General features: G+C 63.3%; 54 protein-coding genes, 1 tRNA gene and 1 pseudogene (1 of these 56 only partly in view). 22 read left to right on the top strand and 34 right to left on the bottom strand.

Annotated features, from left to right (window positions below; genetic code table 11):
• Window positions 1-249: 249 nt before the first annotated feature.
• From Q4G22_RS09400 to Q4G22_RS09430, 7 genes are all read right to left on the bottom strand, one after another.
• Window positions 250-1,215: a glycosyltransferase gene (locus tag Q4G22_RS09400; protein WP_303385651.1), complete on the bottom strand. Its 966-nt coding sequence runs from the start codon at window positions 1,213-1,215 to the stop codon at window positions 250-252.
• Complete coding sequence (locus Q4G22_RS09405; RefSeq protein WP_303385652.1) at window positions 1,215-3,494, bottom strand: NADP-dependent malic enzyme; 2,280 nt, start codon at window positions 3,492-3,494, stop codon at window positions 1,215-1,217. The genes Q4G22_RS09400 and Q4G22_RS09405 overlap by 1 nt, the downstream gene beginning before the upstream one ends.
• A 142-nt stretch (window positions 3,495-3,636) precedes the next feature.
• Window positions 3,637-4,365, bottom strand: a complete 729-nt coding sequence (locus Q4G22_RS09410; protein ID WP_303385653.1) for a proteasome-type protease — start codon at window positions 4,363-4,365, stop codon at window positions 3,637-3,639.
• Between the two features lie 178 nt (window positions 4,366-4,543).
• The gene (locus Q4G22_RS09415) at window positions 4,544-5,344 is read right to left on the bottom strand and encodes a transglutaminase family protein (protein WP_303385654.1); all 801 of its coding nucleotides are present in this window, start codon (window positions 5,342-5,344) and stop codon (window positions 4,544-4,546) included.
• Entirely contained in the window at window positions 5,341-6,303 is a 963-nt protein-coding gene (locus Q4G22_RS09420) for an alpha-E domain-containing protein (protein ID WP_303385655.1), read from the bottom strand. The genes Q4G22_RS09415 and Q4G22_RS09420 overlap by 4 nt, the downstream gene beginning before the upstream one ends.
• A gap of 12 nt (window positions 6,304-6,315) precedes the next feature.
• Window positions 6,316-7,725 (bottom strand): circularly permuted type 2 ATP-grasp protein, encoded by a 1,410-nt coding sequence (locus Q4G22_RS09425; protein ID WP_303385656.1) that lies wholly within the window; start codon window positions 7,723-7,725, stop codon window positions 6,316-6,318.
• A 158-nt stretch (window positions 7,726-7,883) separates the two neighbouring features.
• Window positions 7,884-8,882, bottom strand: coding sequence for a nitronate monooxygenase family protein (locus Q4G22_RS09430; protein WP_303385657.1), 999 nt, complete (start codon window positions 8,880-8,882; stop codon window positions 7,884-7,886).
• 123 nt (window positions 8,883-9,005) lie between these two features.
• Here Q4G22_RS09430 and Q4G22_RS09435 point away from each other — a divergent pair, with 123 nt between their 5' ends.
• From Q4G22_RS09435 to Q4G22_RS09445, 3 genes are all read left to right on the top strand, one after another.
• Window positions 9,006-9,911 carry a 5'-methylthioadenosine/S-adenosylhomocysteine nucleosidase gene (locus Q4G22_RS09435; RefSeq protein WP_303385658.1) on the top strand — a complete coding sequence of 302 codons (906 nt, stop codon included), beginning with the start codon at window positions 9,006-9,008 and terminating at the stop codon, window positions 9,909-9,911.
• A 150-nt stretch (window positions 9,912-10,061) separates the two neighbouring features.
• Window positions 10,062-11,438, top strand: a complete 1,377-nt coding sequence (locus tag Q4G22_RS09440; protein ID WP_303385659.1) for a GntP family permease — start codon at window positions 10,062-10,064, stop codon at window positions 11,436-11,438.
• Window positions 11,423-11,944, top strand: coding sequence for a gluconokinase (locus tag Q4G22_RS09445; protein WP_303385660.1), 522 nt, complete (start codon window positions 11,423-11,425; stop codon window positions 11,942-11,944). Before Q4G22_RS09440 ends, Q4G22_RS09445 begins: the two co-directional genes overlap by 16 nt.
• Before the next feature lie 223 nt (window positions 11,945-12,167).
• Here the strand turns inward: Q4G22_RS09445 and Q4G22_RS09450 are convergent, their stop codons facing one another.
• The 4 genes from Q4G22_RS09450 to Q4G22_RS09465 form a co-directional block, all read right to left on the bottom strand.
• Window positions 12,168-13,304: a hypothetical protein gene (locus Q4G22_RS09450; protein ID WP_303385661.1), complete on the bottom strand. Its 1,137-nt coding sequence runs from the start codon at window positions 13,302-13,304 to the stop codon at window positions 12,168-12,170.
• A 219-nt stretch (window positions 13,305-13,523) separates the two neighbouring features.
• The gene (locus Q4G22_RS09455; RefSeq protein WP_303385662.1) at window positions 13,524-13,736 is read right to left on the bottom strand and encodes a hypothetical protein; all 213 of its coding nucleotides are present in this window, start codon (window positions 13,734-13,736) and stop codon (window positions 13,524-13,526) included.
• Window positions 13,737-13,862: 126 nt separating this feature from the next.
• Window positions 13,863-16,499 (bottom strand): ATP-dependent chaperone ClpB, encoded by a 2,637-nt coding sequence (gene clpB / locus Q4G22_RS09460; RefSeq protein WP_303385663.1) that lies wholly within the window; start codon window positions 16,497-16,499, stop codon window positions 13,863-13,865.
• A 95-nt stretch (window positions 16,500-16,594) separates the two neighbouring features.
• Entirely contained in the window at window positions 16,595-17,242 is a 648-nt protein-coding gene (locus Q4G22_RS09465) for a TenA family protein (RefSeq protein WP_303385664.1), read from the bottom strand.
• A gap of 102 nt (window positions 17,243-17,344) precedes the next feature.
• Between Q4G22_RS09465 and pyrF the strand changes: the two genes are divergently transcribed.
• Window positions 17,345-18,031, top strand: a complete 687-nt coding sequence (gene pyrF, locus Q4G22_RS09470) for an orotidine-5'-phosphate decarboxylase (RefSeq protein WP_303385665.1) — start codon at window positions 17,345-17,347, stop codon at window positions 18,029-18,031.
• Between the two features lie 99 nt (window positions 18,032-18,130).
• Here pyrF and Q4G22_RS15725 read toward each other — a convergent pair.
• A pseudogene (locus Q4G22_RS15725) lies at window positions 18,131-18,505 on the bottom strand (GNAT family N-acetyltransferase); the annotation flags it as partial.
• A 92-nt stretch (window positions 18,506-18,597) separates the two neighbouring features.
• On the opposite strand from Q4G22_RS15725, the gene Q4G22_RS09480 reads away from it, so the two are divergent.
• Complete coding sequence (locus Q4G22_RS09480) at window positions 18,598-19,356, top strand: hypothetical protein (RefSeq protein WP_303385667.1); 759 nt, start codon at window positions 18,598-18,600, stop codon at window positions 19,354-19,356.
• 8 nt (window positions 19,357-19,364) lie between these two features.
• Here Q4G22_RS09480 and Q4G22_RS09485 read toward each other — a convergent pair whose 3' ends face one another.
• The 4 genes from Q4G22_RS09485 to Q4G22_RS09500 are packed head-to-tail and all read right to left on the bottom strand — an operon-like array spanning window position 19,365 to window position 21,854.
• Window positions 19,365-19,820: an NUDIX hydrolase gene (locus Q4G22_RS09485; RefSeq protein WP_303385668.1), complete on the bottom strand. Its 456-nt coding sequence runs from the start codon at window positions 19,818-19,820 to the stop codon at window positions 19,365-19,367.
• Complete coding sequence (locus tag Q4G22_RS09490; protein WP_303385669.1) at window positions 19,813-20,088, bottom strand: hypothetical protein; 276 nt, start codon at window positions 20,086-20,088, stop codon at window positions 19,813-19,815. The genes Q4G22_RS09485 and Q4G22_RS09490 overlap by 8 nt, the downstream gene beginning before the upstream one ends.
• A complete protein-coding gene (locus tag Q4G22_RS09495; protein WP_303385670.1) occupies window positions 20,085-20,975 on the bottom strand; it encodes an SPFH domain-containing protein in 891 nt (296 codons plus the stop codon). Before Q4G22_RS09495 ends, Q4G22_RS09490 begins: the two co-directional genes overlap by 4 nt.
• A 15-nt stretch (window positions 20,976-20,990) precedes the next feature.
• Window positions 20,991-21,854: an N-formylglutamate amidohydrolase gene (locus Q4G22_RS09500; protein ID WP_303385671.1), complete on the bottom strand. Its 864-nt coding sequence runs from the start codon at window positions 21,852-21,854 to the stop codon at window positions 20,991-20,993.
• A gap of 156 nt (window positions 21,855-22,010) precedes the next feature.
• Here Q4G22_RS09500 and Q4G22_RS09505 point away from each other — a divergent pair.
• The 5 genes from Q4G22_RS09505 to rpsO all read left to right on the top strand — a co-directional run bounded on the left by Q4G22_RS09505 (window position 22,011) and on the right by rpsO (window position 24,268).
• Window positions 22,011-22,085: transfer RNA gene (locus Q4G22_RS09505), tRNA-Val, on the top strand.
• An 87-nt stretch (window positions 22,086-22,172) separates the two neighbouring features.
• Complete coding sequence (ykgO, locus tag Q4G22_RS09510) at window positions 22,173-22,298, top strand: type B 50S ribosomal protein L36 (RefSeq protein WP_028725484.1); 126 nt, start codon at window positions 22,173-22,175, stop codon at window positions 22,296-22,298.
• 105 nt (window positions 22,299-22,403) lie between these two features.
• Window positions 22,404-22,910, top strand: coding sequence for a DUF1643 domain-containing protein (locus tag Q4G22_RS09515; protein ID WP_303385672.1), 507 nt, complete (start codon window positions 22,404-22,406; stop codon window positions 22,908-22,910).
• A 78-nt stretch (window positions 22,911-22,988) separates the two neighbouring features.
• On the top strand, window positions 22,989-23,861 hold the full coding sequence (locus Q4G22_RS09520) for a calcium-binding protein (protein ID WP_303385673.1): 873 nt from the start codon (window positions 22,989-22,991) through the stop codon (window positions 23,859-23,861).
• Between the two features lie 137 nt (window positions 23,862-23,998).
• The gene (rpsO, locus tag Q4G22_RS09525; protein WP_303385674.1) at window positions 23,999-24,268 is read left to right on the top strand and encodes a 30S ribosomal protein S15; all 270 of its coding nucleotides are present in this window, start codon (window positions 23,999-24,001) and stop codon (window positions 24,266-24,268) included.
• Window positions 24,269-24,543: 275 nt separating this feature from the next.
• Here the strand turns inward: rpsO and Q4G22_RS09530 are convergent, their stop codons facing one another.
• The 4 genes from Q4G22_RS09530 to Q4G22_RS09545 all read right to left on the bottom strand — a co-directional run bounded on the left by Q4G22_RS09530 (window position 24,544) and on the right by Q4G22_RS09545 (window position 28,400).
• On the bottom strand, window positions 24,544-25,755 hold the full coding sequence (locus tag Q4G22_RS09530) for a PLP-dependent aminotransferase family protein (RefSeq protein ID WP_303385675.1): 1,212 nt from the start codon (window positions 25,753-25,755) through the stop codon (window positions 24,544-24,546).
• A 112-nt stretch (window positions 25,756-25,867) separates the two neighbouring features.
• Window positions 25,868-26,923 carry a 2,3-butanediol dehydrogenase gene (locus tag Q4G22_RS09535; protein ID WP_303385676.1) on the bottom strand — a complete coding sequence of 352 codons (1,056 nt, stop codon included), beginning with the start codon at window positions 26,921-26,923 and terminating at the stop codon, window positions 25,868-25,870.
• Window positions 26,924-27,047: 124 nt separating this feature from the next.
• Complete coding sequence (locus Q4G22_RS09540) at window positions 27,048-28,103, bottom strand: radical SAM protein (protein WP_303385677.1); 1,056 nt, start codon at window positions 28,101-28,103, stop codon at window positions 27,048-27,050.
• A 60-nt stretch (window positions 28,104-28,163) separates the two neighbouring features.
• Window positions 28,164-28,400, bottom strand: coding sequence for a hypothetical protein (locus Q4G22_RS09545; RefSeq protein WP_303385678.1), 237 nt, complete (start codon window positions 28,398-28,400; stop codon window positions 28,164-28,166).
• A 380-nt stretch (window positions 28,401-28,780) separates the two neighbouring features.
• Here Q4G22_RS09545 and pnp point away from each other — a divergent pair, with 380 nt between their 5' ends.
• From pnp to Q4G22_RS09560, 3 genes are all read left to right on the top strand, one after another.
• Window positions 28,781-30,922 (top strand): polyribonucleotide nucleotidyltransferase, encoded by a 2,142-nt coding sequence (pnp, locus tag Q4G22_RS09550; protein ID WP_303385679.1) that lies wholly within the window; start codon window positions 28,781-28,783, stop codon window positions 30,920-30,922.
• Window positions 30,923-30,998: 76 nt separating this feature from the next.
• On the top strand, window positions 30,999-31,802 hold the full coding sequence (locus tag Q4G22_RS09555) for a hypothetical protein (RefSeq protein ID WP_303385680.1): 804 nt from the start codon (window positions 30,999-31,001) through the stop codon (window positions 31,800-31,802).
• 31 nt (window positions 31,803-31,833) lie between these two features.
• On the top strand, window positions 31,834-32,688 hold the full coding sequence (locus Q4G22_RS09560) for a glycosyltransferase family 2 protein (RefSeq protein WP_303385681.1): 855 nt from the start codon (window positions 31,834-31,836) through the stop codon (window positions 32,686-32,688).
• 57 nt (window positions 32,689-32,745) lie between these two features.
• Here the strand turns inward: Q4G22_RS09560 and Q4G22_RS09565 are convergent, their stop codons facing one another.
• Window positions 32,746-33,402 (bottom strand): peroxiredoxin, encoded by a 657-nt coding sequence (locus Q4G22_RS09565; RefSeq protein ID WP_303385682.1) that lies wholly within the window; start codon window positions 33,400-33,402, stop codon window positions 32,746-32,748.
• A 173-nt stretch (window positions 33,403-33,575) separates the two neighbouring features.
• Between Q4G22_RS09565 and Q4G22_RS09570 the strand changes: the two genes are divergently transcribed.
• A complete protein-coding gene (locus Q4G22_RS09570) occupies window positions 33,576-35,027 on the top strand; it encodes an aldehyde dehydrogenase family protein (RefSeq protein WP_303385683.1) in 1,452 nt (483 codons plus the stop codon).
• The gene (locus tag Q4G22_RS09575; RefSeq protein ID WP_303385752.1) at window positions 35,024-36,376 is read left to right on the top strand and encodes a deoxyribodipyrimidine photo-lyase; all 1,353 of its coding nucleotides are present in this window, start codon (window positions 35,024-35,026) and stop codon (window positions 36,374-36,376) included. The genes Q4G22_RS09570 and Q4G22_RS09575 overlap by 4 nt, the downstream gene beginning before the upstream one ends.
• Window positions 36,377-36,392: 16 nt before the next feature.
• Here the strand turns inward: Q4G22_RS09575 and Q4G22_RS09580 are convergent, their stop codons facing one another.
• The 6 genes from Q4G22_RS09580 to Q4G22_RS09605 are packed head-to-tail and all read right to left on the bottom strand — an operon-like array spanning window position 36,393 to window position 42,393.
• On the bottom strand, window positions 36,393-36,821 hold the full coding sequence (locus Q4G22_RS09580) for a Na+/H+ antiporter subunit G (RefSeq protein ID WP_303385684.1): 429 nt from the start codon (window positions 36,819-36,821) through the stop codon (window positions 36,393-36,395).
• A gap of 11 nt (window positions 36,822-36,832) precedes the next feature.
• Window positions 36,833-37,102 carry a K+/H+ antiporter subunit F gene (locus Q4G22_RS09585; RefSeq protein WP_303361303.1) on the bottom strand — a complete coding sequence of 90 codons (270 nt, stop codon included), beginning with the start codon at window positions 37,100-37,102 and terminating at the stop codon, window positions 36,833-36,835.
• Window positions 37,099-37,590 (bottom strand): Na+/H+ antiporter subunit E, encoded by a 492-nt coding sequence (locus Q4G22_RS09590; protein WP_303385685.1) that lies wholly within the window; start codon window positions 37,588-37,590, stop codon window positions 37,099-37,101. The genes Q4G22_RS09585 and Q4G22_RS09590 overlap by 4 nt, the downstream gene beginning before the upstream one ends.
• Complete coding sequence (locus tag Q4G22_RS09595) at window positions 37,590-39,152, bottom strand: monovalent cation/H+ antiporter subunit D (RefSeq protein ID WP_303385686.1); 1,563 nt, start codon at window positions 39,150-39,152, stop codon at window positions 37,590-37,592. Before Q4G22_RS09595 ends, Q4G22_RS09590 begins: the two co-directional genes overlap by 1 nt.
• On the bottom strand, window positions 39,149-39,538 hold the full coding sequence (locus Q4G22_RS09600) for a Na+/H+ antiporter subunit C (RefSeq protein WP_303385687.1): 390 nt from the start codon (window positions 39,536-39,538) through the stop codon (window positions 39,149-39,151). The genes Q4G22_RS09595 and Q4G22_RS09600 overlap by 4 nt, the downstream gene beginning before the upstream one ends.
• Entirely contained in the window at window positions 39,538-42,393 is a 2,856-nt protein-coding gene (locus Q4G22_RS09605; protein ID WP_303385688.1) for a monovalent cation/H+ antiporter subunit A, read from the bottom strand. The genes Q4G22_RS09600 and Q4G22_RS09605 overlap by 1 nt, the downstream gene beginning before the upstream one ends.
• Window positions 42,394-42,524: 131 nt before the next feature.
• Here Q4G22_RS09605 and ruvC point away from each other — a divergent pair, with 131 nt between their 5' ends.
• From ruvC to Q4G22_RS09635, 6 genes are all read left to right on the top strand, one after another.
• Window positions 42,525-43,019: a crossover junction endodeoxyribonuclease RuvC gene (gene ruvC / locus Q4G22_RS09610; RefSeq protein WP_303385689.1), complete on the top strand. Its 495-nt coding sequence runs from the start codon at window positions 42,525-42,527 to the stop codon at window positions 43,017-43,019.
• A complete protein-coding gene (gene ruvA / locus Q4G22_RS09615) occupies window positions 43,016-43,702 on the top strand; it encodes a Holliday junction branch migration protein RuvA (RefSeq protein ID WP_303385690.1) in 687 nt (228 codons plus the stop codon). Before ruvC ends, ruvA begins: the two co-directional genes overlap by 4 nt.
• Before the next feature lie 64 nt (window positions 43,703-43,766).
• Window positions 43,767-44,597, top strand: coding sequence for a M48 family metalloprotease (locus Q4G22_RS09620; protein WP_303385691.1), 831 nt, complete (start codon window positions 43,767-43,769; stop codon window positions 44,595-44,597).
• Window positions 44,594-45,625, top strand: coding sequence for a Holliday junction branch migration DNA helicase RuvB (gene ruvB / locus Q4G22_RS09625; protein ID WP_303385692.1), 1,032 nt, complete (start codon window positions 44,594-44,596; stop codon window positions 45,623-45,625). The genes Q4G22_RS09620 and ruvB overlap by 4 nt, the downstream gene beginning before the upstream one ends.
• 179 nt (window positions 45,626-45,804) lie before the next feature.
• On the top strand, window positions 45,805-47,508 hold the full coding sequence (locus Q4G22_RS09630) for a hypothetical protein (RefSeq protein WP_303385693.1): 1,704 nt from the start codon (window positions 45,805-45,807) through the stop codon (window positions 47,506-47,508).
• Window positions 47,505-47,933 carry a PaaI family thioesterase gene (locus Q4G22_RS09635; protein WP_303385694.1) on the top strand — a complete coding sequence of 143 codons (429 nt, stop codon included), beginning with the start codon at window positions 47,505-47,507 and terminating at the stop codon, window positions 47,931-47,933. Before Q4G22_RS09630 ends, Q4G22_RS09635 begins: the two co-directional genes overlap by 4 nt.
• 114 nt (window positions 47,934-48,047) lie before the next feature.
• On the opposite strand, the gene folD is transcribed toward Q4G22_RS09635, so the two are convergent.
• Together folD and Q4G22_RS09645 are read right to left on the bottom strand one after the other, a co-directional pair.
• On the bottom strand, window positions 48,048-48,923 hold the full coding sequence (gene folD, locus Q4G22_RS09640) for a bifunctional methylenetetrahydrofolate dehydrogenase/methenyltetrahydrofolate cyclohydrolase FolD (protein WP_303385695.1): 876 nt from the start codon (window positions 48,921-48,923) through the stop codon (window positions 48,048-48,050).
• Window positions 48,920-49,222, bottom strand: a complete 303-nt coding sequence (locus Q4G22_RS09645) for a chorismate mutase (protein WP_303385696.1) — start codon at window positions 49,220-49,222, stop codon at window positions 48,920-48,922. The genes folD and Q4G22_RS09645 overlap by 4 nt, the downstream gene beginning before the upstream one ends.
• A 591-nt stretch (window positions 49,223-49,813) precedes the next feature.
• Between Q4G22_RS09645 and Q4G22_RS09650 the strand changes: the two genes are divergently transcribed.
• Complete coding sequence (locus Q4G22_RS09650) at window positions 49,814-50,242, top strand: organic hydroperoxide resistance protein (protein ID WP_303385697.1); 429 nt, start codon at window positions 49,814-49,816, stop codon at window positions 50,240-50,242.
• Between the two features lie 31 nt (window positions 50,243-50,273).
• Here the strand turns inward: Q4G22_RS09650 and ftsH are convergent, their stop codons facing one another.
• From ftsH to tolB, 5 genes are all read right to left on the bottom strand, one after another.
• Complete coding sequence (gene ftsH, locus Q4G22_RS09655) at window positions 50,274-52,172, bottom strand: ATP-dependent zinc metalloprotease FtsH (RefSeq protein ID WP_303385698.1); 1,899 nt, start codon at window positions 52,170-52,172, stop codon at window positions 50,274-50,276.
• 68 nt (window positions 52,173-52,240) lie between these two features.
• Complete coding sequence (gene tilS / locus Q4G22_RS09660) at window positions 52,241-53,473, bottom strand: tRNA lysidine(34) synthetase TilS (RefSeq protein WP_303385699.1); 1,233 nt, start codon at window positions 53,471-53,473, stop codon at window positions 52,241-52,243.
• Window positions 53,466-54,404: a tetratricopeptide repeat protein gene (locus Q4G22_RS09665; RefSeq protein WP_303385700.1), complete on the bottom strand. Its 939-nt coding sequence runs from the start codon at window positions 54,402-54,404 to the stop codon at window positions 53,466-53,468. Before Q4G22_RS09665 ends, tilS begins: the two co-directional genes overlap by 8 nt.
• Window positions 54,401-54,967, bottom strand: coding sequence for an OmpA family protein (locus Q4G22_RS09670; RefSeq protein WP_303385701.1), 567 nt, complete (start codon window positions 54,965-54,967; stop codon window positions 54,401-54,403). The genes Q4G22_RS09665 and Q4G22_RS09670 overlap by 4 nt, the downstream gene beginning before the upstream one ends.
• An 11-nt stretch (window positions 54,968-54,978) precedes the next feature.
• Window positions 54,979-55,431: the end of a Tol-Pal system beta propeller repeat protein TolB gene (tolB, locus tag Q4G22_RS09675; RefSeq protein ID WP_303385702.1), read on the bottom strand. The gene runs 876 nt beyond the window's last position; 453 of the gene's 1,329 nt are visible here — the last part of the coding sequence; its start codon lies beyond the right edge, outside the window — the gene reads right to left on this strand; it ends in the stop codon at window positions 54,979-54,981.

Consider the following 55,431-nt stretch of genomic DNA (forward strand, 5'->3'; position numbering starts at 1 on the left):
CCATTTCAGACATTGGCCCGCAGCCACGAGACCACCTGATGTCCGACTCAAAAAGCCAACAAAATCAGGCATCTTCTGTCTGTAAATATCCATCTTCGGGCGCTTGCCTGCATCGGCACACCCTTGCGACCCGCCCCAAAAACACCACCAAAATCAGCCACCCTCCGTCTGTAAATATCCCACGGGGTAAGGAGGATCAGAAAAAAGGTCCACTGGACCTTTTCCCACCGAACCCCCGGCCTTGAGGCGCTACCTAGCCAGCCGCACCACCTCGTCATGCGGACGATCCAGCCGCCCCGCCAATCCGTCGCGCATCGCCACGCGCAGGATACGTCGGTAAAGCCCGGCCTGATCGCCATAGCGCCCCGCCTGCCGCCGCCATTTCAGCGCCAGCACCGGTAACAGCGGCCAGAACCAAACCCCCGCCGCCACCCGATAGGCCAGCAGCGCGTTGCGGTGCATGTAATATACCTTCCAGATCGGGTTCAAAATCAGAGTGTTACCCTGAATCGAGGCCGTGTCATGCTCGAACCGCACCAAGGGTTCAAACCCCAGCCGTAGCCCCTTGCGCCGCATCGTCAGCGTGTAAAGCTGATCGTCGCCATAGATGAACAACCCTGCATGGGGAAACCCCGCCCGCCGGATGGCATCGCGCGACAGAAACAGCCCCACAAAAGACGCCATATCCACCGCCATCGGCCCGGCATCGGGTGCATAGGCGGCATCCGGCAGATGAAATCCCCGCCGCCCGCGCCGCAGCGTGCGCAGAAATTCCGGTATATGCCAAAAGGGGTTACGGTAGGGGCGGTTCATCTCGCACACCGTGCCATCCGGCGTCAGCACCGCCGCGCCCACGGCATCCCACTGCCCCGGCGACAGATCGCGAAAGGCGGCGATGGCCCCCGCGCAGGGCCGCCCGTCATCATCCATCACCACCACCCAATCAGGGTCGAACCGCTGCACGACATGCCGCAGCCCCAGCGAAAAGCCCCCCGCCCCGCCGCTGTTTTTACTATGGAAAACAACGCTCAGCCTTGGGTCGTCCAGATTGCGCAGCCAATCGCCGGTGCCATCATCCGAGGCATTGTCAAAGATCACGACATGATCCAGCGCCTCGTCCAGCAGACGACGGACGGTCTCTTGCAGCTTGTCCAGCCGGTTATGGGTCACGACCAGCGCCGCGATCACGGCACTGGCCCTATCCGATTGCCTCATCAGCGTGGCTGGCCCAAACCACCCGCCGCGATGGCTGCCATGTTCAGGATATCGCTGACGGTCGAGTTGGTGGCGCAGATCTGAATCGGCCGGGTGACGCCGGTCAGGATCGGGCCGATCACCGTCGCCCCCGCCATTTCCTGCAACAATTTCACCGAGATACTGGCCGAATGCCGCGCCGGCACCACCAGCACATTCGCTGGCCCGCTTAGTCGACTGAACGGGTAACGCGCCGCCGCCTCGGCATTCAGGGCCACGTCCACGGTCATCTCGCCTTCGTATTCGAAATCGACGCCACGCGCGTCCAGAACCTTGGGTGCCTCGGCCATCTTTACGGCGCGTTCGCTGATCGGATAGCCAAAGTTAGAAAACGACAGAAAGGCCACTCGCGGCTCAAGCCCCAGTCCCCGCGCGACCTGCGCACCGCGGACGGCAATATCCGCCAGATCCTCGGCCTCGGGCCATTCATGAACCAGCGTGTCGCCGATCAGCACCACGCGGCCCTTGTGCAGCAAGGCGGTGATGCCCACGGTGTGATCTTGCGGACGCACGTCGAACACCTGCCCGATCTGCGCCAGAACATGCGCGCTTTTGCGGGTCGCGCCGGTCACAAGCCCGTCGCCATGCCCATGCGCCAGCATCAGGGCTGCGAACACATGCCGGTCGCGGTTGACCCGTTTATGCGCATCCTCGCGGTCAACGCCCTGACGTTGCAGGCGTTTATACAGAAATTCGTAATAGCTGTCCAAATGCCGGGCATTGCCCGCGTTCACCACCTGAATTTCCCGCACGGCATCGCCAAGGCCCACGGCCTCGAGCTTGTCCTTCACGTCCTGATCGCGGCCCACCACCAGCGCGGTGCCCATGCCGCCCCGCTGCCATGCCACGGCGGCGCGCAGCACGCGCGGATCGTCGCCCTCGGCAAAGATCATCCGCGCCTGATTTTGCCGCGCCCGCGCATGGATCGCATTCAGGATCGAGGCCGTCGGGTCCATCCGTGCCCGCAACGACTGGGCATAGCCCTCCATGTCGATGATCGGGCGACGGGCAACGCCGGTGTCCATGCCTGCCTTGGCGACGGCGGGGGGGATGACGTGGATCAGACGCGGATCGAACGGCGTCGGGATGATGTAATCGCGGCCAAAGGTCAGCTTGCGGCCATAGGCCACCGCCACCTCGTCGGGCACATCCTCGCGCGCCAGTTCCGCCAAAGCATTGGCGCAGGCGATCTTCATGTCGTCGTTGATGGCGCGGGCGTGAATGTCCAGCGCGCCCCGGAACAGATAGGGGAAGCCCAGCACGTTATTGACCTGATTGGGATAATCGCTGCGCCCCGTCGCCACGATGGCATCGGGGCGGACGGCCTGTGCTTCCTCTGGCGTGATCTCGGGATCGGGGTTGGCCATGGCAAAGATGACCGGATTATCGGCCATGCTTTCGACCATTTCCGGCGTCACCGCCCCTTTGGCCGAGACGCCAAGGAACACGTCGGCACCCACCATCGCCTCCTCCAGCGTGCGGGCGTCGGTGACAACGGCATGGGCGGATTTCCACTGGTTCATGCCCTCGGTCCGGCCCTGATAGATCACGCCCTTGGTGTCGCACATGATGCAGTTTTCGTTGCGCGCGCCCATGGCCTTTATCAGCTCCAGACAGGCGATGCCCGCAGCCCCCGCGCCGTTCAGCACGACCTTGCAATCCTCGATCCGCTTGCCCGACAGTTCCAGCGCGTTAATCAGACCGGCGGCGCAGATCACGGCGGTGCCGTGCTGGTCGTCGTGGAACACCGGGATGTCCATCATTTCCTTCAGGCGGGATTCGATGATGAAACATTCGGGCGCCTTGATGTCTTCAAGGTTGATGCCGCCAAAGCTTGGCCCCATCAGGCGGACGGCCTGAATGATTTCCTCGGGGTCTTCGGTGTCCAGTTCGATGTCGATGGCGTTCACATCGGCAAAGCGTTTGAACAGCACCGCCTTGCCCTCCATCACAGGTTTCGAGGCCAGCGCGCCAAGGTTACCAAGGCCCAGGATCGCGGTGCCGTTGGAAATGACCGCCACCATATTGCCCTTGGTGGTATAGTCATAGGCGGTTTCCGGTCGCTCGGCGATGGCCTGAACCGGCACAGCGACGCCCGGCGAATAGGCCAGCGACAGATCGCGTTGCGTCGCCATCGGGGTCGAGGCTACGATGTCGTATTTCCCCGGACGCGGCTCCATGTGATAGGCCAGTGCCTCTTCCGGCGTGATGCGTGCGCTGCGGTTCTTCTGATCGCTCATCTGTGTGTCCCCCCTGTTACCCTGTGTTAACGCGCGGCAGCGCTATCCTCAACTGGCAAGCCGCGCCCAAAGAACGGGTATTTGATCAGGCAAGAGGCGGCTTCCTGTTTGTCTAAATACGCATCTTGGGGCAGAATGGTTTTTACAGCGTGATCTTAACGAAACTGTCGCGCAGCGCCGCCGACCATGCTGCGCTGATGCGCATGAAGTCGGGGTCGCCCTCAAGGATGCGGCGGCGGCGTGTCACCTTGCAGGTGTCTTTTTCGATCACCGCCAGATCCAGCGGCATTCCGACCGACAGGTTCGACCGCAGCGTGGAATCCATCGACAGCAATACGGCCTTTTGTGCGTCTTCAAGGTTGGTGGCGGGTGTAATCACGCGATCCAGAATCGGCTTGCCATATTTATGTTCGCCGATTTGCAGAAAGGGCGTGTCCTCGGTCGCTTCGATAAAATTGCCTTCCGGGTAAATCAGAAACAGCCGCATGTCGCCGCCCGCCCGCTGGCCGGCGACGATCAGGCTGGCACTGGCCTGCGTCTGCCGCAGGTCGCGCAACTGATCCGAGATTTCGCGCCGCGTCCGCGCCAGACAATCGCCAATGATCGAGGCCACCTGCAACATCGTCGGGGCCTTCATGATCGAGGTGGTCTCATCCGCCATCTCATCGGCGACCGCTTCTCGCAGTCGGGCCACGGTGGTTTGCGTCACTGACAGCGATCCGGCGGTCAGAATGGCGATCACCCGTTCGCCGGGATTTTCAAAGAAGAACATCTTGCGATAGGTGGCAATATTGTCCAGCCCGGCATTGGTGCGCGTGTCCGACAGCAGCACCAGCCCTTCGTTCAGTTTCAGCCCGACGCAATAGGTCATGATCCGGTCCGCACCCCTTTTTGCCGCGCAGGATACGGTGGCTGCAACCTGCCCGCAACCAAAGCCGCATCGGGTTCCCATCGTCTGGCGCAACGTTTTATTGCCATGGTGTTGCCTGCGGCCCGCACCAGAGATTCCGTATCTGGCCGCAACCGGCAGGCGTATGGGCGGCTGCCGGTTACAACTCGTCCACTTTGACCGTTACGGCCAGCATTTCGGCCCCCGGCCCGGCGCGCATCCCGCGAATGGGGGCCGCGTCCGATGAATCCAGCCCCGAACCCAGCCGGACATAGCGATCATCGGGGCAGCAGCGGTTGGCGGCATCAAAGCCGACCCAGCCCAGGCCCTGAATGTGAATCTCGGCCCAGGCGTGGGCGGCGTCATGGGGCGTGCCGTCGATGGTCGAATGCAGATAGCCCGAGACATAGCGCGCCGGCAGATCACGCAGCCGCGCCACGGCGATCAGCGCGTGGGCGTGATCCTGACACACCCCTTCCCCCAGGGCGAGCGCCTCGGCGGCGGTGGTGCGGGCGTCGGTCACGCCGGGACGATAGGTGATGGCATCCGCCACCGCGCCCGACAGCCGATGTGCTAGATCCAGCGCGGTATCGCCGCTGGCCGCCGTCGCCAGATCGCGCAGCGCCTGATCCGGGGCGGTGGCGGCGGTCGTGCGCAGATAGGCCATCGGGTGAATGATCTCGCGGTGGCCGCGCAGCACACCGGCCAGATCGGTGGTTTCCACCACACCCGAACAGTGCACAGTGATTTCATCCAGCGGGCCGCGCACCGTCCAGCCCTCGACCCAATCGCCCGCGCCATCGCGAAAGGCCGGGCCGCGTTGCCCGCCGGTCACGTCGATCTGCCAGCTTTCCGTCTTTTGTCCGTCGCAGGCCGAAGGCGTCAGGCGCAGGCTCTGGATCAGGCTTCTGACCGGCAGGTCATAGTGATACAGCGTTTCATGCAGGATTTTCAGTTTCACGACTGCATTCCCCCGGCCAGATAATCCTGATGCACCAGAACCGAGATGGCGGCGATTTCGCCGATGAACCATGTCAGAAACTCGTGCAGACCTTCATCAAAGATCATTTCGATGTCATGGTTTTGCAGCCGGTTCAGAACTTCACGTGCCTTGTCGCGGGCGGTATGGGGCACAGCCGCGCCGTATCGCCGGGCCAGCCCCTCAAGGTTCCAGACGGTTTCATACAGCGAGGTAATCAGCGACCGCGGGCTTTCGCCGTTCAGGATCATGAAATCGGCCACCCGCCCGGCGGTCACATCGCCGCCATAGGCCCAGTGGAACGCCCGATGCGCCGACAATGCACGCAGGATCACCTGCCACTGATAGCTGTCCAGTTCCGAGCCGACAAATTCGACACGCGGCAGCAGGACGAAATATTTCACATCCAGAATCCGCGCCGTCGCATCGGCCCGTTCCAGCCCATAGCCAAGATTGATGAAATGCCAGCCGTCATTGCGCAATTGCGTGGCATTGATTGCCCCCCGCACGGTCGAGGCGCTTCGGGTGACGAAATCGGTCAGGTCCGCGCCCTCTAACTGGCCGCGCGGCATCCGTTCGATGCGGCGCAGTTCCTGATATGCGCTGTTCAGCGCGTCCCAGACTTGCCCGGTCAGCGCGGTGCGGACAATGCGCCCGCCTTCGCGCGCTTTTTCGAAACAGGACACCACGGATGAAGGGTTGCCGCGGTCGAAATACATGAATTCTTCGATGTTTTCCTGCGAGAGATGATCGTATTTATCAGAAAACAACTCTGCCGTGCCCGAAGCGCGCAGCAGCGAGTTCCTTTCGTTTTCATATCCCTCGCCACTGTTCGGCATCAGCGTGATGCGCTGGCCCACATGCAGCAGGCGGGCGGCGGTTTCGGCGCGCTCCAGATGGCGGCCCATCCAGAACAGGTTGGCGGCGGTGCGGCTGAGCATATCCGTTTCCCCTTATTCCGACAGAACCCAGGTGTCCTTGACCCCGCCGCCCTGCGACGAGTTCACCACCAATGATCCTTCGCGCAGCGCCACGCGGGTCAGCCCGCCTGGCACCAGCTCGATCCGGTCGCCGCACAGGCAATAGGGCCGCAGGTCCACATGGCGCGGCGCGATGCCTTCATCGACAAAGGTCGGCACGGTGGACAGCGACAGCGTGGGCTGGGCGATATAGTTATGCGGGTTCGCCTCGATCCGTTTGCGGAAATCCTCGATCTCGGCCTTTGTCGCCCTGGGACCAACCAGCATCCCGTATCCGCCTGATCCGTGAACCTCTTTCACCACCAGATCGGGCAGGTTGGCCATGACGTGTTTGTAATCGTCATCGTTCCACAGCGTCCAGGTCTGGACGTTGTTCAGGATCGGCGTTTCGCCCAGATAAAAGCGGATCATGTCGGGGACAAAGGTATAGATCGCCTTGTCATCAGCCACCCCCGCACCCGGTGCCGAACAGATGCTGACCCCGCCGGAGCGGTAAACATCCATCAGCCCCGGTATCCCCAGCATGGAATCGCGGCGGAAACACAAGGGGTCGATGAACGGGTCATCAATGCGGCGGTAAATCACATCAACCCGCTTTGGCCCCTGCGTCGTGCGCATATAGACAAACTCGCCATCGACGAACAGATCCTGTCCCTCGACCAGTTCGACGCCCATCAGATTGGCCAGAAAGCTGTGTTCGTAATAGGCGCTGTTGAAATGGCCCGGCGTCAGGATCACGCAGGTCGGGCGGTCGCTGCACTTCGCCGGGGCGACCGATTCCAGTGTGCGGCGCAGCAGTTCGGGGTATTGATCCACCGGCTCGATCCGGTTGCCGCGGAACAGATGCGGGAACATGCGCATCATGATCTCGCGGTTTTCCAGCATATAGCTGACGCCGGATGGGGTGCGGCAGTTATCCTCAAGCACAAAGAACTCGTCCTTGCCGGTGCGCACAAGGTCGATGCCGATGATGTGGCTGTAAACCCCGCGTGGCGGGACAAAGCCGACCGCCGCCTTTTCGAACGCCTCGTTCTGATAAACCAGCCTTGCGGGGATACGGCCCGCACGCACGATTTCGGCGCGGCCATAAACATCGCGCAGGAATGCGTTCAGGGCGCGGGCGCGCTGTTTGATGCCGCGTTCCAGACGCCGCCATTCGTTCTGTTCAAAGACGCGCGGCATCATGTCAAAGGGGATCAGCCGGTCCGGGTCGCCCCCCTCGCCATAGACGGCGAAGGTAATACCGATGCGGCGGAACAGAGCCTCGGCCTCGGCCTGTTTCATCTGGCGCAGGTCGGTGGGCATGGTATCGACCCAATCGTTCAGCATGGCATAGGGCGCGCGCACCTGATCGCCGTCATACATCTCGTTGTAATACGTCATCCGTCTTCCCCCGGCCCGGAATTTTTGCCCGATGGCCTTGGGAAAGGAAACTATTCCCGGCAGAACAGAGTCCATGCCCCGCCGGGCTTTTTCCCCGGCGGGTTAGCAAAAATTTAGAGTTGCCGCGTTTTTTGGCGATCTGCCCGTTTCGCGGGCGATCAGTTGGTGCGCCAGCCCCCGTCGGGCAATGCGGCCACCGAGGCGCGCGCGGCAAGGTATTCGGCGGCCAGCGCGTCGATATAGGCGCGCACGGGTTGCACGTTGCGGATCGCGCCGATGCCCTGACCGGCACCCCAGATCTGGCTCCACGCCTTGGGTTTGGCACTGGCGCCGGTGCTGGCAAAGTTCATCGTTTCCGCATCGGCGCTATCCAGTGCATCCGGGTCCATTCCGGCATTGCGGATCGAGGGGGCAAGGTAATTGCCCGAAACCCCGGTAAACAGCGACGAGGTGACAATATCCATCGCGCCGCTGTCGCAGATCATCTGCTTGTATTCGGGCTGTGCGTTCGCCTCGGTCGTGGCGATGAAGGGGCTGCCGATATAGGCCAGATCGGCCCCGGCCACCTGCGCCGCCAGCACCGCCCGCCCGGTGGCAATCGCCCCCGACAGCAGCAGCGGGCCATCAAACCAGTCGCGGATTTCCTGCAACAAGGCAAAGGGCGACTGCCGCCCGGCATGGCCACCCGCGCCCGCGGCCACGGCGATTAGCCCGTCCGCGCCCTTTTCGATCGCCTTGCGGGCAAAGCGGTTGTCGATAATGTCATGCAGCGCGATACCGCCGCAATCATGCGCCGCGGCGTTCACCTCGGGGCGGGCACCCAGCGATGTGATCCAGACCGGCACCTTGTGGCGGTGGCAGATTTCGATGTCGCGATCCAGCCGGGTGTTGGATTTATGCACGATCTGGTTCACCGCAAAGGGCGCTGCGGGCTGATCGGGGTTGGCCTGATTGTGCCGGTCCAGTTCCTCGGTGATGCGGGTCAGCCACTGATCCAGCAGTGGCGGATCGCCCGCCGCCTCGCGCGCGTTTAGCGCCGGAAAGCTGCCGACGATGCCCGCCTTGCATTGCGCGATGACCAGTTCCGGCCCGGAAACAATGAACATGGGCGATCCGACAACGGGAATGCGCAGATTTTGCAGGACAGGTGGCAGCATCGGTTCCTCCGGGTGGTTGTGCGGGAAGATGCCGCGCCCCCGCCTGCGCGGCAAGGCGTGACGTTGCGCCGCTTGCGTCCGGCCCCTGTGCTGGCAAGATGGCCGCATCGAAAAGGAGAAGCCATGCCCCGCACCGCGATCTTGCTGGCGGCCCTGATGCCGTTGCCTGCCCTTGCCACCGACCTTGCCGCCATGCCCGACGACTCCCCCCGCATCGCCGTCATCACCGCCTTTGCCCCCGAAATCGCCGAGCTTGCCCCGGCGATGGATCAGGGCGAGGTGGTGCGCATCAACGGCATCGACTTCATTCAGGGCCAGCTTGAGGGGCGCGACGTGGTGCTGTTCCAGTCGGGTGTTTCAATGGTGAATGCCGCCATGACGACGCAGCTTGTGCTGGATCGTTTCAACATCGAAAGCATCGTCTTTTCCGGCATCGCGGGCGGGATCGACCCGGATCTGAACATCGGTGACGTGGTGATCGCGGGGCAATGGGGGCAGTATCTGGAAAGCATCATGGCACGCGAGACGGACGGCGGCTTTGCCATCCCGCCGTTTCTGCAATCGCAATTTCCGAATTACGGCATGATATTCACCAATGACGTGACGGTGGCCAGCACCGCCAGCGGGCAGCCGCAGCGCAAGTTTTGGTTCGCCGCTGATCCCGCGATGCTGGACCGGGCGCGCGCCGTGGCCGAGGGCTTTGATCTGGCGGCCTGCAATGCCGACAACCTCTGCCTGTCCGAGCCGCCACAGATTGTCATCGGCGGCAATGGCGTGTCGGGTTCCGCCTTTGTCGATAACGCCGGGCTGCGTGACTGGATTTCGGACACGTTTCAGGCGCAGGTCGTCGATATGGAAAGCGCGGCGGTGGCGCAGGTCGCCTTTGCCAATGACGTGCCGTTCATCGCCTTCCGCTCGCTGTCCGATCTGGCCGGCGGGGGCGAGGGCGAAAATGAGATGGGCGTGTTCATGTCGCTGGCCGCAGCCAATTCGGCGGCTTTGGTGCGGGCCTATCTTGCGGCACCCTAGGCGGGCCTGCTGCGGCGGGCTGGCCCGGAGCCGGGGCGGATGATCCGGCATGGGTGCAAAAAAGCGATTGCGATCACGTTATCTTAGGATCAATCCTTTACCGTGGGGTGGCCGGTCTTACACCGGCAAGAAGATGAAGCGGGGGAAAACATGACACCGATTGAGCCGGTCCACGGTGCCGGAATACTGCTTTTGATCGCTGCGGGTGCGGTGGCGGTGCTGCTGGTGCTGATCCTGCAATTCCGGCTGCACGCCTTTGTCGCGCTGGTGCTGGTCAGCCTGATAACCGCGCTGGTCGCGGGAATCCCCTTCGCCGATGTGGTGCCAACGCTGCTGAGCGGGTTCGGCAGCACGCTGGCCAGCGTCGCCTTGCTGGTCGGGTTCGGCGCCATGATCGGCCGCATTCTGGAAATCACCGGCGGCGCGCAGGTGCTGGCCGACCGGCTGATCGGCCAGTTCGGAGAATCGCGCGCGCCCTTTGCCCTTGGTGTCGCGTCGCTGCTGTTCGGTTTCCCGATCTTTTTCGATGCCGGTCTGGTGGTAATGCTGCCGATCATCTTCAGCGTCGCCCTGCGCTTCGGAGGCTCGGTGCTGCTGTATGCCCTGCCCTCGGCGGGGGCCTTTGCGGTGATGCACGCCTTTCTGCCGCCGCATCCGGGGCCGGTCGCGGCGGGCGATCTGCTGGGCGCTGACATCGGCCTTCTGGTGATCGTCGGGCTGGTTCTGGCGCTGCCCACCTGGTATTTCGGCAGCTATCTGTTCGCCATGTGGGCGGGGCGCAAATTCGTGCTGCCGGTGCCGGCGTTGCTGGGGGCCGATCTGGACGCGCCGCATGACGGGCCGAAACCAGCCTTTGGCACGGTGATGCTGGTGCTGCTGCTGCCGCTTGGGCTGATCTTTCTGAACACCGGGCTTGGCACATTGGTGACAACCGGGGCGGTCGATGGGTCGGCGCTGTGGGTCAATGTGCTGCGCATGATCGGCCAGACGCCGGTTGCGCTGCTGATTACGGTGCTGGTCGCCATGTGGCTGCTGGCAGGCGGGCGCAGCGCCCGGACGATGGAAAAGATCATGAACGATGCGCTGGCCCCGGTCTGCGCCATCATTCTGGTGACAGGCGCAGGTGGTATGTTTGGCGGCGTTCTGCGCGCCAGCGGCATCGGTCAGGCGCTGGCGAACAGTCTGGAATCGGTCGGGATGCCGCTGATCGTCGCGGCCTTCCTGATCTCGGCGGCGCTGCGGGTGGCGCAAGGCTCGGCCACAGTGGCGCTGACCACCACGGCGGGCCTGCTGGCGCCCACGGTTGCGGCCAGCACGGGGCTAAGCTCGTTCGATCTGTGCTTCCTTGTCATCGCCATCGCCTCGGGGGCGACGGTTCTTAGCCATGTCAACGATTCGGGCTTCTGGCTGGTCGGCCGGTTCCTGCAAATGGACGAACGGACGACCCTTCGAACCTGGACGGTGATGGAGACCCTGCTGGGCGGCATCGGCTTCTTGCTGGCGCTGATCGGATGGTGGCTGCTGTGATGGCGCAGTTTCAGCATATCGTCGTGATGGGCGTGTCGGGCAGCGGCAAAAGCACGGTCGGCGCTGAACTGGCCGAAGTTCTGGGCTGGCAGTTCATCGAAGGCGATGCCCTGCACCCTGCCGCCAATATCGCCAAGATGTCCGCCGGAATACCGCTGACCGATGAGGACCGCTGGCCGTGGCTGCGCGCGCTGGCGGGTCGCATCGCCGAGGGAGAGGCGGCCCGCGCCCCTACCGTCGTCGGCTGTTCGGCCTTGAAGCGCAGCTATCGGGATGTGCTGCGTCAGGGCGCGCCTCGGGTGCGGTTCGTGCATGTCTGGGGCGACCGGCAGGTGCTGGAAACCCGGCTGAATGCAAGGCCCGGCCATTTCTTCCCGCCCGCGCTGCTGGATACCCAGATCGCCACGCTGGAGCATCTGGCCCCGGACGAGGATGGGGTGATCGTCGATCTGGCATGGACCACCGACAGGCAAGTGGCCTCGGCGCGCGAACAACTGGGACTTTGATCTCGGATAGGGATCGGGGGCATTGCGCGCATCGCTGCATCCGCGTGGCGGGCGATGGCAAGATCCTTGCAAACTCCGATAATCCTGTGCGCGGCGCTTTCGACCAGCGCGGCCAGCGCAGCCCCGCAAGATAAAGGGCGCGCATTGCAGCGCGCCCTTTGAGTTCTTCACGCCCGGTCTGCTGGTCGTCACTAAGACCCCGCAGACAAAGATGCGCGGCCTGTCAGACCGCCCACCGCAGGATCGCGGCAACCGGGCTGCCTGCATCCGGCAGATCATCTGCGCGCACCGACAGCACACGCCCACCCTGCGCCCGAACCTTCAGCGCGATCTGATCGGTCAGACCATAGGTTTCCGCCGACGGCGCATCTGCCGTCTGAATTGCGCCGTCCTCGTGCAGGATACCCGGCACCACCTTGTCCATATCGACCAACAGAGTCTGCACCGCGCCCGACACAGCCGCCCGTGCGATGGTAGCCAGATCGGCACTGGCGCGGCCTTCGTTCGCGCGGGTTTCATACAGATCGTGCAGTGCCTCGATCTTGTCCTTTTGCAACCCTTCCATAATCGGGCGGGCGGCTTCGGCCAGTTGAGCGGGGGTCTTGTGTTCGGGGTTGCCCTGAATGGTTTCGCTGGCTAGCCCCGGATAATCGCTTTGCTGCGTGAACACATGTCGCAGGGGGTCGGCGGCGGCCACGATCAGCGGGCGTTCGCTATCGCCCAACAATTTGTGCAGCGCCTTATCGACCGCACGCACATATTGGCGGTGCCGCACCTCTTTGCCCTCGGAACCGTGAATACGTGTATTCTGCGACCGCTCGTTCGTCTCGGTCAGCCCAAGCGCGTCATAGGCATCCTTGGGCATCCCTGGCACGTCCACCTCATCCGTCGCACCTTCGGCGGGAACGTCGATCAGGCGCACACTGTTTTCTGCAAGAGCCAGCACAAAGGCGCTGTTAGAAAAACTTGTCGCGCGCAGTAGCGGTTTCAGATGAAAGCGGTCGGCCACATGGACCGAATCTGTCAGCCGGTTGGCCAACCGGAAGATACGCAGCCGTTCTGGCGTGACGAACAGCGCCAGCCCATACGCCTGATAGGCCCAGAAGCCCGTATCCTCATCCAGTTCCGCCAGTTGTTCGCTGATGGCCTGCACGTCGCGTTTATCGGCACCTGTGGTTTCAAGCTGTGTGGTTTCAAGCTGGGTGATGGCTTCGCGTGCGTGGTTTTTCAGGCTGATGCGGGTCAGATCGGCGTCCTGCGTCAGCGGCGTGGCGGCCAGATAGATGGACACCGCCGCGAGGCTGCGGGTGTCGGCCAGTTTGTCGATCTGCGTCTGGGTCGGAATATCAAGATAAAGCACGAAATCTCCCTTTATGTGGTTCACAGATCGAACGCACAGGTGGCGGTGAAGTTTCATCTTGCCGTCATGGGTTTGATTTTTATTAAAAAAACTGATTTCAGGGCGGATGCCAAGCATGGCTGGGCAGATGCTGACAAGATTCCCATCACGCTGACAGCGGCACTGGTGCCGGTAATAGCCGTGCTGGCCAACGAACCCAACGCCATGCCGCACAACGGGTTATGCGATGCAGCTATCGGTTTCACCCGCCTGCGCGATGTGCGCTTTGATGGCAGGATGCAGGCCATGCCCTTTGTCAGCGTCGGCGCGCGGGTCGATTACCAGATTAACGACCGTATCAGGGGTTTTGCCGCCCTGAACTGGCAGCGATTTTTTGAACGGTGCGGTGATACGTTGTCTTCGGAAATCGGCATTGGTGCCGGTCAGGGGCATCCGCCCGCAGCGCCGGGGCAGAGCTTGGGGTCGCCGCGCAGTCGGTTGGGCGAACAGCGTGATTCTGAGGCGGTGATGCAGCAAGGCCCCGGCGAACCGGGGCCTTTGGGTCTCAGGGAACGGTTTTCAGTGGACCGTTGGTTCGCCTCGCGGGCCTTCGCCCACCGCGCCCAGCTTGTGCCCGGCGGTGCCGACATGATCGCCCACGATCAGCCCGTCATCGCCGGCGCTGACACGGACTGTCTGCCCGTCCAGCACCTCGCCCGACAGCAGCATTTCCGCCAGCGGATCTTGCAGCGCGCGCTGGATCACCCGTTTCAAGGGACGCGCGCCGAACACCGGATCATAACCTTCCTCGGCCAGCCAGTGCATCGCCTTGTCGTCCAGATCCAGCGTGATCTTGCGCTGGGCCAGCCGCTGTTCCAGCAGCCACAGCTGGATGCGCACGATCCCGTCCATATTCTCGCGCGTCAGGCGGCGGAAGATGATGATCTCGTCCAGACGGTTCAGGAATTCGGGGCGGAAATGCGCCCGCACCGCCTCCATCACATCGGCCCGTGCAGCGCCGCTGTCGGCGTCGGCAGGCAGATGCGACAGCGCCTGCGCGCCAAGGTTCGAGGTCAGCACGATCAGCGTGTTCTTGAAATCGACCTTGCGGCCCTGACCGTCGGTCAACTGCCCGTCATCCAGCACTTGCAGCAGGATGTTGAACACATCCGGATGCGCCTTTTCCACCTCGTCGAACAGCACGACGGCATAGGGCCTGCGGCGGACAGCCTCGGTCAAGGCACCGCCTTCGTCATAGCCGACATAGCCGGGGGGCGCACCAATCAGCCGGCTGACGGCGTGCTTTTCCATATATTCCGACATGTCGATGCGAACCATCGCATCTTCGTCGTCGAACATATATTCGGCCATCGCTTTGGTCAGTTCTGTCTTGCCGACGCCCGTGGGGCCAAGGAACAGGAACGACCCAAGCGGCCGCTTTTCATCCGACAGTCCGGCCCGCGCACGGCGCACGGCCTTGGAAATGGCGGTGACGGCCTCGGCCTGACCGATGACGCGCTTGCCAAGGATTTCCTCCATCTTCAGCAGCTTGTCACGCTCGCCCTCCAGCATCTTGCTGGTGGGGATGCCGGTCCAGCGTTCGACCACCTCGGCGATTTGTTCGGGGCGCACGGCCTCTTCGACCATCAGGGCGTTGTCCTGATCCTCGGATTCGGCCAGTTGCTTTTCCAGCCCAGGAATAATGCCGTAAGACAGCTCACCGGCGCGGGCCAGATTGCCTTCGCGCTTGGCCTGATCCAGTTCGGCGCGGGCGCGGTCAAGCTGTTCTTTCAACCCGCGCGCGCCTTCCAGACGGTCGCGTTCGCCCTGCCAGCGGGCGGTCATTTCGGCGCTGCGCTGTTGCAGGTCGGCCAGGTCTTTTTCCAGCCGTTCCAAGCGGTCGCGCGATGCCGCGTCATCCTCTTTCTTCAGCGCCTCGGCTTCGATCTGCATTTGCAGGATCTGCCGGTCCAGCGCGTCCAGTTCCTCGGGCTTGCTGTCAACCTCCATCCGCAGACGACTGGCGGCTTCGTCCACAAGGTCGATGGCCTTGTCGGGCAAGAAACGGTCGGTGATATAGCGGTTCGACAGTTCCGCCGCAGCCACCAGCGCAGCATCGGAAATGCGCACGCCGTGGTGGAGTTCGTATTTCTCCTTGATGCCGCGCAGGATCGAGATGGTATCCTCGACCGTGGGCTGTTCGATCAGCACCGGCTGGAACCGGCGGGCCAAGGCCGCGTCTTTTTCGATATATTTGCGGTATTCGTCCAGCGTAGTCGCGCCGACGCAATGCAATTCGCCCCGCGCAAGGGCGGGTTTAATCAGGTTCGCGGCATCCATCGCGCCATCGGTCTTGCCTGCGCCGACTAGCACGTGCAATTCGTCGATGAACAGGATGATTTCCCCGGCGGCGTTTTCGACTTCTTTCAGGATCGCTTTCAGCCGCTCCTCGAACTCGCCGCGGTATTTCGCCCCGGCGATCAGCGCGCCCATGTCCAGCGCCATCAGCTTTTTGTCGCGCAGAGATTCCGGCACATCGCCGTTGATGATGCGCAGCGCCAGCCCCTCGGCGATGGCGGTTTTACCGACGCCGGGTTCACCGATCAGCACCGGGTTGTTCTTGGTGCGGCGCGACAGCACCTGCATGGCGCGGCGGATTTCCTCGTCCCGGCCGATGATCGGGTCGATCTTGCCCTGTTCGGCCGCCTCGGTCAGATCGCGGGCGTATTTCGACAGCGCCTCCATCGTGTCTTCGGAACTGGCGCTGTCAGCCGTGCGGCCCTTGCGGATGTCGTTGATCGCCCCGTTCAGCTTTTGCGCGGTGACGCCGCCCGCATCCAGTGCGTCCTTGGCGTTGGTGTTCACCATTGTCAGTGCCATCAGGATGCGTTCGACCGGCACAAAGCTGTCGCCCGCCTTTTTGGCGATCTGTTCGGCCTCGTCCAGCACGCGGACCATGGACGGATCGACGTAAACCTGACCGCCGCCGCCCTTGACCTTGGGCAGCTTGGCCACGGCCTGATCCACGGCGCTGCGCACGGCCTGTGCATTGCCGCCGGCGCGGGTAATCAGGTTGGCCGCCAGCCCCTGATCGTCATCCATCAGCGCCTTGAGCAGATGTTCGGGAACAACCCGCTGATTTTCTTCGCGGATCGCGATGGTCTGAGCGGCCTGAATGAAGCCGCGAGACCGTTCGGTAAATTTTTCCATATTCATGTGATAACCCTCTTTCAGCCCCCGCAGATGCGCCGCCCGTCATGGCACGGCGTGGTGCGGGTCTGGCCTTTAGATGTGGTCCGGTCAGGCAGCGTTCAAGCCTGCGGCGGTGCAAAAGCAGCATCGAAAAAGGCGACCTCCAGCGCCACGGCGCGGCGAAAGAAATCGCGGGCGGTTTCGGCGTCATCTGGTCCGATGCGATCCAGTTCGGCGCGCAGAAAGGCCACGAAATCGCGGAAATCCGGATTGTCGTGCAGTGTGATCCACTCGGCATGGACAAAATTGCCGGGCAGGGGCTGTGGCGCGCGGCTGGCCCAGTCCAGATACAGCCATTCCGCGACATTCAGCACCGACAGACAGGCGACATAGGAACCGCTGGTCGCCGCCTCGCGCATCAGATCGGCAAAGCCGGTGGTCGGCGCGGTGTTGGGGGTGGCGGCGCGGTCGGCCTCGGTCACGCCAAGCGCATCGAAGGCGCGCAGGAAATAGGTGTTTTCCTCGGTCGAGACCATGCCGACGAACCGCCCCAGACGCAGCCGGGCCGCCGTGCTGTCGGCCGTCGCCATCGCCCCGCCCAACAGCGCCAGAAAACTGTCCAGAAAGCGGTGATCCTGCACCAGATACCGCGCCATGACCGCATCGGGCAGGCTGCCGTCGAAAACGCCTTTGACGAAATCGTGGTGAACCGCGCGGTCCCATTCGGCCCGGACCCCGGCCTGCAATTGATCGGTAAAGCGTGTCATGTCTTTCTCCGCTGCGTTTGGCGCAGGATGCGGCGTCGGGACCGGGGTTTCAACCAGCTTGGCGTCATGGCACAAGGCGGGCATCAATCAGGGGTGATGACGATGGACGACAGGCTGATCGTGGCGCTGGATGTGCCCAATGCGGTGGCGGGGCTGGATCTGGCCGGACGGCTGGGCGATGCGGTGGGTTTTTACAAGATCGGGCTGGGGATGCTGACCGGCGGCGGGCTGGCCCTTGCCAATGAGCTGAAGCAGGAACATGGCAAGCGCATCTTTCTGGACATGAAGCTGTTCGACATCGGTGCCACGGTCGAAGCCGCCGTGCGCGGGCTGGCGCAGTTCGATCTGGATTTCCTGACCGTGCATGGTGACCCGCATGTGGTGCGCGCGGCCAAACAGGGGGCGGCGGGCAGCAATCTGAAAATTCTGGCGGTCACGATCCTGACCTCGCTGGACCGGGCTGATCTGGATGCGGCGCTGATTGCGCCCGGCGATCTGCACGATCTGACCGTGGACCGCGCCGCCCGCGCCTTTGAGGCGGGGGCCGACGGCATCATCTGTTCCCCGCGCGAGGCGGCGGCGATCCGTGCCTTGCCCGGCGCGGGACTGATCGTCACGCCGGGCGTGCGGCCTGCGGGCACGGACAAAGGCGATCAAAAGCGGGTCGAGACGCCTGCCGCCGCGCTGGCTGCCGGGGCGGATCACATCGTTGTCGGGCGACCGATCTGGCAGGCGGCCGATCCACGCGCCGCAGCAAAGGCCGTGCTGGATGAGATCAAAGCCGTTTGAAATAGTGGGCAACCAGCCAGGGTTCATACCCTGCGCGCCCCGATAGAACCGGCGCGCCGGGGCGTGTCCGCTGTCGCCGATGGTTTCGACCATGACCATCCCTAACCCCGCGTCGCGCAGATGCTGTTCGGCAAAGGCCGTCTGTTGCCGCCCTATGCCTTGCCGTTGCTGGTCGGGGCGGACGGCAAGGATATGCACTTTGCCCGTCTGATTTTCGGGGTGCAGGCGCAGGCCAATAAAGCCCGCGACCCTATCGGACCGCATCGCCAGCCAGACCTGATCGCCGTGGCTGGCCAGAAACGCGGCAATATCCCCGGTAAGACGCTGTTCCAAACCCTTTGGATAAAAGGCATCCTTGGCAAAGCGCTGCGCCTCGGTCGCGGTGTGAGGCAGGACGGGGCACCATGTTGACAGGGCCAGAGCGATGACCTGATCCCGGAACGGTTTCGGATAAGGGCATTTCGGGTGGGGCATCGGCGCACTCTGATACGGCAACGGACGCTGCGTTAAGGGGTTGTTGATCGCTCTGCGCGACCGTGCAACCCTTTGGCGAAACGGGGGACATCATGGCCAGCACCATAACCGCAGCCCAGCAGGCGCTGCACGATCAGCAAAAGGCCGATAACGATCTGGTTCTGTCGTTCCGGTCGGTGCGGCGCGCGGTCGGGCTGCTGGGGTTTTTCCTGCCGGTGGCGCTGTTTCTTTACAGCCTGATCCATCAGCAGCCGCCACTGCCCACCATGTCGGATTACCACTACAGCCCGGTCGGGGTGATTTTTACCGGCACGCTGTGCGCGATTGCGGTGTTTTTGTGGTCCTATCAGGGGTTTCGCCGTCTCAAGGACCAGTTCTTCAGCGATCTGGTGGTGGCGCGGGTGGCGTCACTCGGGGCGCTTGGCACGGCGTGGATTCCGGCGCTGCCGCGTTTTGACCTGCCGCTGTGTGATCTGGCGGCGCTGCCCGCCAATTGCAATTTCGTTCAACAATTGCTGACGCCGGGACTGGCGGGCTGGGCGCATGTGCTGTCGGCGGCGGTGTTCTTTGCCGCGCTGGTGGTGTTCTGCCTGATCCTGTTCACCCGCAGCCCCGATGACACCGCCGAACGCCGCGCCAGCAAGCTGATCTATCGCATCTGTGGCGTGATTATCATTCTGGCGATGCTGGCCATTGCTGTTTTGTGGGGCCGCCCCGTTGCGCCGGGCAGTCTGTGGCAGCCGGTGTTCTGGGCCGAGGCGGTGGCCTGTTTCGCCTTTGCGACCAGTTGGGCGGTCAAGGGCGACGGGATGCGCTGGCTGGTTCGTCTGGCGGTGCGTATCACCGGATAAGGGGGCACCTATGCAGGCTTGCCCGCCACCATTTCCGCCACAATATCGCGAAAGGCGGGGATCGCCTGCGGGTGGCTGATGAACTCGGCCACGGGCATCAGGCGCAGCGCCTGACCTTCGTCGCCCAGCCGGGCCGATGCAGCCTCGTCCGCGGTAATCGGCAGGATGAAATACCAGCCGATCCGCCCCGGCTTGCTGATCGAGGGGCGGGGTTCGGCGCGGGTGATGCGATCCTGGCCCAGATGCAGCCCGGTTTCCTCGGCCAGTTCGCGCAGCGCGCAGTCGGGCGGGGTTTCGCCCGGCTCGGCACCGCCGCCGGGCAGATCCCACATGCCTGCCCATGGCAGGCCGGGCAGATCGTCGCGCTGCATCACCAGGATGCTGTCGCCGCAGGTCAGGATCAGCTTGGCCCCGACAAAGCGTTCTTTGGCGGCGGGTGCACCAGTCACGGTCGTTTCAGTCATTGTCGTTGATGTCGCGATCCCAGATGCGGACCTCGCCCCGGCTGCGGGGCAGGGCACGGCGCAGGATCAGCCAGATCACCCCTGACAGAACCGCCGTGACGACCAGAGCCATCGGCAGGCCGCCCGTCCACAACCCGGCCAGCAGCGCCATACCCATCAGCGCCGTGGCCAGTGCGATGCCGATAAAGAACCAGCCCGGCAGCGCCAGTTCCAGCGCCGCCAGCAGCAGCGCGGCGTTCAGCCAGATCCAGCCGTTCTGCCACATCATTTCTCTGCCCCCCGCAACAGCCGGAAGGCATCGGCAAAGGAATCCAGCGCGGCGGCGGGGATCAGCACGGTCTGCTTGCCCGGCCCGTTGCCCACGGCGGTCAGCGCATCGACCTGTTTCATCGCCACCTGATATTGCGCGGCCTGAATGCCACCTTTGGCGATCGCCTCGGCGATGGCGGTGGTGGCGAATGCCTCGGCCTCGGCCAGAATGCGTTTGGCCTTGGCCTCTTGCTCGGCGGCATACAGATCGCCGTCGGCGGCCAGTTCGACGGCGCGGCGCTTGCCCTCGGCCTCGGTCACTTGCGCGCGGCGGGCGCGTTCGGCGTTCAGCTGTTGCAGCATGGCGGCGCGGGTCGCCTCGTCCAGATTGACGTCGAGGATTTCGGCGCGCGTCACCTCGATCCCCCAGTCATCGACGGCATCGGCGACCGATTCCTTGACCCGCGTAATCAGGGCGGCGCGGTTCGATTGCACCTGATCCAGTTCCATCGTGCCGATTTCCGACCGCACGATCCCGGCGACGGTGGTGGCAATGGCGGCGTCAATGTCGCGGATGCGATAGACGGTCTTTTCTGGTTCGATGATCCGGTAAAAGACCGAGGTTTCCACCTGCACCAGCACGTTATCGGCGGTGATCGCGTCCTGCCGGTTGGTCGGCAACTGCCGTTCCAGAATGGAAATGCGGTGCGCCACACGGTCGATGAACGGGGTGATGATATTGATCCCCGGCCCCAGAACCGAACGCAGCCGCCCAAATCGCTCGACCACGAATTTTTCTGACTGCGGCACGATCCGCACGGCGGATGAGATGGCCCAGTAAATGACAATGGCCAGAACGATCAGCGCGATGTTCCGGGACAACAATTCAATAATCTGATCGGGCATTCGTCCTCCGCTGGATTATTCGGCGGCCATCAGGCTGCTGGTGCCCCCCGCATCAAGCCGCGACAGGGTGCGGATAACCCGGTTCATCCGCGCGGCAAAGACGGAAAAGCCGGGCAGGGGGGTGATGCTGGTTTCGTCCATATACAGGCTGCGGTCGATTTCCACCTGCACCACATGGATATTCTGCGCCGGTCGGCCATAGGCGGATGCGATATAGGCCCCGGCGAAGGGCGCGTTGCGGCGCACGCGCCAGCCCTCGGCGTTGAAGGCTGCGGCAATGATGTCGCTGATGCGGGTCGAGGCCGACAGCCCGTGCCGGTTGCCCAGCACCACATCGGGCCGCGCCCCGCTGAGATGGTTCAGCGCATCGCGGGGCATCGAATGCATGTCGATCAGGATCGCCTGGCCGAATCGCGCCTGCGCCGCGCAGATCATCGAGGTCAGCGCCTGATGATAGGGCCGCCAGTATTGGTTGATTCGGCGGTCAGCCTCGGTCCGGTCGATGGGGGTGTCGTGAATGGCCCGTCCCTGTGTGACGACACGCGGGATCACCCCCAGCCCGGCCAGGGTCCGCTGATTCAGCGGATGCCGGGGCACGCCGCGCACGATATGCGGGTCGATTTCATCCGCGCCCCGGTTCAGATCAACCAGGCAACGCGGGAAACGGGCCGTCAGCGTGGCTGCGCCATGCCGGGGGGCGGATGCGATCAGACGATCAACAAAGGCATCCTCAGAAGATCGTAGCACATTTCGCGGCAGCGATGTGCCCGCCAGAAACCAGTCGGGATAATGATCGCCCGAATGAGGAGAGCCGAAGATCACGCCACTGGCCCAGTCGCCGGGGACATTCATTTCAAAGGGCGGCGGATCATAGGTCATGTTGCGGCCTTGGGCGGATTGGTTGCCAATGTATAGCTTGTTTCGTTTGTCGCCAATAGCACTTGAAACCCCTGCTGCCTGCCTATATAGACACGCGGACCAAACGCGGTTTGGCCGGTGCAGCCCCAATGGCTGCTGGCAGAATCACCAAGGTTCGGGCGGTTAGCTCAGCGGTAGAGCACTACGTTGACATCGTAGTGGCCACTGGTTCGATCCCAGTACCGCCCACCATTTATTCGCCGCCCCCGGCATTCGCGTCGGGGGCATTTCGTTTTCGCCAAGGCGGCCAGCGCAGCGCCGCGACAAGAGGAGAGACCGATGAAGGTTCGCAACTCGCTCCGCTCGCTCAAGAGCCGGCACCGTGATTGTCAGATCGTCCGCCGCAAGGGGCGCATCTACGTCATCAACAAGACGAATCGTCGTTTCAAGGCCCGTCAGGGCTGAGGCACGCGATTTTGCGAAACGAACAGCCCGCCGGAAACGGCGGGTTTTTCTTTGCCCTGTTCCGGCCCAAGGTGGGGCTTTGGGCAAGCAGGAAACGGCGGGGCGATGATCGAGCGGTGGCATTCGGGCGAGGGCCGTGATTCGCGGGCGGTTTATTCCGGCTGCGGTGGCTATCGCTATGTTCTGACGCGCCGCTGGGGGGCAGGGGCGGCGCTGGTCTGGGTGATGCTGAACCCGTCGACCGCGACCGAGGCCGCGAATGACCCCACCATCGAGCGGGTCGAGCGGCGGACGCGGATGCTGGGCTATGATGCGCTGTCGGTGGTCAATCTGTTTGCATGGCGTGCGACGCGTCCAGCGGATCTGGCGCGGGCGGCTGATCCGGTCGGACCGCAGAATGACGCGATGATTCTGGAAGTGGTTGCCGAGGCCGGTGCGGTTCTGTGCGCCTGGGGTGTGCATGGCCGCCTGCTGGGCCGGGATCTGGCCGTGCGCGCGATGATGGCAGGATGCGGGCGGCCTTTGCTGCATCTGGGCTTGACGGCGGGCGGCGCGCCCCGGCATCCGCTGTATGTGGCTTATGCCCGCGCGCCCGAGGAGTGGCGCCCTTAACCCTTTATTGCGAAAGCATTTCGTTAAAGAAGTGTGAATCGGCTATCCTGTCCGTATGTAGTTCTGCGGAGAGTGGTGATGTGGGTGCTGGCCAGTGTGGTGAGCCTGTTGTTGGTCGGGGTTGCGATGGATTTTTCATCGGGCAGGGATGCCGCTGATGATGAGCCCTTGCCCGGTGATGACGACCTGCCCCCCGATGACACGCCCGAGGCGCAGCAGCCTGTCGATGGCGGTGCGGGTGATGACCAGATGGCGGGCGGTGACGGTGACGATCTGTTGCGCGGCCATGATGGTAATGACGATATGCGCGGCGGCGGTGGAAATGACACGCTGATCGGCGGTCTTGGCGATGACTGGCTGGAAGGGGATGGCACCCATGATGCGGCGGGTGATGATCTGCTGATTGGCGGGCGCGGCAATGACTGGCTGGCGGGGCAGGGCGGCGATGACACGCTGCGCGGCGGGCCGGGCAACGATACGCTGTTCGGCGGCACCGGCGATGATCTGCTGGAGGGTGGGTCGGGCGATGACTGGCTGTCCGGCGGCGAGGGCGACGATACGCTGATCGCCGGGCCGGGCGACGATGATCTGGACGGTGGTGCGGGGAATGATCTGCTGATCGGGAATGATCGCGGGCGGGCATGGCTGCATGGTGGCGCGGGTGATGACACGCTGATGCCGGGCGCCGGCGATTTCGCCGAAGGCGGCGCGGGGGCCGATACCTTTGTGCTGCGCGCGGTGGATGGGCGCGTGCCGATGATCGGTGATTTCGACGGGCGCGAGGACCGGATCGAGGTGCATCTGCCCGCCGACGCACCGGATGATGTTCTGATTGACATCGTGGAACACCGGAATGGCAATATGCGGCTGCATGTCGATGGCGTGGCGATGGGGGAGTTCAGCAACCCTCTGGCGCTGGATCAGGCGCAGATTGTTATCGTTCGCGCGTAACAGGGGTTTCTTTTCACGGCAGATTCCCCTATATGCGCGCATCCGCCGGGCATTTAGCCTGTGTGGTGCTCCACGGGCCTGAGCTGGACGACATCCCGGCCTGCGCCATAACCCTTTGATCCTGAAAGGAGACCCCGATGTCGATCACCGTTGAAGAAAAGAATCGCGTCATCAAGGAATTCGGCACCAAAGCCGGTGACACCGGCAGCCCCGAAGTGCAGGTTGCGATCCTGTCCTCGCGTATTGCCACGCTGACCGAGCATTTCAAAACCCACAAAAAAGACAACCACAGCCGCCGCGGCCTGCTGAAGCTGGTCGCACAGCGCCGCAAGCTGCTGGACTATCTCAAGCGCAAGGAAGAGTCGCGTTACACCGACCTGATCCAGCGTCTGGGCCTGCGCCGCTGATCCCGGCCCACGGCTGAACGACCGAACGCCCGTGGCATGTGCTGCGGGCGTTTTTCGTTGCGCAACGGCAGAGGGCGTTGCGTCACGTCCGGGGCCGATCATTGCAGTCATGACCAGCCCCCGCGGCCGCCATTTTGTCCGATACCCGGCTATGGCCGCCGGTGCCGGATGGAACCCGGATGCATTGCCAGATGATATGGCAATGCATCCGCGCATCTGTCGTTACTGCCGCAGAAGTGGCGAAGAATGCGCAACGGGTTTGTGCCAATGATGTGCTAACCCGCGCGGTAATTCCTGATCGCGCGACCCAGACGGGCAATGCCTTCGTTCATGGCGTCGGCTTCGTGCAGGGTAAAGCTGAGCCGGATGGTGTTGCCGTTCGAGCCATCGGCGAAAAAGGCCCGGCCCGGCACGAAGGCGACCTTTTCATCGGCCAGTGCCTGCGCCAGCAGCGTGGCGCCGTCCATCTGCGCGGGCAGGGTCAGCCAGACGAACATGCCGCCCTGTGGCCGGGTCCAGGTGACGCCCTGGGGCATGTCGCGATCCAGCGCGGCCAGCATCAGGTCGCGGCGGCGGCCATAGGTCTGACGCAGCCCGGCGACGTGATCTTCGAACACCGATTGCGCGACATGGGCGGTCACGACCTGATTCAGCGTTGCCGAATGCAGATCGGCGGCCTGTTTCACCTGCACCAGCCGGTTGATCGCGGGGGTCGCGGCGCAGACCCAGCCGATGCGCAGCCCCGGCGCCAGCGATTTGGAAAACGATCCGCAATAGACCGTGCGGCAGTTTTCGATATTGCCCTTGCGCGCGATTTCCAGAGCAAGGATCGACGGCACGGCATCGCCGTCATAGCGCAGGCGCTGATAGGCGTTATCCTCGATAATGGCGATGTCCAGTTCGTCGGCAAGGTCGATCAGCGCCTCGCGCCCGGCAAGGTCCAGCGTTTCGCCCGTGGGGTTGCCAAAATCGGCAGAGAGATAGGCAAATTTGACCCGGCCCCCTGCCGCCCCCGCCGCTGCGGCAAATTCAGCAGGCCCGGCATTGCCGTTCAGCCGGTCATAGCGGGGTTCATAGGCGTTGAACGCACCCAGCGCACCCATATAACTGGGCCAGTTCACCAGCGCGGTATCGCCGGGCGACAACAGCAGCTTGCCCAGATAATCCAGCGCCTGTTGCGAGCCTGAGGTAATCAGGATGTTGTCGGCGGTGCAGGTCACGCCTGACCGCGCCATTTCCTGCACGATCCAGTCGCGCAGCGGGCGATAGCCTTCGCTGACGGAATATTGCAGCGCTATGGGCGCGGTGGCATCGGACAGCGCCTCGGCCATGGCGCTGCGATAGGCTTGGGCCGGGAACAGCGCCGGGTCGGGGATGCCGCCCGCGAACGAGATGATGTCGGGCTGATCCAGCAGTTTCAGAAGTTCGCGAATTTCCGACGCCTTCATCCGCATCATGCGGGAGGCAAAGATCTGTTGCCAATCCATGATCTATCCTGTGCCCTGACTGTCGGGGCACAAAATTCCTGCGGCAGGGGAATGTCAATGACCCTGCCGCATCGGGGTAAGGGGGGCGGTGCTGACGCGGCACCCGCCGGGATCAGTCGGGGGCCTGTACCAGAATCTTGATCTGGGTCTTTTCCCTGACCAGCGTTTCGAACCCTTCCTCTACGATGTCGTCGATCTGGATGCGTTTCGTCACCAGCTTGTCAGCGGAATACCAGCCCTGCGTCATCAGTTGCATGACGGCGGGGAATACGTCGCGATAGGCGATGGTGCCCTTCATGCTGCGTTCCTTGAGCACGACGGTATTGGGCTGGAAGGACGCCTCTTTTTCCCAGATCGAGACGATCAGCGTTTCACCGTCATAGCGGGTGGCGTCGATGCATTGTTGCAGCACGGCGGGCACGCCCGTCACTTCGAACGCGACATCGACGCCGCCGGGGGTCAGGTCGCGGATGCGGGCGACGGTATCTTCGTTGGCGGGGTTGATGATCGTCGTCGCGCCCAGTTCCAGTGCCTTGGCGCCACGTTCGGCGGATAATTCAACCACATGGATGGCCGAGGCCCCGGCGATGCGCAGCGATTCCACGATCAAGAGGCCGATGGGACCGGCCCCGAACACCACCGCCGTGCCGCCCGCCTTGAGGCTGGAGATACGGACGGCGTGCAGCGCCACGGCGGCGGGTTCGACCAGCGCGCCCTGTTCAAAGGACAACCCCTCGGGCATCTTGTGCGCCCATTGCTCGCCCACGGTGGTATAGGCGGAAAAGCCGCCGCCGCCGCCCGACAGGCCGTGAAAGCCCAGCTTGTCGCAGGTGTTGTATTTGCCATGGCGGCAGGAATCGCAGGTGCCGCAGGCCAGGATCGGTTCCACCACCACGCGGTCGCCGACGGCCAGGCGGGTCACGCCCTCGCCCAGTTCGGTGACTTCGCCGGAAAATTCGTGGCCCATGATGATCGGGGCGATATCGCCGCTGACCGGGTGCGGTTCCTTGACCGGAACAAAGATCGGGCCAGCCAGATATTCATGCAGATCGCTGCCGCAGATGCCGGTCCATTTGACCTTGATCTTGACCTGACCGGGGCCGGGTGCCGGTTCGGCAACGTCTTCGACACGGATGTCTTTGGCCTTATGCCAGCGTGCTGCTTTCATGGTTTTTCTCCTGAGAGGTTGTCCCATTATCATAGCATAATTCAGCTGTGCCGGACACAAAAAGCCGTGGCAATCACGGGCAGAGCCGTCATGCCACGGGCGCAAGGCTGAGGCGGACCAGCGATCAGGCTGCGATCTGGTCCAATGCGTTTTCGGGGATCAGCCCATAGTCATAAAAAGTCTGGCACATTTTGTAGGACTGGGTAAAGTCGCCGCTGCCTTTATAGGCCGACAACCGGCACGCGCCGCCGCAGATGTCGCGCAGCTTGCAGCGGCCGCATATCCCTTTGAGATCGCCGGTGCCCAATGCGCGCAGCGAATTGAACAGCGGTGAGTTGCGCCAGATGTCCACAAAAGACCGCTCCATGATATTGCCCTGATGCAGCGTTTTGTCGGCCCCGGCGACACCGCAGATGGTGACATGTCCGTCATGGGTGATGCCACAATAGGATTCCGTCCAGCCGCAGGCCGGGCTGCGGATCGGGATCACATCCTCGGGCGGCAAAAGCAGAGGCGGCACATTCAGAAAGACTTTGGCCCCCCTTTTCCGAACCTTGTGGCAAAAGTCGCGCAGTTCCAGAATTTCGGTCACGTCCAGGGCATCAGGCAAAAGATTGGGGCCGCGCCCGTTGTAAGGGTTGAGCAATGAAAACCGGAATGGAACGCCGGTTTCAAGGGATATTTCCGTCAGAACGGGAACGTCTGACTTGTTCCGTTTTATGATTGTGCAGTTGACCTGCGTAAAGAATCCCCGCCCCGCGCAGTTTCGGATTGCGGCAACGGTCTTTTCATGGGCGCCATCCATGCCGCGAATGCTGTCATGGTTTTTCTTGTCGCCATCAAGAGAAATCAGAATGGATAAAAGCTTGAGCGTGCCAAGCTGATCCAGCTTGCGGTCATCCAGCAAGGTGCCGTTCGTAACCAGAGAAACCTCGATCTGCTGGTCGTCGAAGGCTTTGCAGATATGAAACCAGTCCTTGCGGGCAAAAAGCTCTCCGCCCGATATGATGACGCGTTGACAGTTCAGCGCCGTGCATTCCTGCGCCAATGTGCGGATGCGATCCAGCGGCACATCCAGCGTCTTGGCCTTTACCGCATTGATATAGCAAAAGGAACAGGACAGGTTGCAGGTATTGGTGACATTCAGGTGCAGCGTATGAAGATTGCCGGCATAGGACATTTTAACCACCATATGATAAACGGGTTGAACGGGCGGGCATGGCAAGCGCCCGCCCGCCAGTCAGAGATTTGTCAGGCGCTTGCCAATTGTTCTGATTTCATCCCGTGTCAGGGGCTGCATGACCTCGGAAAAATCGGGGACCGCGCGTGAACTGCTGGCACCGCAGGCAACACACCAGTCGGCAAGCCCCGCGACCTTGGCCATTTCCGAGTTGATCCGGCTGATGAAATCCGGATTGGCCAGGTTTTTGACAAGATCGGGGTTTTCTTCCAGCAATTTTCGGATGTTTTCCGGCATCTCGGGCATTTTGAACCTCACACTGTTTGAAAAGAGCGCGGCGATAATGCGCGCCTGCGGACCGTTCCGCAATTGATATGTTCGCGCAAATATTCGATTCTGTCAAATATGATGATCGAATAAAAATAATATCGTGAACTGACTGTATTTTAATGCGGGGTTATACGCTGTTGCGCCCGTGGCCGGGCGGCTTTTCTGCCTGCTTGTCCATGATCCTGGGGACTGTCACACCCACTTCCCAACAGGCCGATTTTCCGATATGTCCATGCAATCTGCGACGTGAGGCCCGCCCCCGGCCACATGCACAGGATAGGGGGCGGCGGCAATGGGGCCGCCATAGGAAAGGGTTGCCAGAGGGCTGGCATCCATGAGGAAATCAGATGTTTGATGAAGTGAAGAAATCAATCCAGTGGGGTCAGGAAACGCTGACGCTGGAAACGGGCAAGGTTGCGCGTCAGGCCGACGGGTCGGTCATCGCCACGCTGGGCGAAACCAGCGTCATGGCGAACGTCACCTTTGCCAAAGAACCCAAGCCGGGGCAGGACTTTTTCCCGCTGACCGTGCATTATCAGGAAAAATACTATGCCGCCGGCAAAGTGCCGGGCGGTTTCTTTAAACGCGAGGCGCGCCCGACCGAAAAAGAGACGCTGACCGCGCGTCTGATCGACCGTCCCTGCCGCCCGCTGTTCGCGCCGGGCTTCAAGAACGAAGTGCTGGTCATGTGCACCGTGCTGTCGCACGATCTGGTCAACGACCCCGACATCGTGGCGATGATCGCCGCATCGGCTGCGCTGACGATTTCGGGCGTGCCCTTCATGGGTCCGATTGGCGCCGCGCGCGTCGGTTTCGTGGGCGGCGAATATGTGCTGAACCCCGAAGTCTCGGACATGGATCAGCTGCGCAATAACCCCGAACAGCGTCTGGATCTGGTCGTCGCCGGCACCAAAGACGCCGTGATGATGGTCGAATCCGAAGCCTATGAGCTGACCGAAGACGAAATGCTGGGCGCGGTCAAATTCGGCCACGAACAGATGCAGCCGGTCATCGACCTGATCATTGACCTGGCCGAAGTCGCCGCGAAAGAGCCGTTCGATTTTCAGTCGCCCGATTATTCAGCGCTGTATGAGCGGGTGAAATCGCTTGGTGGCGATGACATGCGCGCCGCCTATGCCATTCGCGACAAGGGTGAACGCCGCGACGCCATCGAGGCGGCCAAGGTGAAGATCCTTGAATCGCTGGGCGAAGATGAACTGGCCGATGCGAACCTCGGTTCGGCGCTGAAAAAGCTGGAATCGGGCATTCTGCGCGGCGACATCATCTCGGGCGGGGCGCGGATCGACGGGCGCGACAACAAGACCGTGCGCGCCATCGACAGCGAAGTCGGCATCCTGCCGCGCACGCATGGCTCGGCCCTGTTCACCCGCGGCGAAACGCAGGCGCTGGTCGTGACCACGCTGGGCACCGGCGATGATGAACAGATCATCGACGCGCTGCACGGTAATTTCCGCAGCAATTTCCTGCTGCACTACAACTTCCCGCCCTATTCGGTCGGTGAGGTTGGCCGCGTCGGCAGCCCCGGTCGCCGCGAGATTGGCCACGGCAAGCTGGCATGGCGCGCGCTGCAAGCCGTGCTGCCTGCCGCGACGGATTTCCCCTATACCATCCGCGTGGTGTCCGAAATCACCGAATCGAACGGCTCGTCGTCCATGGCTTCGGTCTGTGGCGGCTCGCTGTCGATGATGGATGCGGGCGTGCCGCTGAAGGCCCCGGTTGCGGGCGTCGCGATGGGCCTGATTCTGGAAGATGACGGCAAATATGCGGTGCTGACCGACATTCTGGGTGATGAAGATCACCTGGGCGACATGGATTTCAAGGTCGCTGGCACCGAAAACGGCATCACCAGCCTGCAAATGGACATCAAGGTGGCCGGCATCACGCCCGCGATCATGGAACAGGCGCTGGCACAGGCCAAGGATGGCCGGATGCACATTCTGGCCGAAATGTCCAAAGCCCTGACCGAAGGCCGCCGCGAATTTTCCGCCCACGCCCCGCGCATCGAAACGATGCAGATCCCGACCGACAAGATCCGCGAAGTGATCGGCTCGGGCGGCAAGGTCATCCGCGAGATCGTGGAAACCTCGGGCGCGAAAGTGGACATCAACGACGACGGCACCATCAAGATCGCCTCGGCCAATGCCGATTCGATCAAGAAGGCCTATGACATGATCTGGTCGATCGTGGCAGAGCCGGAAGAAGGCCAGATCTACACCGGCAAGGTGGTGAAGCTGGTTGATTTCGGCGCCTTCGTGAACTTCTTCGGCAAGCGCGACGGTCTGGTGCACGTCAGCCAGATCGCGGGCAAGCGCCTGAACCACCCGAACGAGGTGCTGAAGGAAGGTCAGGAAGTAAAGGTCAAACTGCTGGGCTTTGACGACCGCGGCAAGGTGCGCCTTGGCATGAAGATGGTCGATCAGGAAACCGGCGAGGAGATCGTCGAGAAGAAAGAGGATACGGCGGAATAATTCCGCATGGATTCGCGGAAAGGTCCGGCATCAGCCGGGCCTTTCTTTTTTCAGGCACGTCAAACGGGGGATGCCGATGGATCGTGATCTTGCCAGCCTTTGGATCGGCGGACGCTTGGGCGAAATTGAAATTGTCAGTCTCCATTCCTTTCTGCGTCTGGGGCACAAGGTGATCGTTTACAGCTATGACCCGGTTGCGAATTTGCCGCGAGACGTGGAAAACCGGGATGCCGCGCAGATATTGCCTGCGCGACGGATTGTCCGGCATCGCCGTAGTGGCAGCCCGGCGCTGCATTCCGATCTGTTCCGCTATGCCCTGATGGATCGCAGCGCGGCGATCTGGGTCGATCTGGACCTGATCGCTTTGCGGCCCTTTCGGTTCGATTCACCCTATGTCTTTGGTTTCGAAGATCATGCCGGGGCGGTGAACTGCGCGGTTTTGCGGATGCCACCTGAATCGCTGGCCCTGCGCGAGTTGCTGAAATTCAACGAAGATACAGTCGCCACGCCGCCTTTGCTGACGGGGTTTCGGAAATGGAAATACCGCCTGCGCGGGCTTGGGCGTGGCTTGCCGATCGATGTCTGGCCGTGGGGCAGCATCGGGCCTCATGCGTTGACCCATTACCTGCGTGAAACCGGCGAGATCAGCCATGCCATGCCCGTCGAGGCATTCTATTCCGTCCCCATCGGCCAGATGCCGCGGTTCATTACCCCCGGCGCGCTGTCCCCGGCGCAGATCCCTGACTCGGCCTGGGGGCTGCATCTGTGGGGTGGTTTGATGCGGGCGCATCTGGCGCGACATCACGCTGGACAGGTGCCCGAGGGGTCTTATCTTGCTGACCTGATCGAACAGGCGCGCCGTGACGGCATCACGGTGTAAGATCATCTGTTCGACGGTGTTTTTCTGAACCATGATGCGCGGTGTAACTGCTTTGCGCCCCTTGCTGGACCGGACGATGATTCTGCCCATTTCCGCCTTTGTGATCTGTCAAAACGAAGAACGTGTGATCGAACGCTGTCTGCGCAGCGTTGATTTTTGTGCCGAGATCATCGCGGTGGATTCCGGCTCGACCGACGGCACCGTTGCCACCATCGAGGCTTTGCGAGACGAAGGACTACCGATCAGGCTGCTGCACGAGCCGTGGCGCGGGTTCGGGGCGCAAAAACAATTCGCGCTGGACCAATGCACGCAGGATTGGTGCCTGTCCATCGACAGTGATGAACGGGTCAGCCGCGCCTTGCGCGAAAGGATGCCGGAACTGCTGAATCAGCCGGAGGTGAACGGCTGGAAAATCACCCGTTATGATTATCTGATCGGTTATGGCTATGTCCCGCCCCGCGCGCATGAGCGGTATCACAACCGGCTGTTCCGACGCGGCACCGGGCGGTTCAACACGACGGACCTGGTTCACGAGGGCATCCGCATCGACGGCGAGGTGCGTATGGCACGGCCCGGCGGTTTACTGCATTTCAGCCCGATTTCGCTGCACGATCAGATGCAGAAGGAAAACAAGTATTCGACGCTGAAGGCGCAAATGAAATTGGATCGCGGGCAAAAGGCGCGCCCGTGGAAGATGCTGTTTAGCCCGCCGGTTTTCTTTCTGCGCTGGTATTTCCGTCATGGGCTGTGGCGCTGTGGCTGGCCGGGTTTCATCCATGCGGCCAAGGGCGGTATTTATTCTTTTTTGACCGAGGCCAAGCGGTATCAGGCCGAGGCCGCGCGCCGGGTTGCCCCCGAAGAGCCGCGCGAGCCGGACGGATATTGACCGGCGCCCCCGTATGAAATCACGCGCCGCCAGCAGGCCAACGGCGCGTAGGCAGCCTTATGCCGGGTCTTTGGCAAAGCGCAGATAGGGCAATTTCTTGTCCAGCGTGCCGTATTTTGCCTCGGCGGCGGCGTCATCCAGAGACAGGGCGACGATCACATCCTGACCGGGCACCCAGTTCGCCGGGGTGGCCAGCGGCACGCCGTCGGTTTTCTGCACCGCGTCCAGCGCGCGCAGGATTTCGGCAAAGTTGCGGCCCACCGACATCGGATAGGTCAGCGACAGCCGCACCTTTTTGTCGGGACCGATGATATAGACCGTGCGCACCGTGGCCGAATGGGCGGGGGTGCGGCCTTCGGTCGGCAGATAGAATTCGGCCGGCAGCATGTCATAGGCCTTGGAAAGCGTCAGGTCGGTGTCATCAATAATCGGGAAGTCCGCCGGTGCGCTGGCAAAGGCTGAAATGTCACGCTTCCATTTCTGGTGGTCGTCCACGCTGTCCACCGACACGCCGATCACCTTGGTGTTGCGCTTTTCCCATTCCGGGGCCAGCTGCGCGACGGCACCGAATTCGGTCGTGCAGACCGGGGTAAAGTCGCGCGGGTGGCTGAAGATGATGGCATAGCTGTCACCGATCCAGTCATGAAAGCGGATCTCGCCCTCGGTAGAATTGGCGGTAAAATCGGGGGCGGTGTCGTTGATGCGAAGCGACATGGGAACCTCGGGATTGTTGTGCTGCGGTTAACATAGGGTGGCCCGTCGGGATTGCCAGTCGTGATCGGCATGGCAGAATGACCGTGAACCGGGCAGATCGCCCATTGATCCGGCCTTGCGGACGGCAATTGCGGGTGCCACCTTGATGGAAACAACCTCAAGGGAGACGCGACATGGCTGATCTTGCCGACAAGCGGAAGTTCTATATCAACGGCGAATGGGTGGACCCTGCGCAGCCGAACGACCTTGAGGTGATCGACCCCTCGACCGAAGAACCTGTCGCGGTCATCAGCCTTGGCGGGCAGGCCGATGTCGATGCGGCGGTGGCTGCGGCCAAGGCGGCGTTTCCGGCCTGGTCGGCCACTCCGCCCGCTGAACGACTGGCCTATGTCGAGAAAATCCTTGAGGTTTACAACGCCCGCGCCAGAGATATGGCCGCCGCGATCACCCATGAAATGGGCGCGCCGCAGGATATGTCGTTGGGCGATCAGGTTGACAGCGGCACCTATCACATCACCAATTTCATCAAGGCGTTCAAGGATTTCAAATTCATCCGCCCGCTTGGGTCGCACGCCCCCACCAGCATGACCGCATGGGAACCCGTGGGTGTTGTGGCGCTGATTACGCCGTGGAACTGGCCGATGAATCAGGTCACGCTCAAGGTCATTCCGGCGCTGTTGGCGGGGGATACCTGCATTCTGAAACCGTCGGAAATCGCGCCGCTGTCCAGCATGGTCTTTGCCGAGATCGTGGATGAAGCGGGCCTGCCGCCCGGCGTGTTCAACCTGGTGAACGGCGATGGCGAAGGCGTCGGCACGCAGTTGACCGTGCATCCCGATGTCGAGATGATTTCCTTTACCGGATCGACCCGTGCCGGCATCGCGATCAGCAAGGCGGCTGCCGATGGGCTGAAAAAGGTCGCGCTGGAACTGGGCGGCAAGGGGGCGAACCTGGTCTTTGCCGATGCCGACGACAAGGCGGTGCTGCGTGGGGCGCGGCATTGCTTCTATAACAGCGGCCAGTCGTGCAATGCGCCCACGCGGATGCTGGTCCAGCGCGAGGTCTATGACAAGGCGGTGGAAACGGCGGCGCAGGTGGCCAATGAAACGGCGGTCGCCACCGCGCATCAGCCGGGCAATCATATCGGTCCCGTGGTCAGCAAGCGCCAGTGGGATCAGATTCAGGGCCTGATCCAAAAGGGCATCGACGAAGGCGCGCGTCTGGTCGCCGGTGGCCCCGGTCTGCCCGAGGGGGTGAACCGCGGCTATTTCGTGCGCCCGACGGTCTTTGCCGATGTGAACAATGACATGACCATCGCGCGGCAGGAAATCTTTGGCCCGGTGCTGTCGATCATCCCCTTTGATACCGAGGAAGAGGCCATCGCCATCGCCAATGACACGGTTTACGGGCTGACCAACTATGTTCAGTCTCAGGACGGTGCGCGGCGTAACCGGCTGGCGCGGCAATTGCGGTCGGGGATGGTCGAGATGAACGGCGTGTCGCGCGGCGCAGGATCGGCCTTTGGCGGCGTCGGCAAATCGGGCCGCGCCCGCGAAGGCGGCGTCATGGGGCTGGAGGAGTTCATGGACTCCAAGGAAATCAGCGGCTGGGATGCCGACGCCTGAGCGCACCGGCCATCTGGTGGGTCGGCCGTGATCTGCGGCTGACCGATAACCCGGCGCTGGTGGCAGCAGCGGCCAGCGGGCCGGTTTTGCCGGTGATGGTGCTGGACGTGCCCGAGGATGCCTTGGGCGCGGCTGCGGCGTGGCGACTTGGGGCGGCGATGCGGGCGCTGTCGGGTGATCTGGCGGCGCGCGGGTCGCGGCTGGTGGTTCGGCGCGGCGATGCGGCCAAGGTGCTGGCGGCGCTGATGGCGGAAACCGGGGCGCAGACGGTGCACCTGAACAGCCCGCGCCCGTTTTTCAGCGCAGGGGCGGCGCGCGAAGCCTTGGGCGACAGGTTGCATATCCACCCCGGTAACTGGCTGGCCCCGCCCGGCAGCGTGCAAACGGGCAGCGGCGGGGCCTATCAGAAATTCACGCCCTTCTGGCGCAATCTGCGGGGGCGGGATATTGCCGCGCCCCTGCCGGTGCCGCAGATCACAGCGCCCACGGCCTGGCCCGCGTCTGACGACTGGCATTTTGGCGCGGCAGTGCGCCGGGGGACCGAGGTTCTGGCCAGCCAGACCCGCGCGGGCGAGGCGGCGGCCCGCGTCCGGCTGGCCGCGTTTCTGGACGGGCCGGTTCAGGATTACAGCGACGATCGCAACCGCCCCGATCATCCGGCGACCAGCGGCCTGTCGGATGCACTGGCCGTGGGCGAGATTTCCGCGCGGCAGGTCTGGCACGCTGGATTGGCGGCACGGGACGCAGGCGCGCAGGGGGCGGAAACCTTTCTGTCGGAACTGGCCTGGCGCGATTTTGCCCGCGATCTGTATTTCCACGCACCGCAGATAGACCGGCAGGCGTGGCGCGCGGAATGGGACGGTTTCCCGTGGCGTGGCGACAACCCCGACGCGGACCTCTGGCGGCGCGGGCTGACCGGCATCGACATCGTGGACGCCGGGATGCGCGAAGTTTATGCCACCGGGCGGATGCACAACCGCGTGCGGATGATCGCCGCCAGTTTCCTGACGAAACACTTGCTGACGCATTGGCGCATCGGCCTTGACTGGTTTGCCGATACGCTGACCGACTGGGACCCGGCCAGCAATGCGATGAACTGGCAATGGGTGGCGGGCAGCGGGCCGGATGCCGCGCCCTATTTCCGCATCTTCAACCCCGACACGCAGGCGGCAAAATTTGACCCGAGGGGCGATTATTGCCGCTATTGGCTGGTGGGGCAGGGGGATGCGCTGTTCCGGGCAGCGATTCCGCCGTCTTGGGATACACCGCGCGCCCGTCCCGTCCCGGTGATCGGATTGGCCGAGGGCCGGGCGCGGGCGCTGGCCGCTTATGAGCAGGCGCGCCCGTAACCGGGCAACGGTTGTCTTAATGCGCGGTTTCGTCGCCCGCCCGCACTGCGGCACGCTTTTCCGGCATTGCCTGTTCGACCGCGCCCTGCTTGCCGGAATCGCCGAAATTGGCCCAGACCTCGCCATTGCCGGGCGGCGGCAGGTCTTCCTTGCGCCACATACGGTGGATATGCGCCTTGGCGATCATCATGCCGGTGATCGGTGCGGTCAGAAAGATGAACAGGGTAATCAGCAGCTCGTGCACGCTGACATGATCGCCAAAGACCGCGAACCACAGGAAAGACGCGATCAGCACCCCGCCCACACCCAGCGTCGCCGCCTTGGTCGGGCCGTGCAGCCGGGTCATCGGGTCGGGCAGCTTGACCAGACCGATGGCCCCGATCAGCCCGAACAGGCCGGCAATCACCAGCAGGGCCGAGATAAGGATTTCCGCAATAAATGCCATCTGTCTGCCCCTTATTCGATTACATCGCCGCGCAGCAGGAATTTCGCATAGGCGACCGAGGACACAAAGCCCACCATCGCGAACAGCAGCGACACCTCGAAATACATGGTGGTGCCGTGCAGAATGCCGAACAGCGAAATCAGCGCGATCATGTTGATTGCCATCGTGTCCAACGCCAGCACCCGGTCGCCCACGCCGGGGGCAAAGACCACGCGATACAGGCACAGCAGTTGCGCCAGTCCGAAACAGCCAAAGGCGAACATCAGCGCATATTGGATCATTCGAAAATCTCCTTCAGGCGCGTTTCATAGCGGGCTTTGATGTCGTCGCGCACCGAATCCGGGTCGGGCGCGTGCAGGCAGTGGACCAGCAGATAGCGGCCGTCTTCGGACAGGTCGGAACTGACGGTGCCCGGCGTCAGGGTGACGGTGCCCGCCAGCACGGTGATCGCCTCGGGCGTGGTCAGGTCCAGCGGCACCGACACCCATGCCGGGCGCAATTCGCTGTTGGGTTTGAACAGGATGATTTTGGCCACCTGAATATTGGCCACGATGATGTCCCAGATCACCAGCAGACCGTAAGAGAAGATCCTGCCGATCCCGCGCACGCGCGGACGGTCGGGCCAATAGGGCGCGGTCATTGCCGGGATCACGATACCAAGGATGATCGCAAAGACCAGCGATCCCCAGGCAAAGCGGTTGACCAGCAGCATCCAGACCACGATCAGCAGCAAAGACAGCATCGGATGGGGGAACAGGCGCCGCAGCATCACTTTGTGCCCTCCTGATTGGTCAGCACCGCATCGACATAGGCGGGCAGGTCGAACAGTTGATCGGCGGTGGTTTGCAGGTAATCGCTGACCGGCCCCGCCGCCAGCGTCAGCACGACCAGCCCGGTCAGCAGCATACCCACCGCGACGAAGGATAGCGCGGGCGAGGGCGGATCGCCCAGATTCTGTTCGTGCTCTTCGGCCTCGGTCGGGGTCAGGGGCAAGCTGTTATCCGCAGCAACGGCATCAGCTTTCCAGAACAGCATCGAACCCGCGCGGGCAAAGCCGATGATGGCCAGCAGCGAGGTGACAAGGATCACCGACCAGATCCATGGCATCCACGGATCGTTGGCCGTCACCTCCAACACCATCAGCTTGCCCAGAAAGCCCGACAGGGGCGGCAGCCCGGCGATTGCGATGGCGGTGGCAAAGAACAGCGCCGAAATCAGCCCGCTGTTGCGGATCGCCGGGCGTGGCCGCAGCCAGCCGTCGCCGCCGCGCCGGGATATGACCAGATCGGCGATCAGGAACAGGGCAGCGGCGGCCAGCGTCGTGTGCAGCATATAATACAGGCCCGCGCCCACCCCATCGGGCGTAAACCGCGCCACCGGAATCAGCAGCATCCCGATGGAGCCGATGGCGGCAAAGGCCGCCAGCCGTGACAGGCTTTGCGTGCCGACGACACCGATCTGCCCAAGCGCCAGCGTGATCAGCGCGGCGGGCAGGATCAGGTCGGTGGCGATGGTTTCGATCACGCTGTCTTGCGGAAACACCAGCGTGAAAAAGCGGATGATCGCATAGATGCCGACCTTGGACATGATGGCGAACAGCGCCGCCACCGGGCCGGGGGCGTTGGCATAGGTTGCCGGCAGCCAGAAGTGCAGCGGCACCACCGCCGCCTTGATCGCAAAGACCAGCAGCAGGATCACCGCGCCCACGCGCAGCAGGGCGGTGTCGCCCACGGGCATTTCGGCCACGCGCTGCGCCATATCGACCATGTTCAGTGTCCCGGTCGAGGTGTAAAGCAGCCCCAGTGCCACCAGAAACAGCGACGAACCGACGATGTTATAGGTGACATATTGCACCCCCGCGCGCAGCCGCATCGCGCCGCCGCCATGGGTCATTAGGCCATAGCTGGCAATCAGCAGCACCTCGAAGAAGACGAACAGGTTAAAGGCGTCGCCGGTCAGGAACGCGCCGCAGACGCCCATCAGCTGAAACTGCCACAGCGTATGGAAGTGCCAGCCCTTGCGATCCCAGCCCGAGCCGACGGCATACAGCTGCACCGACAGCGCCAGAATCGTGGTCAGCAACAGCATCATGGTGGACAGTCGGTCAACCATCAGCACGATGCCAAAGGGCGCGGCCCAGTTGCCCAGGCGATAGACGTGAACAGTGCTATCCGCCGTCAGCAGGTTCAGATACAGCGCCAGCACCAGCAACAGCGCGGTGCCCAGAATGCTGAACACACGTTGCAGCACCAGATCGTGGCGCATCCACAAAACAATCAGCGCACCAAAAAACGCCGGCAGCAGGACGGGGGCGATCAGCAGATGGCTCATGCGGTTTCGTCCCCGGTCTGCGTCTTGGGCGTGGTCAGCGGTGGCATCAGCCGGTCGTCGTCGGGCATGTCGATATGGTCGTCATCACCTTCGATAAAGGCGCCCAGGGCCATCATCACCACCACGGCGGTCATGCCAAAGGCGATCACGATGGCGGTCAGAACCAAAGCCTGCGGCAGCGGGTCGGTATAGCTGACATTTTCGGCGTATCTGTTCAGGATCGGCGGCTGGTTCACGGCCAGACGCCCCGACACGAACAGAAACGCGTTGATCGCATAGGTCAGCATGGTGGCCCCCAGCACCACCGCAAAGGCGCGCAGACGCAGCATCAGATACACGGCACAGGCCATCAGAACGCCGATGGCAGAGGCGACAAGCAGTTCCATCAGCGGCTCCCTTGCGATGTCTGGTTGCGGGATGGGGCGATGTCCATCGGTTCGGTATTGACCGGCGCGCCCGACATCCGCGACAGACGGCTGAGCGAATTCAGCGCCAGCATCACCGCGCCGACGACGCACAGGAAGACGCCAAGGTCAAAGCCCATGGCCGAGGCCAGCTCAAATCGTTCGATAAAGGGCAGGAACGGGATGCCGAAATAGCCAAAGGCCGAGGTCAGGAACGGCATTCCGGCGAACCATGCCGCGATGCCGGTGACACCCGCCGACAGCACGCCAAGCCCGATCAGCGCGTGATAAGGCACCCGCTGCCGTTCCTGCGCCCAGGCAAAGCCCGACGCCATATATTGCATCACCAGCGCGATCGACACGACCAGACCGGCGATAAAGCCGCCGCCGGGCTGGTTATGCCCGCGCAGAAAGATATAGATGCCGACGACCAGCGAGATCGGCAGGATCACCCGCGTCCCCACCACCAGCATCATCGGATGCCGGTCGCCCGCGCGCGGCGTGTCAGGCACCCAGTTGCGCAATTTTTCGGCGGATCTGCCGCGCATCAGCGTTTCCGTCAGCGCAAAGATGGCAAGGGCGGCGATGCTTAACACCGTGATTTCGCCAAAGGTATCATAGCCGCGGAAGTCCACCAGGATCACGTTCACCACATTGGTGCCGCCGCCGCCGGTATAGCTGTTGTCCAGCATATAGCCCGAGATGGTTTCGAACGCGAAATCGCTGCGCAGCATGGCATAGGCCAGCCCGCCAAAACCCAGCCCGGCCAATACCGCCAGCGCGCCATCCAGCCGCCGCTTGCCCGCGCTGGATTCCACCGGCGTGGCCTTGGGCAGAAAATTCAGCGCCAGCAGCAGCAGGATCACCGTCACCACCTCGACCGAGATCTGCGTCAGCGCAAGGTCGGGGGCCGACAGATAGGCGAACCCGACCGAGACCATCAGCCCGACAATCGCCATCAGCACCAGCGCCAGCAGGCGGTTGCGGTGAAAGGCGACCATGGCGAAACTGCTGACGATCAGCATGAACCACCCCGCCAGCACCACCGGCGGCACCGGCAGCAGCGGCCGCACCGGCCCAGGGCTGGCCGAGGTGGTCCAGGCCAGCAGGCCCGCCGCCAGGGCCGCCGCCACCAGCAGGGCGATGGCCCGCGCCATGGAACCGTTCGTCAGCCCGTCGGTGATTCTGCGCGACAGCCGCACCACGGCCAGCACCAGCGTATCGAAGATCGCCTTGGCCTCGGGGCGGGGGGCTGTGTCCCATGCCGCCAGCAGCGGGCGATGCAGCCGCAGCAAAATCGCACCACCGCCAATCGCGATGATCGACATCATCAGCGCGGGCGACCAGCCATGCCACAGCGCGAAATAGCCCGCAAAAGGATTGCCGGTAACGGCCAGCGTGCTGGCCTTGACCAGCCACAGCGCCATCATATTGGGCATCAGCCCGATCAGCACCACCAGCACCACCAGCAACGCGGGCGGCCCCCACAGACCAGGGCCGGGGTCATGCGGGTGACGGGGGTAATCGTGCCGCTCGGCCCCGGCGAAGGTGCCAAAGATGAACCGCAGCGAATAGCCGACCGAGAACAGCGCCCCGATGGTTGCCAGCACCATAAATGCCGTCGCCCAATGGTCGGCATGGCTGGTGGCCTCTAGCATCAGTTCCTTGGAATAGAACCCGTTCAGCGGCGGGAAACCGGCCATCGACAGCGATGCGATGGTGCCGATGACAAAGGTGATCGGCATTAGCCGCCGCAGCCCCCCCAGACGCGCCAGCGAGCGGGTGCCGGTTTCATGGTCCACGATTCCGGCGGTCATGAACAGGGCCGCCTTGAAGGTGGCATGGTTGATGATGTGGAACATCGCCACCATCGCCGCCGTTTCCGTGCCAAAGCCCAGCAGCATGGTAATCAGGCCAAGGTGGCTGACCGTGGAAAAGGCCAGCAGCGCCTTGAGGTCGTCCTTGAACAGCGCGATCCCGGCCCCCAGCACCATGGTTATCAGTCCGACGGGTGCCACGATCCAGAACCATGCATCCGTGCCCGCCAGCACCGGCCACAGCCGTGCCATCAGGAACAGCCCCGCCTTGACCATTGTGGCGCTGTGCAGATAGGCACTGACCGGCGTCGGTGCGGCCATGGCGTGCGGCAGCCAGAAATGGAACGGGAACTGCGCCGATTTGGTGAACGCGCCCAAGAGGATCAGGATCAGTGCGGGCAGATACCACTCGCTGGCCTGAATCGCCTCGCGCGCGTTCAGGATGTCGCTGATCTCATAGCTGCCGGCGATCTGGCCAAGGATCAGCATCCCCGCGATCATCGCCAGCCCGCCCGCGCCGGTGACGGCCAAGGCCATGCGCGCGCCCTGCCGCCCTTCGGGCAGGTGCCGCCAGTAACCGATCAGCAAAAAGGACGACAGCGAGGTCAGTTCCCAGAACACCAGCAGCAGCAGGATGTTATCCGACAGCACGATCCCGACCATCGCGCCCTGAAACAGCATCAGATAGGTGTAGAACTTGCCTGCCGGGTCGCGTTGCGACAGGTAAAAGCGGGCATAGGTGATGATCAGCAGCCCGATCCCCAAGATCAGGATGCCGAACAGCAGGCTCAGCCCGTCGATGCGGAAACTGGCGCGCAGCCCGATGCGCGGCATCCAGTCGAACCCGGCGGTGATGACCTGTCCGGCCATGATCGCGGGGATATGCAGCAGCAGCCCCAACAGCGCCAGCCCGGTGGCGGTGGCGCAGGCGGTGGCCGCCACATCTCGTCCTGAACGGATCAGCAACCCCGGCAGCAAGGCGCCAAGAAAGGGCAGGATCGCGATCAGGATGGGTGACATGGGCCGCTCACTCCTAAGGGATTTCCGGTGTTTCTTTAGAATCGTTGCATCGGAGTCAAGCAGATCACCCAAAGCCTTTGCCGGTGTTCGCCTTTCGTGCTATGGCGGCGGAAACGACAAAAGAGGCAGTGATGCGGGTTCTGGGCATTGATCCGGGTTTACGGAACACCGGCTGGGGAATCATCGACGTGGACGGGCCGCGCCTGCGCCATGTCGCCAGCGGCGTGATCCGGTCGGCGGGTGACGATCTGGCGGCGCGGCTGGTGGTGCTGTTCGATGGTCTGTGCGATGTGATCGCGGCCCATGCCCCCGATGCGGCGGCGGTCGAACAGACGTTTGTGAACAAGGATGCCTCTGGCACGCTGAAACTGGGGCAGGCGCGGGGGATCGCGCTGTTGGCGCCCGCGCGGGCGGGCTTGAGCGTGGGGGAATATGCGCCCAATGCGGTGAAAAAGACTGTGGTGGGCGTCGGTCATGCCGCCAAGGACCAGATCGCACATATGGTGCGCTTTCACCTGCCCGGTGTGGTTCTGGCCGGGCCGGATGCCGCCGACGCGCTGGCCATCGCCATCTGCCACGCCCACCACCTGCAAGGCCGCAGCCTGCGCATCAAGGTGGCATCATGATCGGGCGTATTGCCGGGGTGATCCTGCACCGGGCACAGGATCATGTGCTGATCGATGTGCGCGGTGTCGGTTACATCGTCCACATCAGCGAACGCACCGCGGCCAGCCTGCCGCCGGTGGGGCAGGCGACGGCGCTGTATACCGACCTGCTGGTGCGCGAGGATTTGCTGCAACTGTTCGGCTTTCCCACGCTGTATGAAAAGGAATGGCACCGGCTGCTGACCGGGGTGCAGGGTGTGGGGGCCAAGGTCTCGCTGGCCGTTCTAAGCACGTTGGGGGCCGAGGGTCTGGGCCGGGCGATTGCGATTGGCGACTGGGCTTCGGTCCGCAAGGCGCAGGGGGTGGGGCCGAAACTGGCGCAGCGCATCGTGCTGGAGCTCAAGGACAAAGCGCCTGGGGTGATCGCCCTGGGCGGCAGTCTGACGGTCGGTGCCGCTGTGCCCGCCGTTGATCCGGCGGATGTGGCGGTGATCGACGACGCGCCGGCCGCCGCATCGCCGCCGCCAACGGGTGCGCGACCGGATGCCAGTGCCGCCGCCGATGCGCTGTCGGCGCTGACCAACCTCGGCTATGGCCCGTCCGAGGCAGCCTCGGCGGTCGCCACCGCGCAAAGCGCCGACCCCGCTGCCGCCGCGCCCGCCCTGATCCGTGCCGCCCTGCGCGCACTGGCACCCAAGGGATAAAGCACTGGAAACCGCCGCCGCCGCGCCCCAGTTTATCACGCAGCACGACATGAAAGGGAAGCCGATGGGCAATGCACGCACCTTTATCCTGATGGCCGCGATGACGGCGCTGCTGATGGGCCTTGGCGCCATGGCGGGCGGCGGTCAGGGCGCGGTTCTGGCGCTGATGGTCGCCGGGGCCGGGAATATCTGGGCCTGGTGGAACAGCGATAAAATGGTGCTGCGCCAGCAAGGCGCGATGGAGCTCAGCCGCGCCACTGCCCCCGATCTGTTCGACCTGACTGCTGCGCTGGCGCAGCGTGCGGGCCTGCCGATGCCGAAACTGTATTTGCTGGAAACTGATCAGCCCAATGCCTTTGCCACTGGCCGTGATCCGCAAAACGCCGCCGTCGCTGTCACGCGCGGGCTGATGAGCGCGCTCAGCCGCGAGGAACTGGCAGGGGTCATCGCCCATGAACTGGCCCATATCAAGCACCGCGACACGCTGACCATGACCGTCACCGCCACTATGGCCGGGGCCATCGCCATGCTGGGCAATATGATGATGTTCACCGGCGGGCGCGACAATCGCGGCGGCGCCTTGGGCGGCATTCTGGCGATGATCCTTGCGCCCTTGGCCGCCGGTCTGGTGCAGATGGCGATTTCACGCGCCCGCGAATACGAGGCGGACCGGCTGGCCGCCGAGATCACCGGTCAGCCGCAGGCGCTGGCCTCGGCCCTTGCGCGCATCGCGCAGATGGCCGGGCGCACGGTCAACATCCCGGCCGAGAAAAACCCCGCCTCTGCCGCCATGTTCATCATCAACCCGTTACACGCGCTGCGCATGGACGCGCTGTTTTCCACCCACCCCCCGACCGAGGAACGGATTGCCCGCCTGATGGCCATGCGCGGATGACCCAGCCCGACCCGACCCTACGCCCCGAACGGATCGAGGGCGAACCCGAAGACCGCGCCCTGCGCCCCCAGGCCCTGACCGATTTCATCGGTCAGGCCGAGGCCCGCGCCAACCTGCGCGTTTTTATCGACAGCGCCAAGATGCGCGGGCAGGCGATGGATCACACGCTGTTCTACGGTCCGCCCGGTCTGGGCAAAACGACGCTGGCGCAGATCATGGCGCGGGAACTGGGGGTGAATTTCCGCATGACCTCTGGCCCCGTTCTGGCACGGGCGGGCGATCTGGCAGCGATTCTGACCAATCTGGAATCGCGCGATGTGCTGTTCATCGACGAAATCCACCGTATGAACCCCGCCGTCGAGGAAGTGCTATACCCCGCGATGGAGGATTTCGAACTGGATCTGGTGATCGGCGAAGGCCCCGCCGCGCGCACCGTCCGCATTGAATTACAACCCTTTACGCTGGTCGGCGCGACCACCCGGCTGGGCCTGCTGACCACACCGCTGCGCGACCGTTTCGGCATTCCGACGCGGCTGCAATTCTATTCAGTGGACGAACTGGACCTGATCGTTCAGCGCGGCGCGGCCAAGCGCGGCATCATGGCCGATGCATCCGGCACGCGCGAAATCGCCGCCCGCGCGCGCGGCACCCCGCGTATCGCCGGACGGCTGCTGCGCCGGGTGATCGACTTTGCGCTGGTCGAGGGCGATGGCCGCCTGACCCGCGACATTGCCGACAGCGCCCTGACCCGGCTGGGCGTCGATCACCTTGGCCTTGACGCCGCTGACCGCCGCTATCTGTCGCTGATCGCGCAACATTATGGCGGCGGGCCGGTTGGCGTGGAAACCCTGTCGGCCGCCCTGTCCGAAAGCCGCGACGCGATCGAAGAGGTGATCGAACCCTATCTGCTGCAACAGGGCCTGATCGCGCGAACACCGCGTGGCCGGATGCTGACGGCAGGCGCATGGCGGCATCTGGGGCTGGACGCGCCCAATCCGGGGCAGGGCGGGTTGTTCGGGGACGGGTGATGCGGATCGAGGATTTCGGGGATCTGACGGCGGCGGAAGAAAAGCTGATTGCGCATTTGTGGAGTGGTGCGACAGGGGCCTGTGTTATCGGCAAGGGGCTGCCTCCGCCCGATGCCCCCGATAACTTGCGCATCCGCGCTAGCCTGATCCGCGGGCTGATATTAAAGCAGGTTGAGGGGGTGCCACTGCCCGAACGGGGTTTGCGGGCTTATGGGGCGTTTATCCGGGGCGATGGCCCGTCAGAGGCTGAAACGCTGGGCCTGGATATGGAAGGCGTTACCCTCACCATAGGTCTCTCGCTTTGTTACTGTCAAATCCCTGACAAAATATTGCTGCGTCGTGCGAACATCATAAATTTAAACCTACACGGAACGAACCTTTCCGCTGGAATCAGCGCAGACATGCTGGAAACCAAGCACAGCATTTTCTTGCGAAATGTGACCTGTGCCGGGGAAATCCGTCTTGTGGGGGCAAAGGTGGGTGGTGATCTGTCGTGTATCGGCGCGACGCTGAATTCCACAGGTGTGGCACTGCTTGGGGATAAGTTAGAGGCCAAGGGTAGTGTGCACTTGGGGAATGTCACGTGCGCCGGGGAAATCCGCCTTGCGGGTGCAAAGCTGGGTGGTGATCTGTCGTGTATCGGCGCGACGCTGAATTCCACAGGTGTGGCACTGCGTGGGGATAAGTTAGAGGCCAAGGGTAGTGTGCGCTTGGGGAATGTCACGTGCGCAGGGGAAATACGTTTTGTGGGGGCAAAGCTGGGCGGTGAGCTTTCGTGCAAGGACGCGAAGCTGAACGCCGAGGGCGTGGCGCTGCGTGCGGACGGGCTGGAAACTAAGAGCAATGTTTCCTTGCATAATATTAATTGTGCCGGCGAAATTCGCTTGCCGGGTGCCAAGATCGACGGCCATCTGGGTTGCAACGGTGCGAAGCTGACGGCCACCAACACGGCGCTGAACGCTCAGGCTACACAGATTTCAGGCGCATGGTTCTGGCGGGAAGGAGCCAGTAGCGCAGGCGCACTGGATTTCACCGCAGCCAAGATTGAGCATATATGGGACGATCCAGGCTGTTGGCCACAAGCGATCAGGCTGAACGGTTGTCGATATGGTGCTTTTGTTGGCAAGGCCGTCAGTGGCGCAGAGCGGATCAATTGGCTGGCCCGAATGCCGCCATCGCCAGAGGGTGTGGATTTCTTACCTCACCCCTATCATGAATGTGCCCGTGCCTTGCAGGATGCCGGGCATGGTGCGGAAGCACGTGTCGTTTTGATCGAAAAGGAACGGCTTCAGCGTCTGGTGCGGCGGCAGAGGCAGTGGGATCAGGCAAAGGCGGCTCACGGCTGGCGTCGATCAAGCCTATATGTGCAATACGCAGGGAGCCTGATCTCCGACTGGCTGCTGAAATGGACCGTGGCCTATGGTCGGCGGCCTTTGCAGGCGGCGGTGCCATTGCTGTTTCTGCTGCTGATCGGTGCGAATACCTTTCAGGTTGCGGCGAATGCGGGTGCGATCAAACCCAACCTACCGCAAATTCAGCGGGCGCCGGAATGGGCGGCTTGTGCTGTGCCGCTTGGCCAGACGGTCCTTGGAAACGCCGCCTTGGACGGGCGTGCCCGCCCCGGTCAGTCGCAGGTGGCGTGCTTTCTGACCCAGCCCGAGGCGCATTCTTACCCGAAATTCGACGCGCTGATCTATTCCGCCGATACGCTGCTGCCCATCGTCTCGCTGGAAATGCAAAGCTATTGGATACCCGACGACCGCAAGCCGTTTGGCTGGTGGGCGCGGTGGTATCTGTGGTTTCACATCATGGCGGGTTGGGCCTTGACGTTGCTGGCGGTTGCCGGTTTTTCTGGACTTATCAAGACGGATAACACCAAATGACCGACCTGTTCGCCCGCATCCGCGCCAGTTTCGACCGCCAGACGATGATGGCCACATTTGGCGCGCAGCTGGATGTGGCGGAACCGGGGCGCGTGGTCATTTCCGCCCCGGTCCTGCCCGGATCGCTGCAACAGCACGGGGCCGGGCACGCAGCGCTGACCTTTGGCCTTGGCGATTCGGCGGCGGGCTATGCCGCGCTGACCACTCTGCCCGAGGGGGCAGAGGTGATGACGGCGGAAATCAAGATCAACCTGATGGCCCCCGCCCTGGGCGAGCGTCTGGTGGCCGAGGGGCGGGTAATCCGCGCCGGGCGGCGTCTGATCGTGGTCGCCTCCGACGTCTGGGCCGAAACGGCCAAGGGGCGCAAACATGTGGCGATGCTGCAAGGGACGATGATCCCCGTTGCGCCGGATGCGATAGGCTGATCGCGCCCCGCCCTACATGAGGGGAAACAGGGCAGGGCGCGAAGCCGTTTCCGGGGAACGTCTTGCCCGGTTGATCTCTGACTAACTGATTCGGCTTAAAAAGCAGTTAACGGCTCAGGGCGTCAGACCTTCGGGATCGGGCAGACCGTTCGCGCGTGCCGTCGCTGTCAGCGTGTTGGCCAGCAGGCAGGCGATGGTCATCGGCCCGACGCCGCCCGGCACCGGAGTGATCGCGCCGGCCTCCGGCTGCACCGCATCGAAATCCACGTCGCCCACCAGCCCGTCATCGGTGCGGTTGATGCCCACGTCGATCACCACCGCGCCAGGCTTGATCCAGTCGGCCCCGACCATTTTCGGGCGCCCGACCGCCGCGACGATAATATCGGCCTGACGGCACAGCCCCGGCAGATCGTGGGTGCGCGAATGCGCGACCGTCACCGTGGCGCTGTCGCGCAGCAGCAGTTGCGCCATCGGTTTGCCGACAATGTTCGACCGGCCGATGACCACCGCGTTCTTGCCGGACAGATCGCCCAGATGATCGCGCAGCAGCATCAGGCAGCCCAGCGGCGTGCAGGGCACCATCGCCTTTTGTCCGGTCGCCAGCCGCCCGACGTTCAGGATGTGAAAGCCATCCACGTCCTTTTCGGGGGCAATGGCGTTAATGACCGCCGATTCGTCCATGTGCCGGGGCAGAGGCAGTTGCACCAGAATCCCGTTCACCGCCGGGTCATTGTTCAACTGATCGATCAGCGCCAGCAGATCATCCTGCGCGGTGTCGGCGGGCAGGCGGTGTTCATAGGAATTCATCCCGACCTCGCGCGTCATCTTGCCCTTGGAGCGGACATAGACGGTCGATGCGGGATCTTCGCCGACCAGAACCACGGCCAGACCGGGGGTGATGCCGCGCGACCTCAGCGCCGTAACTTCGTCGGCGATCCGGCTGCGCAGGCGGGCGGCAAAGGCTTTGCCGTCGATCAGCATGGCGGTCATGTGCGGTCCCCTTTCATCAGTGTTTCTTCGCGGGCGATGGCGTTTTCGATCAATTGCCGCCAGATATGTTCGATCAGGTCGGGGTTCAGCCCGGCATCAGCGGCATGACCGCGCGCGTTTGCGACCACCTGTTCCACGCGGGTATCAATGCGGGCGGGCAGGCCATCGCGCATCTTGATCTGCGCCGCACGGTCGATCAGCGCCAGACGGCGTGCCAGCAGGGCGATCAGATCAGCATCCAGCGCGTCGATGGCGGCGCGCAGGGCGGGCATATCGGGCAGGTCGGACGGGTTTTCCATATCAGGGGAATGCACGCTGCGCGGCGCGGGTGCAAGCCTGTCGGGATAAGGATTGCGCTTGCGGGGCCGTCTGCAAAAAGCTTGCTGATCCTTTGGCCAGAAGATGCACGGCTTGATCCTGCCATCACAAAGCCGCGCGGTTCGTTATGCCAAGATATTGGCTGTCAGCAATGCCGAAAGTTTGCGCGATCGGGATGCCAGAAGGCTTTGATCCCCGATGACCGGCGTCTGCGGCTGTGCAATGTCAGTCTTGCGATGCCTGTTCCGCCGGAATCGGGCGCTTTATTTTCAGCGCGGCTCGATTCATCTGCGACAGGGGCGCGGGCAGGTGGAACGTGAGTTCCGCCGGGCCGTGCGCGGTGCAAGGCTTTGCCCTATATTCCCCCGAGGGGTGCGTGATCGCATTGTGCAAGAAAATGGCACTTATGCCGGGGTGTTGTCGTGATCGGCGTGGGTATGCAGCCCTTGCAGCGGTGCGTCCGGCATCACGTTCCCGTAACCGTTCAGGGTGATTGCTGTCGGCGCGGATCAGGCCCTTGCCTCCGTCTGCATGTCCGTCAAATGTGATAGCGGCAATCACAGGAGGATATGATGCCGACGAAGATCCTTTATCAGACCAGCGCCACCTCGACTTCGGAAGGGCGTAACGGCCACGTTGCGGTCGATGACGGCAGTTTTGCTGCCGATCTGGCCATGCCCAAGGAACTGGGTGGTGCAGGTGGCGATGCCCTGAACCCCGAAAAGCTGTTTGCCTTGGGTTATTCTGCCTGTTTCAACAGCGCGCTGCGCAACGTTGCCATGCGGGAAAAGGTCAAGCTGCCAGAGGGCACCTCGGTTCAGGTCGGCGTCGGGATCGGCCCGCGCGAAGACGAAGGTTTCGGGCTGGCGGTTTCGATCAGGGTGGCGCTGCCCGGATTGGATCGTGCACAGGCGCAGGCGCTGATCGAGGCGGCCCATCGCGTCTGCCCCTATTCCGACGCGACGCGCGGCAGTTTAAAGATTACGCCTGAACTGGCCTGAACAGAAAAAGCCCCCGAAAGGGGGCTTTTCATCAGGTTTGCGGAGCCGCAGCAGGGTCCGGGTCAGAGGTCGATCTGCCCGCCCTTGGGATAGATGCGACGGAAGGGATATGGCTGGAGGGCGTGTCGTCATCGCCGCCCAAAGCCTCGCCCCGGATGACCTTGCCGATTTCTTCGCCGGTCAGGGTTTCGTATTCCAGCAAGCCTTTGGCCAGACGTTCGAATTCCTCGGATTTTTCCAGCAGGATGCGACGGGCGTCCTGATAGCCGTCTTCGATCAGCTGGCGCACCTCGGATTCGATAAGTTCCTTGGTGGTGGCCGATACCGAAAACCCGCCGGTATTGCCCGAATAGCCTTCGTGCGCCTCGGCATAATCGACCGCGCCGACCTTGTCGGACATGCCCCAACGCATCACCATGGCGCGCGCCAACTGGCTGGCCTGCATGATGTCACCCGCCGGGCCGTTGGACACGCCTTCTTCACCGTATTTGATGATTTCGGCGGCCTTTCCGGCCATGGTCATGGTGATTTTCTGCTTGGCCTCGTCCTTGTGCATGTTCAGCCGGTCCATTTCCGGCAGGCTGACGACCATGCCCAAAGCGCCACCACGCGGGATGATGGTGGCCTTATAGACCGGATCGCATTTCGGCAGCGACAGACCGACGATGGCGTGCCCCGCCTCGTGATAGGCGGTCTTTTCCTTTTGTTCCGGGGTCAGCACAAGACTGCGGCGTTCGACGCCCAGCATCACCTTGTCCTTGGCGTTTTCGAAATCTTCCATGCTGACAAAGCGCCGCCCGATGCGCGCGGCCATCAGCGCGGCCTCGTTCACCAGGTTCATCAGATCGGCACCCGAAAAACCGGGCGTGCCGCGCGCGATGATGCGCAGATCGACATCAGGGCCAACCGGAACCTTGCGCGAGTGAACGCCAAGAATTTTCTCGCGGCCCTTGATATCGGGGTTCGGCACGTGGATTTGCCGGTCGAACCGACCGGGGCGCAGCAGCGCCGGGTCCAGCACGTCTTTGCGGTTGGTGGCGGCGATGATGATGATGCCTTCGTTCGCCTCGAACCCGTCCATTTCCACCAGAAGCTGGTTCAGCGTCTGTTCGCGTTCGTCATTGCCGCCGCCGATGCCGACACCGCGCGCCCGGCCCACCGCGTCAATTTCGTCGATGAACAGGATACAGGGCGCGGATTTCTTGGCCTGTTCGAACATGTCACGGACGCGTGACGCGCCAACACCGACGAACATTTCCACGAAATCGGACCCCGAGATGGTAAAGAACGGCACGCCCGCCTCGCCCGCGATGGCGCGGGCCAGCAGGGTTTTCCCGGTGCCGGGCGGGCCGACCAGCAGCGCGCCTTTCGGGATTTTCCCGCCCAAGCGGCTGAATTTCTGCGGATTGCGCAGGAATTCGACGATTTCTTCCAGCTCTTCCTTGGCCTCGTCGATGCCGGCCACATCGTCAAATGTGACGCGTCCGTGCTTTTCGGTCAGCAGTTTGGCCTTGGATTTGCCAAAGCCCATCGCGCCGCCGCGCCCGCCGCCCTGCATCCGGTTCATGAAGAAGATCCAGACACCGATCAGCAGAATGAACGGCAGCCACACCCCCAAGAGAGACATGAAGCCCGAACTTTGCTGTTTCACCACCCGCACCTCGACATTGCGGTCGATCAGGCGGTTGGCGATTTCCTCGCCCTCGGGGCGGACGGTGGCATAACGCTGGCCGTCGCGGGTCACAAAGCCGACATCCTCACCATCAATGGTGACGGATGCGACCTGATCGTTATTCACCCGCTGGATGAAGTCGGAATAGCTGATCTGGCGGCTGTTCATCTGCGCGGATTCGCCGCCGAACAGATTGAACAGCGCCAAAATCATCAGGAACAGGACCACCCAAAAGGCGATATTGCGTGCGTTACCCAAGCGGGAGCCTCCGATACCACGGTTTCCCCGCAAGATAGGGATTATGGCGTCAGGTTCAATGCGAATGCTCAATGAAGGTGAACAAGTCGGCCAAATTCCCCTGCATTCCGCAGCGGTTCGACCCGCCACGGGGCCTGCGGTTGCAGGACGGGGGTTGCCAAAAGCCGCCCGTCGGCCCTGATCGCGGGCGTTGCCGCCGCTTCGTCGCGTGACAGGCCCGACAGACGCCAATTCACCTGATCCAGCGATTCGTATCCGACCGCCGCAACGGTTTCGCCCGGTGACAACCCCTCGATCCGCCAGCGATTGTCCCAGACCGGCGCATCATTCGCAGGCGCGCGCATGGCTGCCGCCGGTTCACGGATGACACGGATGCGATCGCCGGTGGGGCAGAACAGCGCCCCGTCCAGCGTCACCCGGCTGCCTGCCGCCAAGGCGGCCAGCGCATGGGCGACAGTGGCGCGGCGGGGGGGATAGTCGGCGCCGGTGATCCAGCGGGCGGCGGCCACCGCCAGACGGCGCTGCACCTCGGGTGGGCTGTGACGAAAGGGGGCGCGCGGCAGGATCAGACTGCCCCGGTCGGCCACCGCTTCACCCGCCGTCTGTGCCGCGTAATAGGCCAGCGCGTCGCGGGCCTGTGCGATGTTCTGCGCCGATTGCGCCAGTGCTGCGGCATCCAGTTGCAGCGCGGCCATTGCCTTGCGGATGCGGATGCGGTCGAAATCGTCATTGTCGTTGCTGGGATCGTCGATCCAGCGCAGGTTGCGTTCGGTCAGCCAGTCGCGCAGGCTGGCGCGGCTGACCCTCAGCATCGGGCGCAGCCAGCGGACGCCAAAGGCGTCGCGCCATTCCGCCATTGCGGCAAGGCCATCCACCCCCGCCCCGCGCGCCAGCCGCATCAGCAGGGTTTCGGCCTGATCGTCCTGCGTATGCCCCAGCAGCACAGCAGACAGGTCGTTATGCCGCGCCCAGCCCGACAGCAGCCGCAGCCGTGCATCGCGGGCATTGGCCATCAGGTTTCCCTCGGTCGTGTCGCGCTGCCATAGCAGGGTGACATGCGCAATGCCCAGCGATTCAGCAGTCTTTTGCGCCGCGCGGGCCTCGGCGGCGCTTTCGGGGCGCAGGCCGTGATCGACGGTCGCGGCCATCAGCCTGCGCCCGCGCCCCCAGCCATGTGCCATGTGCAGCAGCGCGGTGGAATCGCCGCCGCCGGACAGGGCGATGCCAACGGCGGGCATGTCACCGGCCAGCCGGTCCAGCGCGGCACGGACATGGGCTTCCGTGCTGGCGGTGTCAGCCATGCTCGGCCAGGTCGGCAGCGGCCTCGGGGTCGTCGATCAGGGGCAGCGACTGGCTGGCGCAATCCAGCGCGGCCAGGCGGCGGTTGGCCTCGTCCGCGGCGGCACTGCCGGGAAAGCGCGCCGGGATTTCGGCCAGATACAGACAGGCAGCCAGGGCATCGCCGCTGTCGCTGATGACCCGCGCCAGACCCAGCAGGCTGGCCCCGGCCTGCGGCCCGTCGGGGGCGGCGGCAAAGGATTCCAGCCATGCGGCCCCCGCGCCCTGCGGATCGCCCGCGCTGTCCAGCGCCGCGCCGCGCAGGAACAGTGCATGGGCCGTCAGCGGCCCACCCGCGTGGGCTTGGGCAAAGGCCGCGAAAAGCTCGGCCGCGCGCGGAAAGTCACCCTGACCGAGCACCTCCTGCGCCCGGTCGAATTCAGCCTGTTCGGTGGTCGAGGCGGGCGCCGCGCCCGTACCGCCGTTGCCGCCAGAATCGGGTGCGATCACCGGGGCCATGACCGGCGCACCGCCCTGTGCCATGCTGCCCAGATCAGGCTGCGTCATCACCGCGCCCAGATCACAGGCCGGGTCCATCTCGCACAGGCGGAATTCGATGTCGTTAATGCGTCGGGTGCCGTCGGTGACGATACGCCCGATGCGGTTCTGCAACTGCTCGGTCTGGCCGGTCAGGCGGGCGATCTGTGTTTCAATGGCGTTCATGCGGTCAATGGCGCTGTCGCCGCCCGCCGCCTGAAAGCCTGCCGCGCCCGAGGCGTTCAGTTCGGCCCGCAGCGATTGCAGCTCGCCCGCCAGCGCGCGCAACTGGGCGCGCAGATCGGCCAGCGTGGCGACGGTTTCGGGCGCGGGCTGTGCCGGTGCGGCCAGCGGCACGGCCACGCACAGCGCCAACGCGGTCAGCCCGGCCCGCATCATAACCCGCCCCCGGATCATACCCCGGCCCCCGCGACAGGCGGCGCAACCGGCGCGTCAGAGGGTGTGACTACGGTCACGGCACGGCGGTTGCGAGCAAAGCAGACCTCGGTTGAACAGACCTCAATCGGGCGTTCCTTGCCAAAGCTGCTGGTCTGCACCCGTGCGGTGTCGATACCCTGCGCGATCAGATATTCCTGCACTGCCCCGGCCCGCCGCGCGCCCAGTGCAAGGTTATATTCCCGCGTGCCCATCTCGTCGGCGTGCCCCTCGATCCGGGCGGTAAAGTTGGTGTGCTGGCGCAGCCATTCCGCCTGTCGGGTCAGGATGGCGCGCGCCTCGGCGGACAGGCTTACCTCGTCCTGAACAAAGCTGACCGTATCGCCTACGGTGCCGCTGAAATAAGCTGCCGTCGCCTGGCCGCCCAAGGCACCTTGCGTGATATTGCCCTGATACACGGCCCCGCTGCCGGTGTTCACATAGGGATCGGCCACCAATTGCGGCGGGGCGGGCTGGGTGCAGGCCATCAGCGCCAGCAGGGGCAGGGCAGCGGCGGCGGCGATCAGGGGGAAACGGGGCGTCATGGCCGGTGTCCTCATGGCAAAAGCGGCCCCCAGGACGGGTCCGAGGCGGCGAAATCCAGATCCAGCGGCCGCATATTGCGGCCGGTGATGTCCACGGAATGCAGGCGCGGCGCGCCATCGCCGCCGGGCGTTACGCGGGTGAACATCACCACACGGCCATTGGGTGCCCAGCTTGGGCCTTCGTCAAGAAACGATTCTGTCAGGCTGCGTTCCTCGGACCCGTCGATGCGCATGGCGCCGATGTGGAAGGTGTCGCCGTTCTGGCGGGTAAAGGCGATCATGTCACCGCGCGGCGACCAGACGGGGCTGCTGTAACGCCCCTCACCAAAGCTGATGCGCGTGGCCTCGCCGCCGGTCAGCGGCTGCACATACAGTTGCTGCGTGCCAGAGCGGTCGCTTTCAAAGACGATCTGGCTGCCGTCGGGGCTGAAATCGGGCGAGGTGTCGATGCCGGGCGATTCGGC

The sequence above is a fragment of the Paracoccus sp. (in: a-proteobacteria) genome (assembly GCF_030538655.1).
Lineage (GTDB): Bacteria > Pseudomonadota > Alphaproteobacteria > Rhodobacterales > Rhodobacteraceae > Paracoccus.

What these genes read in the sequence shown, in the direction of transcription:
- Q4G22_RS09400 (WP_303385651.1), bottom strand. Translation starts at nt 1,215, where the DNA reads ATGAGGCAATCGGATAGGGCCAGTGCCGTGATCGCGGCGCTGGTCGTG.
- Q4G22_RS09405 (WP_303385652.1), bottom strand. Translation starts at nt 3,494, where the DNA reads ATGAGCGATCAGAAGAACCGCAGCGCACGCATCACGCCGGAAGAGGCA.
- Q4G22_RS09410 (WP_303385653.1), bottom strand. Translation starts at nt 4,365, where the DNA reads ATGACCTATTGCGTCGGGCTGAAACTGAACGAAGGGCTGGTGCTGCTG.
- Q4G22_RS09420 (WP_303385655.1), bottom strand. Translation starts at nt 6,303, where the DNA reads ATGCTCAGCCGCACCGCCGCCAACCTGTTCTGGATGGGCCGCCATCTG.
- Q4G22_RS09425 (WP_303385656.1), bottom strand. Translation starts at nt 7,725, where the DNA reads ATGACGTATTACAACGAGATGTATGACGGCGATCAGGTGCGCGCGCCC.
- Q4G22_RS09430 (WP_303385657.1), bottom strand. Translation starts at nt 8,882, where the DNA reads ATGCTGCCACCTGTCCTGCAAAATCTGCGCATTCCCGTTGTCGGATCG.
- Q4G22_RS09435 (WP_303385658.1), top strand. Translation starts at nt 9,006, where the DNA reads ATGCCCCGCACCGCGATCTTGCTGGCGGCCCTGATGCCGTTGCCTGCC.
- Q4G22_RS09440 (WP_303385659.1), top strand. Translation starts at nt 10,062, where the DNA reads ATGACACCGATTGAGCCGGTCCACGGTGCCGGAATACTGCTTTTGATC.
- Q4G22_RS09445 (WP_303385660.1), top strand. Translation starts at nt 11,423, where the DNA reads ATGGTGGCTGCTGTGATGGCGCAGTTTCAGCATATCGTCGTGATGGGC.
- Q4G22_RS09455 (WP_303385662.1), bottom strand. Translation starts at nt 13,736, where the DNA reads ATGCCCCTGACCGGCACCAATGCCGATTTCCGAAGACAACGTATCACC.
- clpB (WP_303385663.1), bottom strand. Translation starts at nt 16,499, where the DNA reads ATGAATATGGAAAAATTTACCGAACGGTCTCGCGGCTTCATTCAGGCC.
- Q4G22_RS09465 (WP_303385664.1), bottom strand. Translation starts at nt 17,242, where the DNA reads ATGACACGCTTTACCGATCAATTGCAGGCCGGGGTCCGGGCCGAATGG.
- pyrF (WP_303385665.1), top strand. Translation starts at nt 17,345, where the DNA reads ATGGACGACAGGCTGATCGTGGCGCTGGATGTGCCCAATGCGGTGGCG.
- Q4G22_RS09480 (WP_303385667.1), top strand. Translation starts at nt 18,598, where the DNA reads ATGGCCAGCACCATAACCGCAGCCCAGCAGGCGCTGCACGATCAGCAA.
- Q4G22_RS09485 (WP_303385668.1), bottom strand. Translation starts at nt 19,820, where the DNA reads ATGACTGAAACGACCGTGACTGGTGCACCCGCCGCCAAAGAACGCTTT.
- Q4G22_RS09490 (WP_303385669.1), bottom strand. Translation starts at nt 20,088, where the DNA reads ATGATGTGGCAGAACGGCTGGATCTGGCTGAACGCCGCGCTGCTGCTG.
- Q4G22_RS09495 (WP_303385670.1), bottom strand. Translation starts at nt 20,975, where the DNA reads ATGCCCGATCAGATTATTGAATTGTTGTCCCGGAACATCGCGCTGATC.
- Q4G22_RS09500 (WP_303385671.1), bottom strand. Translation starts at nt 21,854, where the DNA reads ATGACCTATGATCCGCCGCCCTTTGAAATGAATGTCCCCGGCGACTGG.
- ykgO (WP_028725484.1), top strand. Translation starts at nt 22,173, where the DNA reads ATGAAGGTTCGCAACTCGCTCCGCTCGCTCAAGAGCCGGCACCGTGAT.
- Q4G22_RS09515 (WP_303385672.1), top strand. Translation starts at nt 22,404, where the DNA reads ATGATCGAGCGGTGGCATTCGGGCGAGGGCCGTGATTCGCGGGCGGTT.
- Q4G22_RS09520 (WP_303385673.1), top strand. Translation starts at nt 22,989, where the DNA reads ATGTGGGTGCTGGCCAGTGTGGTGAGCCTGTTGTTGGTCGGGGTTGCG.
- rpsO (WP_303385674.1), top strand. Translation starts at nt 23,999, where the DNA reads ATGTCGATCACCGTTGAAGAAAAGAATCGCGTCATCAAGGAATTCGGC.
- Q4G22_RS09530 (WP_303385675.1), bottom strand. Translation starts at nt 25,755, where the DNA reads ATGGATTGGCAACAGATCTTTGCCTCCCGCATGATGCGGATGAAGGCG.
- Q4G22_RS09535 (WP_303385676.1), bottom strand. Translation starts at nt 26,923, where the DNA reads ATGAAAGCAGCACGCTGGCATAAGGCCAAAGACATCCGTGTCGAAGAC.
- Q4G22_RS09540 (WP_303385677.1), bottom strand. Translation starts at nt 28,103, where the DNA reads ATGTCCTATGCCGGCAATCTTCATACGCTGCACCTGAATGTCACCAAT.
- Q4G22_RS09545 (WP_303385678.1), bottom strand. Translation starts at nt 28,400, where the DNA reads ATGCCGGAAAACATCCGAAAATTGCTGGAAGAAAACCCCGATCTTGTC.
- pnp (WP_303385679.1), top strand. Translation starts at nt 28,781, where the DNA reads ATGTTTGATGAAGTGAAGAAATCAATCCAGTGGGGTCAGGAAACGCTG.
- Q4G22_RS09555 (WP_303385680.1), top strand. Translation starts at nt 30,999, where the DNA reads ATGGATCGTGATCTTGCCAGCCTTTGGATCGGCGGACGCTTGGGCGAA.
- Q4G22_RS09560 (WP_303385681.1), top strand. Translation starts at nt 31,834, where the DNA reads ATGATGCGCGGTGTAACTGCTTTGCGCCCCTTGCTGGACCGGACGATG.
- Q4G22_RS09565 (WP_303385682.1), bottom strand. Translation starts at nt 33,402, where the DNA reads ATGTCGCTTCGCATCAACGACACCGCCCCCGATTTTACCGCCAATTCT.
- Q4G22_RS09570 (WP_303385683.1), top strand. Translation starts at nt 33,576, where the DNA reads ATGGCTGATCTTGCCGACAAGCGGAAGTTCTATATCAACGGCGAATGG.
- Q4G22_RS09580 (WP_303385684.1), bottom strand. Translation starts at nt 36,821, where the DNA reads ATGGCATTTATTGCGGAAATCCTTATCTCGGCCCTGCTGGTGATTGCC.
- Q4G22_RS09585 (WP_303361303.1), bottom strand. Translation starts at nt 37,102, where the DNA reads ATGATCCAATATGCGCTGATGTTCGCCTTTGGCTGTTTCGGACTGGCG.
- Q4G22_RS09590 (WP_303385685.1), bottom strand. Translation starts at nt 37,590, where the DNA reads ATGCTGCGGCGCCTGTTCCCCCATCCGATGCTGTCTTTGCTGCTGATC.
- Q4G22_RS09595 (WP_303385686.1), bottom strand. Translation starts at nt 39,152, where the DNA reads ATGAGCCATCTGCTGATCGCCCCCGTCCTGCTGCCGGCGTTTTTTGGT.
- Q4G22_RS09600 (WP_303385687.1), bottom strand. Translation starts at nt 39,538, where the DNA reads ATGGAACTGCTTGTCGCCTCTGCCATCGGCGTTCTGATGGCCTGTGCC.
- Q4G22_RS09605 (WP_303385688.1), bottom strand. Translation starts at nt 42,393, where the DNA reads ATGTCACCCATCCTGATCGCGATCCTGCCCTTTCTTGGCGCCTTGCTG.
- ruvC (WP_303385689.1), top strand. Translation starts at nt 42,525, where the DNA reads ATGCGGGTTCTGGGCATTGATCCGGGTTTACGGAACACCGGCTGGGGA.
- ruvA (WP_303385690.1), top strand. Translation starts at nt 43,016, where the DNA reads ATGATCGGGCGTATTGCCGGGGTGATCCTGCACCGGGCACAGGATCAT.
- Q4G22_RS09620 (WP_303385691.1), top strand. Translation starts at nt 43,767, where the DNA reads ATGGGCAATGCACGCACCTTTATCCTGATGGCCGCGATGACGGCGCTG.
- ruvB (WP_303385692.1), top strand. Translation starts at nt 44,594, where the DNA reads ATGACCCAGCCCGACCCGACCCTACGCCCCGAACGGATCGAGGGCGAA.
- Q4G22_RS09635 (WP_303385694.1), top strand. Translation starts at nt 47,505, where the DNA reads ATGACCGACCTGTTCGCCCGCATCCGCGCCAGTTTCGACCGCCAGACG.
- folD (WP_303385695.1), bottom strand. Translation starts at nt 48,923, where the DNA reads ATGACCGCCATGCTGATCGACGGCAAAGCCTTTGCCGCCCGCCTGCGC.
- Q4G22_RS09645 (WP_303385696.1), bottom strand. Translation starts at nt 49,222, where the DNA reads ATGGAAAACCCGTCCGACCTGCCCGATATGCCCGCCCTGCGCGCCGCC.
- Q4G22_RS09650 (WP_303385697.1), top strand. Translation starts at nt 49,814, where the DNA reads ATGCCGACGAAGATCCTTTATCAGACCAGCGCCACCTCGACTTCGGAA.
- tilS (WP_303385699.1), bottom strand. Translation starts at nt 53,473, where the DNA reads ATGGCTGACACCGCCAGCACGGAAGCCCATGTCCGTGCCGCGCTGGAC.
- Q4G22_RS09665 (WP_303385700.1), bottom strand. Translation starts at nt 54,404, where the DNA reads ATGATCCGGGGGCGGGTTATGATGCGGGCCGGGCTGACCGCGTTGGCG.
- Q4G22_RS09670 (WP_303385701.1), bottom strand. Translation starts at nt 54,967, where the DNA reads ATGACGCCCCGTTTCCCCCTGATCGCCGCCGCCGCTGCCCTGCCCCTG.